This window comes from Micromonospora arborensis (genome assembly GCF_003205615.1).
GTDB lineage: Bacteria > Actinomycetota > Actinomycetes > Mycobacteriales > Micromonosporaceae > Micromonospora > Micromonospora arborensis.
The window spans coordinates 165779-221311 of the sequence record NZ_PYBV01000014.1 but is presented as its reverse complement, the minus strand read 5'-3'; the positions used below and the strand labels follow the sequence as shown (position 1 = coordinate 221311).

56 protein-coding genes and 1 tRNA gene (1 of these 57 running past the window's edge) are annotated in these 55533 nt (G+C 71.8%); 23 read left to right on the top strand and 34 right to left on the bottom strand.

Annotation, left to right across the window (positions count from 1 at the left end; all coding sequences use genetic code 11):
* The 3 genes from C7C45_RS12450 to C7C45_RS12440 form a co-directional block, all read left to right on the top strand.
* Positions 1-958, top strand: the 3' portion of a protein-coding gene (locus C7C45_RS12450) for an FAD-dependent oxidoreductase (protein ID WP_110563775.1). 596 nt of this gene lie to the left of the window's left edge; the window shows 958 of its 1554 coding nt (coding positions 597-1554); the start codon falls outside the window, past its left edge; its stop codon occupies positions 956-958.
* A gap of 67 nt (positions 959-1025) precedes the next feature.
* Entirely contained in the window at positions 1026-2237 is a 1212-nt protein-coding gene (locus C7C45_RS12445) for a hypothetical protein (RefSeq protein WP_110563774.1), read from the top strand.
* A gap of 212 nt (positions 2238-2449) precedes the next feature.
* The gene (locus C7C45_RS12440) at positions 2450-2893 is read left to right on the top strand and encodes an HNH endonuclease (protein WP_110563773.1); all 444 of its coding nucleotides are present in this window, start codon (positions 2450-2452) and stop codon (positions 2891-2893) included.
* Positions 2894-2962: 69 nt separating this feature from the next.
* Here the strand turns inward: C7C45_RS12440 and C7C45_RS34030 are convergent, their stop codons facing one another.
* Positions 2963-4507, bottom strand: coding sequence for a serine/threonine-protein kinase (locus C7C45_RS34030; RefSeq protein ID WP_244200347.1), 1545 nt, complete (start codon positions 4505-4507; stop codon positions 2963-2965).
* 100 nt (positions 4508-4607) lie between these two features.
* On the bottom strand, positions 4608-5375 hold the full coding sequence (locus C7C45_RS12430; RefSeq protein WP_244200346.1) for an enoyl-CoA hydratase/isomerase family protein: 768 nt from the start codon (positions 5373-5375) through the stop codon (positions 4608-4610).
* Between the two features lie 149 nt (positions 5376-5524).
* Between C7C45_RS12430 and C7C45_RS34025 the strand changes: the two genes are divergently transcribed.
* A complete protein-coding gene (locus C7C45_RS34025; RefSeq protein ID WP_167454704.1) occupies positions 5525-5683 on the top strand; it encodes a hypothetical protein in 159 nt (52 codons plus the stop codon).
* A 25-nt stretch (positions 5684-5708) separates the two neighbouring features.
* Here C7C45_RS34025 and C7C45_RS12425 read toward each other — a convergent pair whose 3' ends face one another.
* From C7C45_RS12425 to C7C45_RS12415, 3 genes are read right to left on the bottom strand one after another with little or no spacing between them, the layout of a single operon-like run.
* A complete protein-coding gene (locus C7C45_RS12425) occupies positions 5709-6131 on the bottom strand; it encodes a VOC family protein (protein ID WP_110563850.1) in 423 nt (140 codons plus the stop codon).
* A gap of 35 nt (positions 6132-6166) precedes the next feature.
* On the bottom strand, positions 6167-6568 hold the full coding sequence (locus C7C45_RS12420) for a helix-turn-helix domain-containing protein (RefSeq protein WP_110563771.1): 402 nt from the start codon (positions 6566-6568) through the stop codon (positions 6167-6169).
* Between the two features lie 38 nt (positions 6569-6606).
* Complete coding sequence (locus C7C45_RS12415) at positions 6607-7788, bottom strand: MFS transporter (RefSeq protein WP_167454703.1); 1182 nt, start codon at positions 7786-7788, stop codon at positions 6607-6609.
* Positions 7789-7914: 126 nt separating this feature from the next.
* Between C7C45_RS12415 and C7C45_RS12410 the strand changes: the two genes are divergently transcribed.
* Positions 7915-8535: a CGNR zinc finger domain-containing protein gene (locus C7C45_RS12410; protein WP_110563769.1), complete on the top strand. Its 621-nt coding sequence runs from the start codon at positions 7915-7917 to the stop codon at positions 8533-8535.
* Between the two features lie 125 nt (positions 8536-8660).
* On the opposite strand, the gene C7C45_RS12405 is transcribed toward C7C45_RS12410, so the two are convergent.
* Positions 8661-8737 (bottom strand) — tRNA-Thr (locus tag C7C45_RS12405).
* Positions 8738-9067: 330 nt separating this feature from the next.
* Between C7C45_RS12405 and C7C45_RS12400 the strand changes: the two genes are divergently transcribed.
* The gene (locus tag C7C45_RS12400) at positions 9068-10159 is read left to right on the top strand and encodes an ABC transporter ATP-binding protein (protein WP_110563768.1); all 1092 of its coding nucleotides are present in this window, start codon (positions 9068-9070) and stop codon (positions 10157-10159) included.
* 167 nt (positions 10160-10326) lie between these two features.
* Positions 10327-10932: a hypothetical protein gene (locus tag C7C45_RS12395; protein WP_146247312.1), complete on the top strand. Its 606-nt coding sequence runs from the start codon at positions 10327-10329 to the stop codon at positions 10930-10932.
* Between the two features lie 51 nt (positions 10933-10983).
* Here the strand turns inward: C7C45_RS12395 and rlmB are convergent, their stop codons facing one another.
* Both rlmB and cysS read right to left on the bottom strand, forming a co-directional pair.
* The gene (gene rlmB / locus C7C45_RS12390; RefSeq protein WP_110563766.1) at positions 10984-12132 is read right to left on the bottom strand and encodes a 23S rRNA (guanosine(2251)-2'-O)-methyltransferase RlmB; all 1149 of its coding nucleotides are present in this window, start codon (positions 12130-12132) and stop codon (positions 10984-10986) included.
* Positions 12132-13547 (bottom strand): cysteine--tRNA ligase, encoded by a 1416-nt coding sequence (cysS, locus tag C7C45_RS12385; protein ID WP_110563765.1) that lies wholly within the window; start codon positions 13545-13547, stop codon positions 12132-12134. The genes rlmB and cysS overlap by 1 nt, the downstream gene beginning before the upstream one ends.
* 294 nt (positions 13548-13841) lie before the next feature.
* Here cysS and C7C45_RS12380 point away from each other — a divergent pair, with 294 nt between their 5' ends.
* Both C7C45_RS12380 and C7C45_RS12375 read left to right on the top strand, forming a co-directional pair.
* Complete coding sequence (locus C7C45_RS12380; protein ID WP_110563849.1) at positions 13842-14438, top strand: IclR family transcriptional regulator; 597 nt, start codon at positions 13842-13844, stop codon at positions 14436-14438.
* Between the two features lie 274 nt (positions 14439-14712).
* A complete protein-coding gene (locus tag C7C45_RS12375; RefSeq protein WP_244200345.1) occupies positions 14713-15615 on the top strand; it encodes a DUF559 domain-containing protein in 903 nt (300 codons plus the stop codon).
* 86 nt (positions 15616-15701) lie between these two features.
* Here C7C45_RS12375 and C7C45_RS12370 read toward each other — a convergent pair whose 3' ends face one another.
* Positions 15702-16664, bottom strand: a complete 963-nt coding sequence (locus C7C45_RS12370; RefSeq protein WP_110563763.1) for an EamA family transporter — start codon at positions 16662-16664, stop codon at positions 15702-15704.
* Between the two features lie 85 nt (positions 16665-16749).
* Between C7C45_RS12370 and C7C45_RS12365 the strand changes: the two genes are divergently transcribed.
* On the top strand, positions 16750-17295 hold the full coding sequence (locus tag C7C45_RS12365; protein WP_167454702.1) for a CGNR zinc finger domain-containing protein: 546 nt from the start codon (positions 16750-16752) through the stop codon (positions 17293-17295).
* Here C7C45_RS12365 and C7C45_RS12360 read toward each other — a convergent pair.
* The 3 genes from C7C45_RS12360 to C7C45_RS12350 form a co-directional block, all read right to left on the bottom strand.
* The gene (locus C7C45_RS12360; RefSeq protein ID WP_244200344.1) at positions 17262-17858 is read right to left on the bottom strand and encodes a GNAT family N-acetyltransferase; all 597 of its coding nucleotides are present in this window, start codon (positions 17856-17858) and stop codon (positions 17262-17264) included. The two genes, C7C45_RS12365 and C7C45_RS12360, sit on opposite strands and share 34 nt — an antisense overlap.
* A gap of 152 nt (positions 17859-18010) precedes the next feature.
* On the bottom strand, positions 18011-18193 hold the full coding sequence (locus C7C45_RS12355; RefSeq protein ID WP_110563761.1) for a DUF397 domain-containing protein: 183 nt from the start codon (positions 18191-18193) through the stop codon (positions 18011-18013).
* Positions 18184-18996, bottom strand: a complete 813-nt coding sequence (locus tag C7C45_RS12350; protein WP_110563760.1) for a helix-turn-helix domain-containing protein — start codon at positions 18994-18996, stop codon at positions 18184-18186. The genes C7C45_RS12355 and C7C45_RS12350 overlap by 10 nt, the downstream gene beginning before the upstream one ends.
* A gap of 426 nt (positions 18997-19422) precedes the next feature.
* Here C7C45_RS12350 and C7C45_RS12345 point away from each other — a divergent pair, with 426 nt between their 5' ends.
* Entirely contained in the window at positions 19423-19755 is a 333-nt protein-coding gene (locus tag C7C45_RS12345) for a hypothetical protein (RefSeq protein WP_110563759.1), read from the top strand.
* Here C7C45_RS12345 and C7C45_RS12340 read toward each other — a convergent pair.
* The 5 genes from C7C45_RS12340 to C7C45_RS12320 all read right to left on the bottom strand — a co-directional run bounded on the left by C7C45_RS12340 (position 19700) and on the right by C7C45_RS12320 (position 28203).
* Positions 19700-21109 (bottom strand): class II fumarate hydratase, encoded by a 1410-nt coding sequence (locus C7C45_RS12340; RefSeq protein ID WP_208641140.1) that lies wholly within the window; start codon positions 21107-21109, stop codon positions 19700-19702. The genes C7C45_RS12345 and C7C45_RS12340 overlap by 56 nt on opposite strands.
* Before the next feature lie 35 nt (positions 21110-21144).
* Positions 21145-24123: an AfsR/SARP family transcriptional regulator gene (locus tag C7C45_RS12335; RefSeq protein WP_110563758.1), complete on the bottom strand. Its 2979-nt coding sequence runs from the start codon at positions 24121-24123 to the stop codon at positions 21145-21147.
* Positions 24124-24387: 264 nt separating this feature from the next.
* Positions 24388-26055 carry a fumarate hydratase gene (locus tag C7C45_RS12330; RefSeq protein WP_110563757.1) on the bottom strand — a complete coding sequence of 556 codons (1668 nt, stop codon included), beginning with the start codon at positions 26053-26055 and terminating at the stop codon, positions 24388-24390.
* 125 nt (positions 26056-26180) lie between these two features.
* Positions 26181-27629, bottom strand: a complete 1449-nt coding sequence (locus C7C45_RS12325; RefSeq protein WP_425271134.1) for an outer membrane protein assembly factor BamB family protein — start codon at positions 27627-27629, stop codon at positions 26181-26183.
* Between the two features lie 70 nt (positions 27630-27699).
* Entirely contained in the window at positions 27700-28203 is a 504-nt protein-coding gene (locus C7C45_RS12320; protein WP_110563756.1) for an Lrp/AsnC family transcriptional regulator, read from the bottom strand.
* Positions 28204-28343: 140 nt separating this feature from the next.
* On the opposite strand from C7C45_RS12320, the gene hppD reads away from it, so the two are divergent.
* From hppD to C7C45_RS12295, 5 genes are all read left to right on the top strand, one after another.
* Positions 28344-29549, top strand: coding sequence for a 4-hydroxyphenylpyruvate dioxygenase (gene hppD, locus C7C45_RS12315; RefSeq protein ID WP_110563755.1), 1206 nt, complete (start codon positions 28344-28346; stop codon positions 29547-29549).
* A 204-nt stretch (positions 29550-29753) separates the two neighbouring features.
* Positions 29754-30746, top strand: a complete 993-nt coding sequence (locus C7C45_RS12310; protein ID WP_110563754.1) for an RDD family protein — start codon at positions 29754-29756, stop codon at positions 30744-30746.
* Positions 30743-31846: a histidinol-phosphate transaminase gene (hisC, locus tag C7C45_RS12305; protein ID WP_110563753.1), complete on the top strand. Its 1104-nt coding sequence runs from the start codon at positions 30743-30745 to the stop codon at positions 31844-31846. Before C7C45_RS12310 ends, hisC begins: the two co-directional genes overlap by 4 nt.
* A 141-nt stretch (positions 31847-31987) precedes the next feature.
* Complete coding sequence (locus tag C7C45_RS12300; RefSeq protein WP_244200342.1) at positions 31988-32542, top strand: hypothetical protein; 555 nt, start codon at positions 31988-31990, stop codon at positions 32540-32542.
* 160 nt (positions 32543-32702) lie between these two features.
* On the top strand, positions 32703-33587 hold the full coding sequence (locus C7C45_RS12295) for a hypothetical protein (protein ID WP_110563752.1): 885 nt from the start codon (positions 32703-32705) through the stop codon (positions 33585-33587).
* A 69-nt stretch (positions 33588-33656) separates the two neighbouring features.
* On the opposite strand, the gene C7C45_RS12290 is transcribed toward C7C45_RS12295, so the two are convergent.
* From C7C45_RS12290 to C7C45_RS12265, 6 genes are all read right to left on the bottom strand, one after another.
* A complete protein-coding gene (locus C7C45_RS12290) occupies positions 33657-34058 on the bottom strand; it encodes an LPXTG cell wall anchor domain-containing protein (RefSeq protein ID WP_110563751.1) in 402 nt (133 codons plus the stop codon).
* Between the two features lie 102 nt (positions 34059-34160).
* Complete coding sequence (locus tag C7C45_RS12285) at positions 34161-35417, bottom strand: outer membrane protein assembly factor BamB family protein (protein ID WP_110563750.1); 1257 nt, start codon at positions 35415-35417, stop codon at positions 34161-34163.
* A 101-nt stretch (positions 35418-35518) separates the two neighbouring features.
* Positions 35519-36001 carry an SRPBCC family protein gene (locus C7C45_RS12280; RefSeq protein WP_110563749.1) on the bottom strand — a complete coding sequence of 161 codons (483 nt, stop codon included), beginning with the start codon at positions 35999-36001 and terminating at the stop codon, positions 35519-35521.
* A 143-nt stretch (positions 36002-36144) separates the two neighbouring features.
* Positions 36145-36354: a DUF397 domain-containing protein gene (locus C7C45_RS12275; RefSeq protein WP_110563748.1), complete on the bottom strand. Its 210-nt coding sequence runs from the start codon at positions 36352-36354 to the stop codon at positions 36145-36147.
* A gap of 174 nt (positions 36355-36528) precedes the next feature.
* Complete coding sequence (gene fahA / locus C7C45_RS12270) at positions 36529-37725, bottom strand: fumarylacetoacetase (RefSeq protein WP_110563747.1); 1197 nt, start codon at positions 37723-37725, stop codon at positions 36529-36531.
* Positions 37722-38591 carry a hypothetical protein gene (locus C7C45_RS12265; protein WP_110563746.1) on the bottom strand — a complete coding sequence of 290 codons (870 nt, stop codon included), beginning with the start codon at positions 38589-38591 and terminating at the stop codon, positions 37722-37724. Before C7C45_RS12265 ends, fahA begins: the two co-directional genes overlap by 4 nt.
* A gap of 94 nt (positions 38592-38685) precedes the next feature.
* On the opposite strand from C7C45_RS12265, the gene C7C45_RS12260 reads away from it, so the two are divergent.
* Positions 38686-39852, top strand: coding sequence for a homogentisate 1,2-dioxygenase (locus C7C45_RS12260; RefSeq protein WP_110563745.1), 1167 nt, complete (start codon positions 38686-38688; stop codon positions 39850-39852).
* 155 nt (positions 39853-40007) lie between these two features.
* On the opposite strand, the gene C7C45_RS12255 is transcribed toward C7C45_RS12260, so the two are convergent.
* From C7C45_RS12255 to C7C45_RS12240, 4 genes are read right to left on the bottom strand one after another with little or no spacing between them, the layout of a single operon-like run.
* The gene (locus C7C45_RS12255; RefSeq protein WP_110563744.1) at positions 40008-41036 is read right to left on the bottom strand and encodes a tetratricopeptide repeat protein; all 1029 of its coding nucleotides are present in this window, start codon (positions 41034-41036) and stop codon (positions 40008-40010) included.
* A gap of 10 nt (positions 41037-41046) precedes the next feature.
* Complete coding sequence (gene ispF, locus C7C45_RS12250) at positions 41047-41529, bottom strand: 2-C-methyl-D-erythritol 2,4-cyclodiphosphate synthase (protein ID WP_110563743.1); 483 nt, start codon at positions 41527-41529, stop codon at positions 41047-41049.
* 16 nt (positions 41530-41545) lie between these two features.
* Complete coding sequence (gene ispD / locus C7C45_RS12245) at positions 41546-42241, bottom strand: 2-C-methyl-D-erythritol 4-phosphate cytidylyltransferase (RefSeq protein ID WP_110563742.1); 696 nt, start codon at positions 42239-42241, stop codon at positions 41546-41548.
* Between the two features lie 56 nt (positions 42242-42297).
* Positions 42298-42783, bottom strand: a complete 486-nt coding sequence (locus C7C45_RS12240) for a CarD family transcriptional regulator (protein WP_007073334.1) — start codon at positions 42781-42783, stop codon at positions 42298-42300.
* A gap of 326 nt (positions 42784-43109) precedes the next feature.
* Between C7C45_RS12240 and C7C45_RS12235 the strand changes: the two genes are divergently transcribed.
* Positions 43110-43802 carry a hypothetical protein gene (locus C7C45_RS12235; protein WP_110563741.1) on the top strand — a complete coding sequence of 231 codons (693 nt, stop codon included), beginning with the start codon at positions 43110-43112 and terminating at the stop codon, positions 43800-43802.
* Between the two features lie 187 nt (positions 43803-43989).
* Here the strand turns inward: C7C45_RS12235 and C7C45_RS12230 are convergent, their stop codons facing one another.
* The 4 genes from C7C45_RS12230 to C7C45_RS12215 form a co-directional block, all read right to left on the bottom strand.
* Positions 43990-44595, bottom strand: a complete 606-nt coding sequence (locus tag C7C45_RS12230) for a peptidase associated/transthyretin-like domain-containing protein (RefSeq protein WP_110563740.1) — start codon at positions 44593-44595, stop codon at positions 43990-43992.
* A gap of 24 nt (positions 44596-44619) precedes the next feature.
* Entirely contained in the window at positions 44620-45678 is a 1059-nt protein-coding gene (locus C7C45_RS12225; protein WP_110563739.1) for a type III polyketide synthase, read from the bottom strand.
* Between the two features lie 85 nt (positions 45679-45763).
* The gene (locus C7C45_RS12220; protein ID WP_110563738.1) at positions 45764-46930 is read right to left on the bottom strand and encodes an acyl-CoA dehydrogenase family protein; all 1167 of its coding nucleotides are present in this window, start codon (positions 46928-46930) and stop codon (positions 45764-45766) included.
* Positions 46931-46971: 41 nt separating this feature from the next.
* Positions 46972-47742, bottom strand: a complete 771-nt coding sequence (locus tag C7C45_RS12215; RefSeq protein WP_110563737.1) for a methyltransferase domain-containing protein — start codon at positions 47740-47742, stop codon at positions 46972-46974.
* A 46-nt stretch (positions 47743-47788) separates the two neighbouring features.
* Between C7C45_RS12215 and C7C45_RS12210 the strand changes: the two genes are divergently transcribed.
* The 4 genes from C7C45_RS12210 to disA all read left to right on the top strand — a co-directional run bounded on the left by C7C45_RS12210 (position 47789) and on the right by disA (position 52408).
* On the top strand, positions 47789-48628 hold the full coding sequence (locus tag C7C45_RS12210) for a UbiA family prenyltransferase (RefSeq protein WP_244200341.1): 840 nt from the start codon (positions 47789-47791) through the stop codon (positions 48626-48628).
* A 140-nt stretch (positions 48629-48768) separates the two neighbouring features.
* Entirely contained in the window at positions 48769-49548 is a 780-nt protein-coding gene (locus C7C45_RS12205) for a hypothetical protein (RefSeq protein ID WP_110563736.1), read from the top strand.
* An 85-nt stretch (positions 49549-49633) separates the two neighbouring features.
* Positions 49634-51091, top strand: coding sequence for a DNA repair protein RadA (gene radA, locus C7C45_RS12200; RefSeq protein WP_110563735.1), 1458 nt, complete (start codon positions 49634-49636; stop codon positions 51089-51091).
* 132 nt (positions 51092-51223) lie between these two features.
* Positions 51224-52408, top strand: a complete 1185-nt coding sequence (gene disA, locus C7C45_RS12195) for a DNA integrity scanning diadenylate cyclase DisA (protein WP_110563843.1) — start codon at positions 51224-51226, stop codon at positions 52406-52408.
* A gap of 6 nt (positions 52409-52414) precedes the next feature.
* Here the strand turns inward: disA and C7C45_RS12190 are convergent, their stop codons facing one another.
* The 3 genes from C7C45_RS12190 to C7C45_RS12180 all read right to left on the bottom strand — a co-directional run bounded on the left by C7C45_RS12190 (position 52415) and on the right by C7C45_RS12180 (position 54337).
* The gene (locus C7C45_RS12190) at positions 52415-53134 is read right to left on the bottom strand and encodes a hypothetical protein (RefSeq protein ID WP_110563842.1); all 720 of its coding nucleotides are present in this window, start codon (positions 53132-53134) and stop codon (positions 52415-52417) included.
* A 106-nt stretch (positions 53135-53240) separates the two neighbouring features.
* Positions 53241-53828, bottom strand: a complete 588-nt coding sequence (locus C7C45_RS12185) for a peptide deformylase (RefSeq protein ID WP_110563734.1) — start codon at positions 53826-53828, stop codon at positions 53241-53243.
* Positions 53825-54337, bottom strand: coding sequence for a glycine cleavage system transcriptional repressor (locus tag C7C45_RS12180; protein ID WP_110563733.1), 513 nt, complete (start codon positions 54335-54337; stop codon positions 53825-53827). The genes C7C45_RS12185 and C7C45_RS12180 overlap by 4 nt, the downstream gene beginning before the upstream one ends.
* 96 nt (positions 54338-54433) lie before the next feature.
* Between C7C45_RS12180 and C7C45_RS12175 the strand changes: the two genes are divergently transcribed.
* The gene (locus C7C45_RS12175) at positions 54434-55345 is read left to right on the top strand and encodes an HhH-GPD family protein (RefSeq protein WP_110563732.1); all 912 of its coding nucleotides are present in this window, start codon (positions 54434-54436) and stop codon (positions 55343-55345) included.
* Positions 55346-55533: the final 188 nt, after the last annotated feature.

The following is a 55533-nucleotide window of genomic DNA, read 5'->3' as shown; positions in this document are numbered from 1 at the left end:
GATGCTGTTCGAGGTCTTCTCGCACTCGTTCTTCAACCACGAGGCGGAGATGTCCGCCGCGGAGATGGTCGCCCAGTTCCATTTCTATCTGCTCGGCAACCCGGAGGGGTTGGCGTTCGACTGCCCGGACGAGGACTACGCCACGGCGATCTGGGAGCCGTTGACCCGGCACGTGGAGAAGCACGGCGGCCGGGTGCGTACCGGTTCCGCCGCGACCCGCGTGCACCGCGACGCCGGCGGCTGGCGGGTGACGACCGCCGACGGCGGCAGCCACCCGGCGGGCCACGTCGTGCTTGCCGTGGACCCGCCGGCGCTCGCCGCGCTTGTCGCGGCCTCCCCCGACCTGGTCGAGCAGGCACCGGAGCTGGCGGCGCGGATGCCGGCCTTCGGCGTCCCCGGCCCGCCGTACGCGGTGGCCCGGTATTGGTGTGCCGGGGACGTGGCCGCCGAGCGGGCGGTGTTCAACGGTGTGTCCCGGCAGCCCACTTTGGACTCGGTGACGCTCTACCACCGGTTGGAGAACGAGCCGCGACGCTGGGCTCGGCAGACCGGCGGGTCGGTCCTCGAACTGCACGCGTACGCCTGCGATCCCGGCGTGCCGGCCGAGGACCTGGCCGAGCGGATGCGCCGCGAGCTGGTCGCGCTCTGGCCGGAGGCGGGCGACCTGCGGGTCCGCGAGCTGCGGGCCCGGGTCCAGGCGCAGGCGCCGGCGTTCACGCCCGGCAGCCACGCCTGGCGACCGGGGGTACGCACCGACGCGACCGGCCTGTACCTCGCCGGCGACGGCATCACCACGGACTTCCCGAGCGCGTTGATGGAACGCTCCGCGGCGACGGGGATCATCGCCGCGAACCACATCCTGCGCGCCGAGGGTGGCGCGGCGGAGCCGGTGCGTTCGATCCGGCCGCGTGGGCTGCTCGCCGGTCGCGGCAGCCCAAACCGACAAAACACAACATAAGCAACGGTACGCTGCCGTACGCTTGGTTGATCAACCGTCGATCGACCGGGCGGGAGGGCAGCGGGGAATGTCACCACTGCACCGCGCCGGCGCGGACAACGGTCCACCAATCGGCGAGATCGGCCGCGACGACGCGTACCCACTGATCCGCGACGAACGCGCCTGCATCGTCACCGCGCTGCGGCTCGGCTGGTGGATGGCGGACGCGTACCACCACGGGCAGCACGCGGAGCTTGGCGTTCCCGCCGGGCCCCGACCAGCCGTACCGCCGGCCAAGCTCTCCAACCTCACCGAGATGTCCGCCCACCGGCGGATGCGGATGTACCTCGACGGCGTGGACGTCGCCCTGGCCCAGATCGCCGAACTCACCCGGCACACCGGGTCGGTGCCCGACACGTCCGCCGCCCGGGCGCTGCTCCCCGACCTGGCCCGGCCCGACCCCGCCGACCCGGTGCCGCTGCTGCTCGCCCTCGACGACCTCAACGTGGAGGTGCTGCGCTGGGCGATGGCCACCAACCACCGGGTCGGACTGGCCTACCGGCTGGGCCGATCAGTGGCCGACACCGTCCGAGCCGGCGACTCCGCCCAGTTGCTGCGACAGTTCGGTGGCCGGCAGATCCAGATCAGCCGGTGGCTGGACGAGCTGGCCAGCGTGCTGCCGCCGTACTCGGCAGCGGTGGTGCGCCGGTCGTTGGCCACCTGGGCGACCGCCGTCGACCGGGCCGGCCACGGTGACCCGGCCGAGCCGGCGCCCGCCGAGCTGAGCCGGGCGCTACGTGGCCAGGGTGACCTCTGGCGGGACGTGCTCACCGGCGGCCTGCACCCGCGTGACCTGCTCGACGAGGAGGACTACGCGGTGATCGCTCGAAATCTGATCATTCGGGACCGGCGGCTGGTGGCGCAGGCGGCACGGGGGATCTTCTGGCCGGTGCTCGTACCCCTGCTGTTGGTGCTCTTCGCGGTGGTCGGGGTGAGCGCCGCCGCGGCAGCCGGCTCACCGACCACCCGGGCCACCGTCGCCCTGGTGGGCCTCGGTGCCGGGCTGGCCGCGATCTGGCGGTCGGTCTCCGGGCCGGCACTGGCGGTCGCCGGCGAGGTCAACCGCCCCCTGCTGGACAGCGAACTCACCGCGCGGATGGCGCTGCGGCTGAACCGGCCGCTGACCACCGCCCGGCGCTCGACGGCCGTTGCTCCCCGGACCCGCCGTCAGCGCCGTCCGGAGCAGCCGGGCGGTCGATCGAAATACGTTGCCCCCCTGTCCCGCCCCGACCTACCGTGATCGCGCAAGGTCAACCACCGCCGCGGGAGCAGCTCATGACGATGTCGCACGTCTCCACCGTGCCGTCGACGCTGCCCGGCGACGGTTGCCGAGCGGAAGGTCCCTGGGCGGGCCGGCCCGACTGACGCGTACCCGTACGCGCTGAGCCGCCCCGTCCAACAGCCGGACCGGGCGGCTCATTGCCGTCCGGCGCCAATCGGAAAGGAGTCCCGGTGGACGCCGTCCTCGTCATCAACGCCGACCTCGGCCCGCTGCACCGGGTCACCGTTCAACATGCCGTCCGGATGCTGTGCCGCCGGGTGGCCGAGATCCACGAGGCCGAGCCGGACCAGGTGATCGGGGTCTTTCCGATGCCCCGGGTGGTGCGACTGGTCCGCTACGTGGTCACCCGGTGGAGGTTCAACTCCGGGCCGGCCTGGTCCCGCGCCGGGGTGCTGCGCCGCGACGACCGGTGCTGCGCGTACTGCGGTGGCCCGGCCTCCACCATCGACCACATCCTGCCCCGCTCGCGCGGCGGCCGGAACACCTGGCGGAACACCACCGCGGCCTGCTACGCCTGCAACCAGCGCAAGGGCGACCGGACGCCGGAGGAGGCGGGCATGCCGCTGCGCCGGGAACCGGTGCACCCCGGCTGGGGGGCGTTGGCCGGGCGGTGACCGACCGGCCGGCGGGAACGGGGGGCCGCGCCCGGGTACGTCCCCGGCGCGGCACCCGCCGGCCCCCGGTCAGCCGACGCGTTCCTTGACCTGCGGTTTCGGACTCCCATTGGGGCAGTGCACCCGGATCTCACTGCGGTGCTCGGCCGAGGCCAACTCGACCTGGACCTGCTTCGCGGGGCCGGGGTCGTACGCCTCCGCCCGAAAGCCGGACGCGAGCGTCACCGCGAGCACCTCGGCCGACTTTCCGACGCAGCGAACGGTGATCGTCCCGCCACGCGCGTCGACCCGTACGCCCGACGGAGGGGTGGACGTCGGTGCGGCCCCGGTCGGGGCCGGTCCCGGGGTGTTGGCGGTTGGGCTCGCGGCAGCCGGCTCGCTCGGATCGGTCTGCGGGCCGGTCTGCGGGTTGGGTGCGGTGCTCCTGGCCGACGGGACGGCGGACGATGCGGAGTCGACAGCAGTGAGTGGCTCGGCCGTGCTCGGCAGCCCCACCGTGGTGGTGCCACCCGGCCCGATGCGGGGCGACGGTGCCCCCTGCCCGGGGCGGCGGTTGGCTGAGTCGCCGAGCGACCCGGCCAGCGCCACGACGGCGAGCATCGCGCCGCCGACCGCCAGCACGGCCCGCCGCCGACACCCCTGCCCTCGCCGCGAGGTCGCCTCGGTCGCCCCCGCCTCCGTACCGCGCATCGGCCCGACCGCCGCCGCCTCGGTCTGGTCCGCGACGACCTGGCCTGACGGGGCTGCCGCCGGTTCGGGAGCCTGGACAGCCGACCCGGCCGTGGCACCGGTGACGGCAGCCGCCGCGCTGGAGGCGGCGAGCAGGATGCGGGCCGCCTCGGCGGCCGGCGGCCGGTCGGCGGGGTCGTGGGACAGGCACCAGCGGTAGAGCCGGTTGATCTCGGGAGGCACACCGTCGATCTGGGGCAGCGGGTCCGGCGCGACATGCGCGTGCGCGTGGAACATGTCGGTCTGCGCCTCGGCATGCCACGGCAGCCGGCCGGTGAGCACCCGGTGCAGGAGCAGACCGAGGGCGTACACGTCGCAGGCCGGCAACACCTCGCCGGCCTGCAGTCGTTCCGGGGCGAGATAGGCCGGAGTGCCCAGCAGCCGTCCCTCGAAATCGAGCTCCGACTCACCGGCGACGGCCGCGATGCCGAAGTCGAGCACCTTGGCGCCGGTAGGGGCGAGCATCACGTTCCCCGGCTTGATGTCGCGGTGCACCAGGCCTTCGGCGTGCGCGGCCGCGAGGGCAGCGGCCACCTCGGCGCAGACCCGCAAACCCGCGCGGGGCGGCAACGGCCCGGCCGCCAGCCGTTGTTCGAGGGTGTGCCCTCCAAGCAACTCCATCACCACGAACGGGACCGGGGAACCGTTCAGGGACGACTCGCCGTAGTCGTACACGCTTGTGACATGCGGGTGCGACAGCCGGGCAGCCGCCTTGGCCTCGGCCCGGATCCGCTGCCGAGCGTTGGCGTCCGAGGCGACCAGCACCTTGACCGCGACATCCCGTTCGAGCACTTCGTCGTACGCCCGGTGCACCGCCGACATGCCGCCACTGCCGAGACGCTCCAGGAGCCGGTAGCGGCCCGCAAGCAACTGATCACGCTGCACGACTGACAGCCTGCCGTACCGACCCGGCAGCGGACCACCCGGGATCGAGGTATTGCAATGGTTGTTACGCCGCTGCCGAGCCGAGGTCAGGGCGACCGCGTCAGTCGCCGGCTGACGGCTGCCAGGCGAAGTGGGGCGTCCGGCGTTCGGCGTACGCCGCGACCCCTTCCCGGGCCTCGCCGGTGGCCGACACCCTTCGGTGCCACCAGGCGATCCGGGCAGGCCCAGCCCGGTCGTCGACGATTTCCTTGGCGGCGGCGATGGTCAGCGGCGACCGCTGGGCAATCGTCGCCGTCAGCTCGTCCACCCGCGCGGCGAGCCGGTCGGACGGCAGCACCTCGTCGACCAGGCCGATCCGCAAAGCGCGTTCGACATCGATCAGCTCCGCGGTGAACAGCAGATGCTTGGCGGCGGACGGGCCGACCAGCTGGGCCAGCCGGCGGGTCGTCGGCGCCGGGTAGACCAGCCCGAGCCGGGCCGGAGGTACGCCGAAACGAGCGCCGTCCGCGGCGATCCGCAGGTCGCAGGCCACGGCGAGTTGGGTTCCACCACCGACGCAGGCACCCCGGATAGCCGCGACGGTCGGCTTGGCGAAGCGGGCCAACCGTTCCTCGGCGGCCACCGCGATGCTGGTGTCACCGGCGTCCAACAGCTCCGCCAGATCACCGAGGTCCGCACCCGCGCAGAAGGCGTCACCCGCGCCGGTGAGCACCAACGCCCGTACGTCGGGGTCGGGTTCCAGCCGATCGAGCAGCTCGGGGAGCTGACGCCACATGGCGACGGTCATCGCATTGCGCCGAGCCGGGTTGTGGATCACCACGGTCGCGACCGGTCCCGTCACCTCGACGGTCAACTTCGCGTCCGACACGTCCGTCCCCTCCCCGTCCCCGGTGCGACGTCGCCAATCCGGCCCATCGGCGTCGGCCGCCGCTGCGGCGCCCATTGTTACCGGCGCATCCGCGCGGCGTCGGCAATCTTGGACAGATTCCGTTCGCGGCTGACGGAAACTGTCCAAGATTGCCAGAAAACTCGACCGCGGACGCGTTCCACTACCGGCTCACCGTGGGCTGCATCGCAACCGGGTACGTCGACTGCCCGGCCGCCGGACCACCGCCGCCGACCACGCAAGCGCTGGTCAAGCTGCTGCTGCGGGTCACCGCCACGCACACCAGGTAGTCCGGGCCTGGCTTCGTCGGCTCCCCTACGCCGTCCGCGGGAACATCTGGCCGATACGGATCCGGTTGCCGAACGGGTCCCGAATGCCGAAGTCGATCCCGTACGGGCGCTCGGTCGGCTCATCGGTGATCTCGACGCCCTTGGCCACGAGATCCTCGTGCGTCTTGCGGGCGTCGTCGGTGGTGATGAAGAGGTACCCACCGAGGGCGCCCTTGGTGAGCAGCTCCCGGACCTGCTCGGCGGTGGCCGGGTCCAGCGCCGGCGGGCCCGGCTTCTCCAACAGGATCTCCCGCTCCGGGTCACCGGGCAGGTTGACCGTCAGCCACCGCATGAAGCCGAGGTCCTGGTCGGTGTTGACCTCCATGCCGAGCTTGTTGACGTAGAAGTCAAGCGCGGCGTCCTGGTCGAGGACGTAGATCTGGGAGCGGCTGATCGCGTTCATCGTCATGCCCATGACATTAGAGGCCGGCCGTGACCTGCTGCTTATCCAAAACTGCTGGGTCGCGTCCAGGCTTTGGTGAAGCACGACGGCACGTTTGCCGGCGCGACGCGGTGACGGCGGAAATCCGAGGGCGACTCCCCGACGATCTGCCGGAACGTCCGGCTGAACGTACCCAGACTGCCGAAGCCGACGGCGTAGCAGATGTCGGTCACGTCCCGGGCGGTCTCCACCAGCAACGCCATCGCCCGCTCCACCCGGCGGCGTTGCAGGTAGCGGTGCGGGGTCTCGCCGAACGTGGCTCGGAAGGTACGGATGAAGTGCGCCTCGGAGACGTGCGCGATCCGGGCCAGCGCGGCAATGTCCAGAGGCTCGGCGTACGCCCGGTCCATGGCGTCCCGGGCACGCAGCATCGCCCGGTTCGACTCCTCCACCGCGCGACTCATCTGCCCCCGTCCCGCTCCGCCCACTACCAGGCCCCAGGCTACCGCCGGGCACCCCGTCGTCCGGTCGTCTGGTGCGCCTCCTGGACCTCCGTCAGCCGTTGGCCGTGCCTCGCCGGCCGGAGGTTGAAGCCACCGGCGACGATCAGCAGAGCGACGACGCCGAGCAGGGCGCCGAGCAGCACCGTGCTGTGCACGCCGTGGCCCGGTAGCGCGAGGCCAGCGACCAGGGCACCGCCGGTGATGCCGACGTTGACAGCGGCAGAGACGGTGGCGGCGGCAAGGTCGGAGCGCCCGGGCGCCACCTGCAACACGACACCACCGAGCACCGCGGTGAACGCCGCGAACGCCAGTCCGGCCAGCGCGAGGAGACCCACGGCAGCCGTCGGCCGGTGGCCAGTCGTGTACAGCCCGAGCAGCGCCACCGTCTGCAGCGCGACGGTCGCGACCAGGGTGAGCCACGGGCTGCGGTCCACCACCGCTCCGACAGCGAGGATCCCGAGCACGCTGGCAACGCCGCGCGCCAACAGGATGGCCCCGACCGACGAGTCGGGGAACCCGCTGACCTCGGTGACGAAGAGTGCAACATAGGTGTACGCGGCGATGGCACCGGCGGTCGTCAGGATGGCCACCGCGACCAGCAGCCAGAAGCGGTATACGTCGGGTGTCGCGCCGCGGGCGGCGTGGCCCTGATTGGGCGGCGTCGACGGCAGGAGCGAAGCCACCGCGACGAGCACGATCGCGCCGAGGCCGGCCACCGCCAGGAACGCCACCCGCCAGCCGGCTCGTTCGCCCAACCAGGTGCCCGCCGGCACCCCCAGAACCAGAGCGACGCTGCCGCCGGCGAACACGATCGCGACCACCCGCCCGCGTAGCCCGGGTCGGAACAGCTCGGCCGCGGCCGGCACCACTGTCGCCCAGAACAACGCGTGGGTCGCCGCGGTTGCCATCCTGGCCGCCAGCAGCAGTTCGAACGTGCTCGCGAACACCGTGGTCGCGGTGCTGACGACGAAGCCTGCCAGGAGCGCTGACAGTAGTCGCCGACGAGGGATCCTCCTGGCCAGCGCCGTCAACGGGATCGAGGCGACGACGACCACCGCGCCGTACGCGGTGACGAGCGTGCCCACTTGCGACGGTGAGACGGCGAGATCCGCGGCCATCGGGAGCAGCAGGCCGATCGGCAGCGCCTCGGCGGTGGTGTAGAGGAAGGTCCCGCCGGACAAGCCGATCAATGCTCCCACTGCTCGCCCGCGGTTCATCCGACCTCCAGCCGTTACCAGCTAAATCAGGTATGCCAGAAACAAGCTAGTGACGCGGCAGGAAGGGGTCAACTGGTAAAGTGCGTTTTGATGGAAACAGTCGAGGACGTCACGCGGATGCACCTGGTGGGCGGCAACCTCGCCCTGGACTTCATCAACACCCGCACCGGTCCACCCAGCGGGCCCTCGGACGACGACGTGCTCACGGGCTATCCGGAGCTGGTCGCCTGGGGCACGTACGCGGGCGCCCTCACCGAAACAGAGGCGACAGCGTTACGGCGGCTGTCTCGCAACGATCCAGACGGCGCTCGCGCTGCCTTCTCGCGAGCGCTGGGCACCCGCGACTACCTCGACGAGGTGTTCCGGCCAATCGCCGCTGGAGGAGCCCCGAGCACGCCCGCACTGGCCCGGCTGCGGGACGACGAAGCGGACGCGCTCGGCCACGCACAGCTTGCGGGCGGGAGCACGTTCGCGTGGGTCTGGCGAGATGACCACACGCTTGCCCGACCCCTACGGCCGGTGGTGCACGCGGCGGTCCAACTGCTCACCACGGGAGCGCTGGACCGAATCAAGGGCTGCGGAGGCTGTCGCTTCATCTTCAGCGATGAGAGCAAGAACCGCAGTCGCCGCTGGTGCAGCATGGACGACTGCGGAACCACCGAGAAGATGCGCCGCTACGTCGCCGCGCGGCGCACCCGCGCGACGCGGTGAGCGCGCTCTGCGGAGCCGCCGGCAACGCCATCCGCCGCCCTTCGCAATCCGAACGGCGAAGCGTCAGCGTTGCTGTCAACCAGGTCGACTCAGGGCAGAGCCGGTCGGGAAAAGCCTTGTGGATATGGAGCCCCCGGCCGGGATCGAACCGGCGACATCTCGCTTACAAGGCGAGTGCTCTGGCCAGCTGAGCTACAGGGGCGCGTGCGTCGACGTCAGCATAGCGACTGACGTCCGGATATCCCGCTCGCGAGGCCTCCCCAGCATGGGAAACGTCATCAACCCGACGCGCGGGACGCCGATTGATGTCTGAGCGTGCCCGAGTGACCGGAATGAGTAGACCGTGGGCCACGTTGAGAGGTCTCACGCCTTGGCAGCGCGGGGAAACCCGTTTACGGTTCAGTCACACGGACGACCAACTCGGCGCCCCCGCGACCGAGTCGCCGTCCGCTGACCGGCACGGACACGTGCCGGTCGCTCCTTCACTCGGATCGTCCGGCACGTTCCTGCCGGTGAAAGGAAGCGCTTCACCATGGCTACCGTCACTTATTCCAAGGCGTCCCGGGTCTACCCGGGCCAAGAGCGTCCCGCCGTCAACGAGCTGGACCTCGAGATCGGCGACGGCGAGTTCCTCGTCCTGGTCGGCCCCTCCGGTTGCGGCAAGTCCACCAGCCTGCGGATGCTCGCCGGCCTGGAGGATGTCGACGCCGGCTCGATCTACATCGACCAGCGTGACGTCACCCACCTGCCTCCGAAGGCCCGCGACATCGCGATGGTCTTCCAGAACTACGCGCTCTACCCGCACATGACGGTGTACGAGAACATGGCGTTCGCCCTCAAGCTGCGTAAGACCTCCAAGTCGGAGATCGACCGGCGGGTCAAGGAGGCGGCCGGGCTGCTCCAGTTGGAGGAGTACCTCAGCCGCAAGCCGAAGGCGCTCTCCGGTGGTCAGCGTCAGCGTGTCGCGATGGGCCGGGCGATCGTCCGCGAGCCGCAGGTCTTCCTCATGGACGAGCCGCTGTCGAACCTCGACGCCAAGCTGCGTGTGCAGACCCGTACCCAGATCGCATCCCTGCAGGCCAAGCTGGGCGTCACCACGGTCTACGTCACCCACGACCAGGTCGAGGCCATGACCATGGGTCACCGGGTCGCGGTGCTGCTCGACGGTGTCCTGCAGCAGGTGGACACCCCGCGGGCGCTCTACGACACCCCGGCCAACGTGTTCGTCGCCGGCTTCATGGGCTCCCCCGCCATGAACATCAAGACCGTTCCGCTGAACGAGCAGGGTGCCGAGTTCGCCGAGCTGCAGATCCCGCTGACCCGGGAGCAGGTCGCGGCGGCCCGCGCCGAGGGTGGCGACGGCAAGGTGACCGTCGGCTTCCGCCCGGAGGACTGCGACCTGGTCAGCCCGACCGAGGGCGGCATGCCGGTCGTGGTCGAGCTGGTCGAGGACCTCGGCTCGGACGCCAACGTCTACGGCCACGCCGCGCTGGGTGGCAACTCGGAGCGCTTCGTCGTCCGCACCGATCGGCGCAACATGCCGAACATGGGTGACACCGTGTTCGTCAAGCCGCGTACCGGCCGCAGCCACGTCTTCCACGCCAGCACCGGTGGCCGGATCTGACGTAACGCCTGGTTGACAGGGGCGGTCCGCTTCGGCGGGCCGCCCCTGTCGTCGTACCCCGGCGGGTGTTTCACCCCGTGGAGCCAGCGCGAAGGTGGCTCTCCGGGGTGACTCGGCACGGCAGGCCGCGCTCGTACGGTCACGGTGACCCGAACCGAGGAGACGCCGTGCCAGCCGTTACCGCCAACCCCGCCAACTCCGCCGCCCGGTCGACCGGGCGTTCACTGCCGTACCGGATGGGTCGCCTGGCCGGCCGTAGCCTCGTCTACTGCGCGACGCTGATCCCGGTCGCCCTGCTCGCACTGGTGACGGCCCCGGTGGGCGGGGCCGGCGCGGCCGCCGCCCGTTGGCGGTCCCTGCGCACCGGTCTGCTCGGGATGCCACCGACAAGCGTGCCGGCTCGCCGGCCCGGCATCTTCGCGGTGCTCGGCCACGCGCTGCTCAGCCTGCTCCTCGGTGCCGTGGCCCTGCTGCCACTCGGCGTCGAACTGCTGATGGTGCTGCGCGGCGTGCTGTACGGCGTCGTGGACTCCGGACCGTACGACCATTCCTGGGGTGGTCCGACCCGGGCCGGCGCGTGGCTGGCGCACTTCCTCGTCGGCCTGCCGCTGTCCGCCGCCGGGCTGGCCGCCCTGATCGGCATCGCGGCCGTGCACCAGCGGCTGACCCGACGTCTCGACGGGGAGCGGGGGCCGCTCTGGCTGATCCCGACCGCCCTGCTGATGGCGCTGGCCGGTGCGCTGCTCTTCGTCGCCTGGACCCACCAGATCTAGACAAACGACGAGGCCCCCTCCCGGAGCCGGGAAGGAGCCTCGTCGACGTGTTTACAGCTCGACGGAGCGCCGGCGGGCGACCTCGGCCAGGGTGACCGCAGCGGCCACGCTGGCGTTGAGCGACTCCACCTCGGAGATCATCGGAATGCTGACGGTCAGGTCGCAGGTCTCCCCGACCAGGCGGGACAGCCCGCGACCCTCGGAACCGACCACCACCACCAGCGGACCGACCGCGGCCTCCAGGTCGTACAGGTCGGTGTCGCCGTCGGCGTCCAGGCCGACCACCATGAAGCCGGCGTCCCGGCACGCCTTCAGCGACCGGGTCAGGTTGGTCACCTGCGCCACCGGCACCCGCGCGGCCGCGCCGGCACTGGTCCGCCAGGCGGTCGCGGTGATCCCGGCGGCCCTCCGCTCCGGTACGAAGACACCCTGCGCGCCGAACGCGGCGGCCGACCGGATCACGGCACCCAGGTTGCGCGGGTCGGTGACACCGTCCAGCGCGACCAGCAGCGGGGCCTGCTGCTCCAGGGCAGCGGCGACCAGGTCCTCGAACGGCTGGTACGCGAATGGCGGCACCTGCAGCCCGACACCCTGGTGCAGCACCCCGCCGGTCATCCGGTCCAGCTCGGCCCGGCTGATCTCCAGGTTGGCGATGCCCCGGTCGGCGGCGGTCCGGATGATCTCGTTGATCCGGTCGTCCATGTCGATGCCCTGGGCGACGTAGAGCGCCGTCGCCGGCACCTGGGCACGCAGCGCCTCCAGCACCGGGTTGCGCCCGACCAGCAGCTCCGGGGTGTCCTTGCTCGGGTTGGACTTACGCCCCGGCGAGACCCGAGGGCCGGACCGGGCGGTGGGCTTGCCGCCCCGGCCGCCGGCGGCACCCCTACCGGCGGCGGCACCCCGGCTGACCGGTACGCCTCGACCGCCGCCCCGACCCCAGGTGGTGTCCTTGCTGCCGGGCTGACCGATCTTGGGGGCACGCCCCTCCTCGGCCGCCGCGCGGCGCTCCTTGTCCTGCTTCCAGGCGGTGCGCTGGGGCAGCTTCTCGGTGCCCGAGTAGCCCTTGTGCCACGGCCGCTCGTCCGCGGGCAGGGTGCGACCCCGCCCGGCCAACGAGTCCTTGTTCTTGCCGCCGGTGCCCTTGGGGGCGCCTGCCTTCGACGTCAGTCGCCGGCCACGGCGCTGCGAGTTGCCGGCCATCAGTCCTGCTCTCCAATAGTCCAACGGGGGCCCTGGGGGGTGTCCTCGACCACCACACCGGCCAGCTTGAGCTGGTCACGTACCGCGTCGGCGGCAGCCCAGTCCTTGCGGCCCCGGGCCTGCGCGCGCTGCTCCAGGGCCAGCGCGATCAGGGAGTCCACCACGGCACGCAGGTCATCCGAGCGGCCGCCACCGGTCCAGGCCGGGCTGAGGGGGTCGATCCCGAGGATATCCAGCATCGCCCGCACCACGGCCAGAGTGGTGCGGACGGTCACATCATCGCCAGCGGTCAGCGCGGTGTTGCCGTCCCGGATGTGCTGTTGCAGCACAGCCAGCGCGGCCGACGTGTTGAGGTCGTCGTTCATCGCCGCGACGAAGCCTTCGGGCAGCTCACCGAGCTGCCCGGCACCGACCCGCTCGGCCGCCCGCTGCACGAAACCCTCGATCCGGCGGTACGCGGTCGCCGATTCGCGCAGCGATTCCTCCGAGTAGTCGATCACCGAGCGGTAGTGCGCGGCGGCGTAGTAGTAACGCAGCTCGACTGGCCGCACACCGAGCGAGTCCACGTATGCCAGGTCGAGCGCGTTGCCGGCGGACTTGCCCATCTTGGCCCCACCGATGCTGAGCAGCCCGTGGTGCACCCAGAAACGGGCGAACGGCAACCCGGCCGCCTGGGACTGGGCGATCTCGTTCTCGTGGTGCGGGAACGTCAGGTCCAGCCCTCCGCCGTGGATGTCGAACTCCGGGCCGAGATACCGCCAGCACATCGCCGAGCACTCGATGTGCCAACCCGGGCGGCCCAGCCCCCACGGCGACGGCCAGTAGGCGTCCGCAGGCTCGTCCGATTTGGCACCCTTCCAGAGGGCGAAGTCGCGCGGGTCCCGCTTGCCCCGGTCGGGCGCGTCCCCGGCGGACTGCATCGCGTCCGGGGACTGACCCGACAGCGACCCGTACGCCGGCCAGGACGCCACGTCGAAGTAGACGTCGCCGGAACCGTCGGTGGCCGGGTACGCGTGCCCGTCGGCGATCAACTTCGTGATCAGCTCGTGCATCTCCGGGATGTGCCCGGTGGCGCGCGGCTCATAGGTGGGCGGCAGCACGTTCAGTGCCCGGTAGGACTCGGCGAGGAGCAACTCGTTGGCGTACGCGATCGACCAGAACGGTCGACCCTGCTCGCCTGCCTTGACCAGAACCTTGTCGTCGATGTCGGTCACGTTGCGAATGAAGGTGACCTCGTAGCCTGCGGCCAGCAGCCAGCGACGCAGGACGTCATAGTTGACGCCGGAGCGAAGGTGACCGATGTGCGGCGGCGACTGGAGGGTGAGACCACACAGGTAGACCCCCACCTTGCCGGCTTCCCGCGGGACGAAGTCCCGCACCGATCGGGTGGCAGTGTCATACAGGCGAAGCGTCACCGTACAAGGGTAGCTGTCCGTGCCTGTCCGAGTCGGCCGGTGCCGGGTCGTACGCTGCCAGGCGTGGATGCGACCGCACGCACCGGTGAACCGCCGGCCAGCCCCAGCACCCCCGCGAAAGGGGTCGCCGGGCAGGCCGACGCCGTCGCCGGGCGGGCCGACGCGGTCGCTGGGCAGGCCGACGCGGTCGCTGGGCAGGCCGACGCGGTCGCTGGGCAGGCCGACGCGGTCGCGGGGCAGGCCGACGCGGTCGCCGGGCGAGGCGCGGAGACCTCGCAGACCCTCGACCGGGGGTTGCGGCTGCTACACCTGGTTGCCGACGCCCCGGCCGGTCTGACCGTCACCGAGGCGGCGAACCGACTCGGCATCGGCCGGGCCGCCGTCTACCGGCTGATCGGCCCGCTGACCGGGCACGGCATGCTGCGCCGCGACGGCGACGGCCGGCTGCGCCTCGGTGCCGGGCTGCTGCACCTGGCCCGACGCGCCCAGCCGCTGCTCGCCGAGGGTGCGCTGCCCGCGCTACGCCGCCTCGCCGAGCAGGCCGGCGCGACCGCGCATCTGACCGTCGTCGAGGGTGGCGAGGGCGTCGCCCTGGCCGTGGTCGAGCCGAGCTGGACGTCGTTCCACGTCGCGTACCGGGCCGGGGCACGACACCCGCTGGACCGGGGAGCCGCGGGCCGAGCCATCCTGGCTGGTCGAGCCGGGGTGGCGGAGCCGATAAGCAGCAGCGGAGAGTTGCAGGCCGGGGCGTACGGGGTGGCTGCACCGGTGCTCGGCGTACCCGGCCTGGAGGCCAGCGTCGGCGTGGTCGCGCTCGCCCCGCTGGACGTCGACACGATCGGCCCCCAGGTCCTCGCCGCCGCCACAGCCATCACCACCGCGCTCAGCTGACCCCAGTCCACCAACCAGGCTTGATCAAAACCAGATCGCCGAGGTTGCGGCATCCTCGCTGATCGATAGCGCCACAACGCCGACCTGGTGATGATCTCGCTTTATAGCACTCTGATCCGGCGGCTGGCGGTCATCCACAGGCGCCCGCCGAGCGCTCTCCCGGCGTTGTCCACAGGGGTATCGGTCGCCACGCCGGCAGTCCGAGTCTGGTCGCATGCCTCCTCACCCACACCGACCTCCTGCCCTGGCCTGGCAGGTCTTCCGCGGTTCCGACGTGATCCGACGAGGCCTGGTCACCAGACATCAGCTACGCGGATCGTCCTGGGTCCGCCTCCGGCACGACGTGTACGCCGACGCCCGCCTCGATCGTGACCACGAGCTGGCCTGCCGTGCCGCGATGTTGCGGCTGCCGCCCGGGTCGATGATCGCTGGTCCCTCGTCGGCCTACCTGCACGGCATCGAACATGCCGCAGGCTTCGACGATGACGTGCACGTCCTGGTGCCGAGGGTCGGCCGCGTCGACTCGCAGCGCGGCCTACGCGTACACCTGGCAGGAGCCGACACCCCTGCCACCCCGACCTCTGGTGTGGTTGCCGACGCGCGGCCATCCGCCTTGGTCGCTGCCCAGCCGGGCACGCGGTGCATCCCCCCGCTCGGCCGAACGGATCCGGCCTCGGCGGCGTGGGAGGCAGCAGCCTGGTTGGACCCGCTACGCGCCGTCGCTATCGTCGACTCGCTGCTCGCGAGCGGTTTGACCACCCGGGCGGCGCTGACCACCGTCCGCACCACCAACGCGGACCGGCCGGGTGGCCGGCGGGCGTGCTGGATCTTCGACCTGGCCGATCCGGGCGCGCAATCGCCGCCCGAGTCGCACCTACGCGTACGTCTGGTGCTGGGCGGGCTACCCCGGCCGGTTGCCCAACACCCGATCCAGTTGGCCGATGGGCTCGTGCTCCACCCCGATCTGGCCTGGCCCGAGTTTCGGGTGGCCGTGGAGTACGACGGCCGCTGGCACTCTGACCCCGAGCAACTGCACCGGGACCGTCGACGGCTCAACCTCCTCGTCGGTGCGGGCTGGCTGGTGTTGCACGTGACCAGCCGACGACTACAGAACGACTTTCCGGCCGTGCTGAGCGAGGTCCGGTCGGCCCTGATCTCTCGCGGCTGGCGCCGTTGATCACCGCTAGCCTTGATCGACTCCATCTCGCCGACCTGGGGCCATCCGCCGACCCGGAAACCGCCACATCGGCGACCTGGAGTCGATCAAGGCCGGGACGCCAGCGCGGGTTCGGACGGGACGGGATCGGACGTCGACGGAGTTCCGCGCAGTTCGTCGAGGCGCACCAGCGCGACCCCGGCGACGATCAACCCGCCGCCGAACAGCTGCCAGCCGGTGGGCAGTTCGTCCAGGAACAGCCAGGCGATCAGCACCGCGAAGAGCACCTCGGTCAGCCCGACGAACGACGACAGCCGGGGGCCGAGGATCCGGGTGCCGGCGATCCCGGCCAGGTACGCGATGACGGCGGCCACCAGCGACAGCCCGGCGATGGGCAACAGCCAGGTGGTGGGCTGCCCGGCGAAGGTGACCTCGCCGAAGGTGGCGTGCAGCGGCAGCAGACCGGTCAGCCCGATGAGGAGCAGCACGGCGGCGCCGACGGCCATTCCTCCGCTGGCCATGGCGACCGAGGGCAGTCGGTGATCGACCCGGCCAGCGAGTACGAAGTAGCCGGCCAGGCCGAAGGCCGCGCCCAGCCCCCAGAGCACGCCCACCGGGTGGAAGTCGGCGGTTCCGGCGAGGTCCAGCACGAAGGTGAGCCCGGCCAGGGCGGCCACCGATCCGGCGACGGTGAGCCGGCGGGGCCGCTGCCCGTGCCGTAGCCACATCCAGCCCACGACGAGGATGATGCCCAGGTACTCCAGCAGCAGCGCCACACCGACCGGCAGGTAGCGCACGGCGTTGAAGAAGCAGACCTGGGCCAGCGCCACCCCGAGGAGCCCGAACAGCCCAATGGCCGTGGCGTTGCTCCGCAGCACCTGCCACCTGCCTCGCAGCGACAGCAGGGCGGGGATCGCCAGCACCAGGGCGGCGATGCCGACCCGGGCGATCACCGCGGCCTCCGCCGACCAGCCGGCATCGATGAGCGATCGCGCGAAGGTGCCCGAGGTGGCGAAGGTGACTGCGGAGAGCAGCGCCAACGCGGCGCCGGCGGCAGGTCGTGAGTGCATGTCGCGCTCCTCGGGACGGCACCGTGTCATGAGCAAACTATCCTTGTACCAATGACGCTAGGCGGCCCCTGTGACAGGAGTCAAGTTGCTTTTCGCTCATGACACCGAATGTTCGCTGATCGCCGCCGCCGCACTGGTCAACACGGCGGGGCGGGACGGCGAGTTACTGCCCGACATCGCCGCGCTGGACGCGTTCTTCGTCCGGCACGCCTACAGCGGGCGGCACGAACGGACCGACGCCGAATTGCGCGCCGTCCGGGAGCTGCGGCCCCAGTTGCGCCGCATCTGGTACGCCGAGCCGCCCGAGATCGTCGCGTTGGTCAACGGTCTGCTGCTCGAACACCGGGCGCTGCCCCAGCTCATCGAGCACGACGACGAGCCGTACCACCTGCATGCCGTGCCCCGCGACGCGCCGCTGGCCACCCGGATCGCGGTGGAGGCGGCCATGGCCATGGCCGACCTGGTCCGCGCGCGTGAGCTGAGCCGGCTGCGGATTTGCGAGTACCCGGACTGCGACAACGTCGTCATCGACCTGTCCCGCAACCGGTCCCGGCGGTTCTGCGAGGCCGGCTGCGGCAACCGTGCCGCGGTGACCGCCTACCGCGCCCGTCGGGCGGCCGGTCGCTCCTGACCGGCTGCCCACTCCTCAGCCCGCAACTCGTACTCCACCTCGCCGTGCTCGGTGCCCGGGATCGGGTCGTCCCACTGCAGGTGGAAGGTACGCACGTAGTGCAGTCCGGCCTTGGTCATCACCCGCCGGGAGCGTTCGTTGACCGCCATCGTCTCGGCCCAGACCCGACGCACCCCAACGGTGTCGAAGGCGTGGCGGACCAGCGCCCGGGAACCCTCGGTGGCCAGCCCGCGCCCCCACGTCGAGCGGCGCAGCCGGTAGCCCAGTTCGGCCTCGGTGCCGTCCGCCGACGGGTCGAGCGCGAACCAGCCCAGGAAGTCGCCGGTCTCCCGGTCCAGCGCTGCCCAGCGACCCAGCCCGGGGTGCCGGTCGTACCCGGCCAACAGCCGCGGCAACTGCTCGTCGCGGACCGTGGCCAGCCCGGTGGCGACACCACCACTGAGGAAACGCATCACCTCGGGATCGCTGTCCAGCTCGACAAGCGCGCCCACGTCCGCCGTGGTCAGCCGCCGCAACCGCAGCCGCTCGGTCCCCACCGGATCTCCACCCATAGGACGGATCATCCGTCCCACCCAAAACCCCGTCGAACGATTTACCCGGACCGCCAAGATCCGCGCAGGTTCAGGGAAGTTGCTGCCTCAGTGCGCGCTGAGGCAGCAACTTCCCTGAAGTTGCGCGGGGAACCCCGGCCGCCGCCGCGCGTGAGGCGGTCGCGTCAGCGCGGGGGCGCGACCACGAAGAACCGCCAGGAGTACGCGTCGACCACGAGCACGGGCCCGTCCGGGTCCTTGCTGTCTCGCACCCCGACCACATCCCCGAGATTCGTCGCCACCTCGACACACTGGTCGTTGGAACCGCTGCGGCTGCTCTTTCGCCACCGGGCTCGGGTCAACTCCACGACTCCGCCACTTCCCTCAGCAACTCAATCGACTCCTGTGGTGGCAACGCCTGGCCGAGAGTAGCCTCCCAAGTCCGCTGTAGACGGAGCAAATCCGCTGGCCGGTCAAGCTCCTGACCACCGATCTGACCACCGAGGTAGGCAAGGTCGCTGTGGTCGGCGACGGTGGCGAGGATGAACGGTCCGTTGAGGCCCGGATACTCCTCGGCCGAGCGAGGCACGACATGCAGTTGAACGCGCGGATGCTCGGTCGCCAACCGCGCCAGGTGCACCGCCTGCTCGCACATCATCTTCCGACCGCCGACGCGTCGCCGCAGCACCGACTCGTCGAGCACGGCGACGAGGTGCGGCGGTCGGTCCGCGTAGAGAACCTGCTGGCTGTCCATCCGGTCGGTCAACCGCCGCTCAACCTCATCGGCGTCGAGCAGCCTGTCTGATTCGAAGATGGCGCGGGCATAACCTTCGGTTTGCAGCAGCCCGGGAACGTGCAACGGATCAAACCACCGCAGTGCTCGGGCCTCCGCGAGGATCGCGCGCCAGCCGCGCAGCCAGACCTGGGCCTTGTCGAGGCTGACCAGCTCGGTGGACATGCGGCCGAAGAGGCCGCCGGTCTCCAGTGCCCGGTCGACGAGTTCCAGGTACTTCCCGGTGGGCGGTTGCTGGCCCAGCTCGACGGCGCTGACCATCGACGCCGAGTAGTTGACCGCCTTGGCCAGTTCGTCCTGGCTCCAGCCCCGCCGGACCCGCGCTCGCCGCAGCTCCGCGATCAGGAACGCCGCTGCCGTCATCTGTCCATCGGCCACGTTGTGCCGCCCTCCACCCCGCCGACGATCAACTCCAGTCGGCCACCAGCGGCGCTGCCACCCGGAACAGGGCGGCTACGACGACGGGCCCAAACCCTTCCGACCGTAGTCGCCCGATCACCAGACTGTGAAGTGCGGAGCCGTCTCCCGTCCCCCGGGCCGGTCGGCACCGCACGGGACCGCCCCCGCCCAGGCGGCCACGTCGACAGTGTCCAGGCGGGTTGATCCACTCCAGCTCGCCGATATGGGGGTAACCCGACGGGCGCGACACCGCCACGTCGCCGACCTGGTGTCGATCAACCGGGGCGGTCCCAGCCCCGAGCCCGCCCACCGCCCGAGGCCGTCCCACCACCGGGGCCGTCCCACCGCCGAGGGCGCGCGGGGGTGATGACGCAAAACGATTCAGCCCAACAGAAAGGCCGCCTCATGACCCGGACCGCCCCGGAGGACCGCACCACGCCGCAACGGCGGCCGCACCTGCCACTGCGTCCGCTCTGGCTCTGCCGGGTCTGCGCCGGGCCCTGGCCGTGCCCGGTCGCCCGACTCAACCTCCGTCAGGAGTACGCCGACGATCAGATCGCGTTGAGCATCTACCTCTGCACGGTCCTGCACGACGCAGCCGCCGACCTTTACCGGCTCAACCCGCACGACGGCCCGGACCCCGCAGCGCTCTTCATCCGGTTCCTGGGCTGGGCGGCACCGGTCAGGGGTGGGTCATCCGGAGCAGGTCAAGCGTCTCGTCGAGCTGGGTCTCGGTGAGCTTGCCGGAGTCGACGTGCCCCCGGGAGATCACCACCTCGCGGATGGAGGTCTGCTTGGCCAGCGCCTCCTTGGCGATCGAGGCGGCCTCGTCGTACCCCAGGTAGCGGTTCAGCGGGGTGACGATCGACGGCGAACCTTCGGCGTACGCCAGGCAGACCTCGGCGTCCGCGACCAGGCCGGCCACCAGCCGGTCGGCGAACAGCCGGCTCACCGCGGAGAGCAGCCGGATCGACTCCAGCAGGTTGCGGCCCATCACGGGGAGCATGACGTTCAGCTCGAAGTCGCCCTGCGAACCGGCGAAACCGACTGTCGCGTCGTTGCCGATCACCTGCGCGCACACCTGCCGCATCGCCTCGGCGACCACCGGGTTGACCTTGCCCGGCATGATCGACGAGCCGGGCTGCAGATCGGGGATGCGCAGCTCGCGTAGGCCGGCGCGGGGGCCGGAACCCATCCAGCGGATGTCGTTGGCGATCTTGTAAAGGCCGACCGCCACGGTCCGCAGGTGGCCCGAGGTCTCCACCAGCGCGTCCCGGGCACCCTGCGCCTCGAAGTGGTTGCGCGCCTCGGACAACGGCAGCCCGGTCGACTCGCGCAGCTTGCCGATCACCGCGGCGGCGAAGCCGAGCGGCGTGTTGATCCCGGTGCCCACGGCGGTGCCGCCCAGTGGCAGCTCAGCCAGCCGGGGCAGCGCGCCCTCCAGCCGGTCCACGCCGTAGCGGACCTGGGCCGCGTACCCGCCGAACTCCTGCCCCAGGGTGACCGGGGTGGCGTCCATCAGGTGGGTACGCCCGGCCTTGACCACCGTCTCGAACTCGGCTGACTTGGCCTCCAGCGCCGACGCCAGGTGGGCCAGCGACGGCAGCAGATCTTCCACGATGAACTGGGTCGCGGCCAGGTGGATGGAGGACGGGAAGATGTCGTTACTGGACTGGGAGGCGTTGACGTGGTCGTTGGGGTGCACGTCCCGGCCCAGCTCCCGGGTCGCCAGGGCGGCGATCACCTCGTTGGCGTTCATGTTCGACGAGGTGCCCGAACCGGTCTGGAACACGTCCACCGGAAACTGGTCGTCGTAGCCGCCGTCGGCCACGTGTGCGGCGGCGGCCGCGATGGCGGCGGCCACGTTGGCGTCGATCACGCCCAGCTCACCGTTGACCTCGGCCGCAGCGCCCTTGATCTGTGCGAGGGCCTTGATCTGGGCCGGCTCGAGGCCCCGGCCGGAGATCGGGAAATTCTGCACCGCGCGCTGGGTCTGTGCCCGCCACAGCGCCTCGGCGGGCACCTCCACCTCGCCCATCGAGTCGCGTTCGATGCGGTAACCGGTCGCCTCAGGAGTCGTCACGCGTACCATCCTGCCGCGCCCGGCGCGGCCTCGCAGATGATCCGTCAGCCCAACTCGGTGAGCAGGCGTTCCACCTCGTGCTGGTCCGGCGACTCGATCTGCCGGTACAGGGACAGCGCCCGGGTCGCGTGCTCACGCGCCACGGCCGGATCGGTGGGAGCCAGGCAGCGCGCGATGCCCTCCAACGCCCGGGCCCTCTCGTAGCGAATACTCAGCCTGGTGGTGTCGGCCAGGACCCGGCGGTACAGGTCGAGCGCGCTGGTCGTGTCCCCCTGGTCCAGGATTGCACGGGCCAGCAGGTTGCGTGAGCCGCACTGGGCAGGGCGGTCCCCCACCTCGGTCATCGCGACGAGCGCCGCCCGGTGCAGATCGGCAGCGCGTTCCGGGCGGCCGGCCTCCCGTTCCATCATCCCGATCTCGTTCAACACCTCGCCCTCACCGAACCGGGCACTCACCTGTCGCTTGACGCGCAGCGCCACCCTCAGCAGCCGGCTGGCCGGTCCCACGTCGCCCATCCGGTGCCTGATCATCCCGAGGTGCCCGAGTGCGTTGCCGATCCGGCGCAGGTCGCCAACCTCGCGGGCGATCCCCAGGTGCCGCCGGGCGGTGCGCAGTGCCTCGTCGAGTCGGCCCCACAGCAGCAGGGTCATTGTCAGGTTGTTGAGTTCGTTCGCCAGCGCGGACTTGTCGCGCATCCGCGTCGCCAGCGCCCGAGCGGCTTCGTAGCATTCCCGGGCCCGACGGAACTGGAAGTTGACGGCGTACGAGGTGCCCAGATTGCCCAGAGTGTTACGGAACTCGCGGCGCAGACCGAGCCGGTGGAAGATGTCGAGCGCCCTCTCCATCAACTGGATCGACTCCGGAAAGTCCCCCAGCCGGTAGTAGGCAGAGGCGAGATAGTTGAGCATCGTCGCCACCGCCCTGTCGTCACCCAGCTTCTCGGCGGCACGCAGACCAGCGGAGTGCGTCTCGATCAACTCGTCCAGGCGACCGCCCTCGAACTGTGCGTGCCAGCAGGCCCTCGCCAACTGCCAGCAGTAGCGGAGGAACCCCTCGGTCTCCGCCAACCGCACCAGGGCAGTCCACATGGCTAGGTTCTCGTCCAGCCAGGCACGCCCCTGCTCAGCGACGATCGTGACCAGGTCGGCGCGGATCGGCGCCGTCACCACGATCAGCGAATGGGCCGAGGTCAGCTCCCTCTCGCGGGCGATCGCCGTGGCGACGTGCAGGTGGTGGTCGAGCAGGCGCCCGATGGCGTCCCGTCGCTCGACTGCTCGCTCCGGCTCGGCAACCAGCGTCCGCGCGTACTCCCGGACCAGGTCGTGCAGCCGGTAACGGCCCGGCTCCGCCTCCTCCACGAGGTGCGCGTCGACCAACTCGTCCAGCAGATCCTGCGCCTCGGGCAGGGGCAGCTCGGCGAGCACGGCGGCGACCGAGTTGTCGAAGCGTACCCCCGGGTGCAGGCCCAGCAGCCGGAACGTGCGCTGCGCGGTCGGCGACACCTGGGCGTACGACAGGGCGAAGGCCCGGCCGACGGACCGCTCGCCCGCTTCGAACTCGGCCAACGGATCCGGTCGGGTGCTGAGCCGCTCGGCCAGGTCGGCGATTCGCCAACGGGGTCGGTGCGCCAGCCGGGCACCGGCCAGCCGGATGGCGAGGGGCAGGTGGCCGCAGCGGCGGACCACCTCGGTGGCCGCCTCCGGCTCCGCCGCCACCCGGCTGACACCGGCCACCCGTCCGAGCAGCTCGATCGCCTCGTCGGTGTCGAGCACGGGCAGCGACGACGGGCGCCCCTCGTCGACGCCGACCAGCCGACGACGGCTGGTGATCAGGATCAGGCAGTGCGAGCCGTTGGGCAGCAGTGGTGTCACCTGGTCGGCGCTGGCGGCGTTGTCCAGCACCACCACAGCTCGCCGGCCGGCCAACTCGGTGCGCCAGAGCGCCAACCGGTCGTCCTGGTTCGTCGGGACCCGCTCGGCGGGCACACCGAGCTGCCGCAGCAGCGTGGCCACCGCCGCGGCCGGCGTCAACGGTGTGCGCTCGCTGTGCCCGTGCAGGTCGATGTAGAGCTGGGCGTCGGGGTAGTTGGCCGCGAGGGCGGTGGCGACGTGCACCGCGAGCGCGGTCTTGCCGCTGCCGGCCATTCCGTCGATGAGCTGGATCCGCGCTCCGGCCTCCACCTCCTTGACGAGGCGGGCCAGCGTGTGCTGCCGACCGGTGAAGTCGCCGATCGCCCGGGGCAGCGAGCGGACCGGGGCGGTCGGTCCGGACTGCCGACCCGCCAGAGCCAGGTCGCCGGCGAGGACCCGCTGGTGCAACTCCTGCAACTCGGCACCTGGTTCGATGCCCAACTCCTCGGCGTAGAGCCGCCGGCCCTCCCGATAGGCCCGGAGCGCGTCTGCCTGTCGACCCACCGAGGAGAGGGCGAGCATCAGTTGGCCGCGCAGCCGCTCCCGCAACGGGTGCTGGTCGACGCTCTCGGCGAGCTCGTCGATCAACTCGACGCCCGGCCCGAGGCGCAGCTCGACGTCGACGCACTCCTCCAGCGCGGTGAGGCGCTGCTCGTCGAGTGCGTGCGCACGGCGATGGACGCTGCGGCTCGAAATGCCGCTGAGCGCCGGCCCCCGCCAGAGAGCCAGGGCAGCGCGGAATTCCGCACGCGCGTCGATCAGGCGCCCGGCCGCGACGGCGGCACGAGCCGTCTCCACACCCCGGGCGAAGACCTCGGCGTCCAGGTCGGCCGGTGCGACGCGGACGCCGTACCCCGCCGGGTCGGTGACGATGGTCTCCGGTGCCAACCCGAGCTCGGTGAACCGGCGACGCAACCGCGACACACAGGTCTGCAACTGGGCTCGCGCGGTGACCGGAGGGCGTTCCTCCCACACCGCGTCGACCAGTTCGTCGACGGGCACGAGCCGGCCGGTCCGCAACAGCAGCATGGCGAGCACGATCCGGTCGCGACCAGCGGTGACAGTGGACTCGCCACCGCCGACCCGCAGGGGCCCCAGGATCCCGAACCGCATCTGCTCCCCCGCCTCAGTGCCGCAACTTCGAGCAGAGTAGTCCGACGATCACAGATCGCCTCAGTCAGGCGATAGCGATGTGAGAGCGGATCGACAGCGGTGCACCGGACACTCGCTCCGGGTTGTCGGTGACGACATCCGACGGGGGCGGCGCGCCCGTCCCACCCCAGCGGGGTGGGCGCACCGATGTCGGTAAAGCACAGACGACGGAAAAAGGGGTGCCGGGCGGATTCGCCCGGCACCCCTTTTCAGGTACGCGTCGAGTCAGCGGCGGCCGACGGTGAGCACCGGCTTGGTGACCTCGGCGAAGAAGTCGTTGCCCTTGTCGTCGACCACGATGAAGGCGGGGAAGTCCTCCACCTCGATCTTCCAGACCGCCTCCATGCCCAGCTCCGCGTATTCGAGCACCTCGACGTGCTTGATGCAGTCCTGGGCGAGGCGGGCCGCCGGGCCGCCGATCGAGCCGAGGTAGAAGCCGCCGTGCTGCTGGCAGGATCGGGTCACCTGGCCGGAGCGGTTGCCCTTGGCGAGCATCACCTGCGAGCCACCGGCGGCCTGGAACTTCTCCACGTAGGCGTCCATCCGGCCGGCGGTGGTCGGGCCGAACGAGCCGGACGCGTAGCCCTCGGGGGTCTTCGCCGGGCCCGCGTAGTAGACCGCGTGGTCGCGCAGGTACTGCGGCATGGGCTCGCCGGCATCCAGCCGCTCAGCGATCTTGGCGTGCGCGATGTCCCGGGCCACCACCAGCGGGCCGGACAGCGACAGTCGCGTCTTCACCGGGTACTTGGACAGCTCGGCGCGGATCTCGTCCATCGGCCGGTTCAGGTCGACCCGGACGACCAGCTCGGCGTCGAGCGCATCGTCGGTGACGTCCGGCAGGAACCGCGCCGGGTCGGTTTCCAGTCGCTCCAGCCACACGCCCGACGGGGTGATCTTCGCGACGGCCTGCCGGTCCGCCGAACAGGAGACGGCGATCGCCACCGGGCAGGACGCGCCGTGCCGGGGCAACCGGACCACTCGCACGTCGTGGCAGAAGTACCGGCCGCCGAACTGCGCCCCGATGCCGAAGTTGCGGGTCAACTCCAGCACCTCCGCCTCCAGCTCCAGGTCACGGAAGCCGTGCGCGCTCATCGAGCCGGAGGTGGGCAGCGCGTCGAGATACTTCGCGCTGGCGTACTTCGCGGTCTTCAGCGCGTACTCGGCGGAGGTGCCGCCGATGACGATGGCCAGGTGGTACGGCGGGCAGGCGGCGGTGCCGATCAGCCGCAGCTTCTCCTCCAGGAACTGCATCATCCGCGTCGGGTTGAGCAGCGCCTTCGTCTCCTGGTAGAGGTACGACTTGTTGGCCGAGCCCCCACCCTTCGCCATGAACAGGAACTTGTACGCGTCGGGGTGCCCGTCCGGGTCCTCGGCGTACAGCTCGACCTGGGCCGGCAGGTTGCTGCCGGTGTTCCGCTCGTCCCACATGGTCAGCGGGGCGAGTTGGGAGTAGCGCAGGTTGAGTTTGGTGTACGCCTGGTAGACGCCGCGGGAGATGGCCTCGGCGTCCGCGCCGTCGGTGAGCACGTGCCGGCCGCGCTTGCCCATCACGATCGCGGTGCCGGTGTCCTGGCACATCGGCAACACCCCACCGGCGGCGATGTTGGCGTTGCGCAGCAGGTCCAGCGCGACGAACCGATCGTTCGGCGAGGCTGCCGGGTCGTCGATGATCGCCCGGAGTTGAGCCAGGTGCGCGGGGCGCAGGAAGTGCGCGATGTCATGCATCGCCTCGGCGGTCAGCGCGGTGAGCGCGGCCGGCTCCACGGTGAGGAACCGGCGGCCGCCCGGCCCGTGTACGACGTCCACACCCTCGTCGGTGACCAGGCGATAGTCGGTCTGGTCGGGGCCGGTCGGCAACAGGGGGGCGTAGGAGAATGCGGCGGCACTGCTCATGAGCGGCAAGCCTAGGGCAGACCGGTCGATCACTCCCACCCGCCGGGCTGGTCCTGGGACGCCGCTCTCATCGCCTGGGCACGCCGCGCTCCGCCGCCAACTCGTTCAGGGGGCGTCCTGGCCGCTCAGCCGTCCTTGCCGCCGTCCGGGTCGGGGCAGAGCTCCCCCTTCGGCCCACAGTCGCCGTTGTTCTGCCCGCCACCCGGGCCGGTGCCGCCCGGTCGGGGATTTCCGCCGTCGCCGGGCGGTCGGGCGGGCGAGCTGCCGGCCGCGCCGAAGCGGACATACCCGATCTCGCGCCCCTCACCGACGATCATGCCCTGCGACCCGACCGCGAGGGCGTTCGCCGAGGTCCGCAGGACGGCCAACTCCCGGCCGGTACGCGGATCCACAGCGGCCAACCGGGACGGCTTCTCGTCCGCGACCACCGCCGCGTACGGGGTGAGCGCGGCACCGGCCTTGCCGCTGGCGGGCCGTGTCCACAGCACCCGGTCGGTGCCCAGCTCACGGGCGACCACCGAGCGCTTGTCGGCGGCCCGGAACACCGCGTAGCGGTCGTCGACCGCGATCAGCTTGGTGCCCGGGTCACCGACCCAGAGCAGCCGCCCGTTGTACCCGTCGACGACTGCTTCGCGACCGTCCGGGCCGACGCCGATCAGCACGTTGCGCGCACCCTGCGGGTCTTCACGTTGCACGCAGCCGGCGGAGCCGGCGGTTCGCAGGTTGACTCCGGCCCGCTGCCAGGCCTCCTGCCCGGTCGCCGGGTCCCGGGCGGAGATGGCGAAGTAACAGGTGCCGTCCTGGGAACGGGCGGCGATCCGCAGCATCCGCCCACCCACCACGGAGAGCCGCTCGTCCCGGCCGGGCTCGACGTTCTGCAGCACTCGGCCGGTGGCGGTGTCGACCACGTGCACGCGGCCGTCGACCGGGAAGCCGAGCAGCGGTGGTGCGGGCTCCGCCCCGGCCACCCCGTCGTCGATTCGGGTGGCGGTGAGCCGGCGGGTGCCGCGCAGGCCGGGGTTGTCGGCGAGCAGGCCGCTGTGCACCCCGGGCAGGAAGGCCGTCCAGAGTGGTGCGGTGCCGCGTGGGTCCCAGGCGCTCAGGGTGCAGTCGGTGGCATCCGTGCAGCGCGCGTCGAGGAGCAGGTTGCGGTACGTCCAGACGGCCACCGCGTCGTCGTCGCGTCGCCGGGTCGCCCCGGTGGCCGGGTCGAGCAGCTCGTACCCCTTGACCAGGAGCTTGCCCACGGCGACGACGGGGTCCCGGTCGCCGCCGGCGACCGCCGACCAGTCCGCCTTGCGCTCCCAGAGCTGCGTGCCGGTCGCCAGGCTGCGGGCCTCGACCCGGGTGCGCTGCTCGACCACGACGGCGTCGCCGGCGATGGTCACGCTGCGCGGAGTGCCGCCGACCCGTTGCTGCCAGACCACGTCGGGTTCGGAGATGGGTTCGCTGCGGTCCACCCACTCCCACAGGCCGGGGAACGGGTTCCACACGCCGGTCGCGGCGAGCGCGACGACCACGGCGAGGCCGAGCAGCAGCCCACCGCGCACGCTCCCCTTCGCCACACCGCACACCGTAGCCACGATCACGGATCTTCCGTACGCCCGCGCCGCCGTGTCGCCGCGCTTTCTGGGCTCGGAGGTGTTACAGCACCCTTCCGTCGGTCCGTACGGCGCTGCGCACCAGTGGCAGCGTGCGGTAGGGAATCTGCTCGGCCAGGGCGATGATCGTCGAAGCCCGGGTAATGCCGGCGGACGAGACGATCGAGTCGATGACCCGTTGCAGGTCGGTGTTGGAGCGGGCCACGATCCGGCAGAGCAGGTCACTGGAGCCGGTGATGGTGTGCGCCTCCAGCACCTCCGGGATGGCGGCGAGGTGGGCGGTGACCGGGTCGTGGCCCTGCCGCTGGCTGATCTCCAGGGTGACGAAGCTGGTCACCCCGAACCCGATCGCGGCCGGTGAGATCTCGGGGCCGAAGCCCTCGATGACCTGCCGCTCGATCAGCTTGTCCAGCCGGGCCTGCACGGTGCCCCGGGCCACCCCGAGCCGACGGGAGCACTCCAGCACCCCGATCCGCGGTTCCTCGGCGAGCAGTTCGATCAAGCGCACGTCGAGCACGTCGAGCTGTACATTCTGCTCACCATTCATGGGTCAAGACCATACCGAATGCGCAACCTGACCAGCGTTTCTGCTAACAGTTGCCCACCCGGTGCCGGGGCAGCGATCCTCGCCACAAGAACCGACAAACGGCGGCCCACCAGGCCGGCCGGTACGCGAGGGAGCCCACCATGACCCAGGCGATCGACCGACCCCAGTCGACCGAGGACGTCGACGTCGACCGGCTCATCGGCGCCGTCGACCACGACATCAGCCACGACCCGTTCCCGGTCCGCAGCCTCGACCACGTGCACTTCCTGGTCGGCAACGCCAAGCAGGCCGCCCACTACTACTCCACCGCGTTCGGCATGACCTGCGTGGCGTACCGCGGCCCCGAGCAGGGCTACCGCGACCACGCCCAGTACGTGCTGACCAGCGGCTCGGCCCGGTTCGTGCTGACCGGCGTGGTGCGCCCGGACGCCGACGGCGCCGAGCACGTGGCCCGGCACAGCGACGGGATCAGCGACATCGCGTTGGAGGTGCCGGACGTGGACGCCGCGTACGCGCACGCCATCGCGCAGGGCGCGACCAGCGTCGTCGAGCCGCACGAGGTGAGCGACGAGCACGGCACGGTCCGGATGGCCGCCATCGCCGCGTACGGCGACACCCGGCACACGCTTGTCGACCGGTCCCGCTACACCGGCCCGTTCCTGCCCGGCTTCGTGGCCCGCGGCCCGATCGTGGACCGGCAGCCGATGATCGATGCCGGCATCCAGCCGAAGCGCTTCTTCCAGGCCGTCGACCACGTGGTCGGCAACGTGGAGCTGGGCCGGATGGACGAGTGGGTCGAGTTCTACAAGCGGGTGATGGGCTTCTCCAACATGGCGGAGTTCGTCGGCGACGACATCGCCACCGACTACTCGGCGTTGATGAGCAAGGTCGTGGCGAACGGCACCCGCAAGGTGAAGTTCCCGCTCAACGAGCCGGCGGTCGCCCGGAAGAAGTCCCAGATCGACGAGTACCTGGAGTTCTACCAGGGCCCGGGCGCCCAGCACATCGCCGTCGCCACCAACGACATCCTGGCCAGCGTCGACGCGATGCGGGCCGCCGGGGTGGAGTTCCTGGACACTCCGGACTCGTACTACGAGGACCCCGAGCTGCGCGCCCGCATCGGCAAGGTGCGGGTGCCGATCGAGGAGCTGAAGGCCCGCAAGATCCTGGTCGACCGGGACGAGGACGGCTACCTGCTCCAGATCTTCACCAAGCCGGTGCAGGACCGCCCCACCGTCTTCTTCGAGCTGATCGAGCGGCACGGCTCGCTGGGCTTCGGCAAGGGCAACTTCAAGGCGCTCTTCCAGGCCATCGAGCGGGAGCAGGAAGCCCGCGGCAACCTGTAACACTTGCGAGCGTGACGCAGCCTCCGTCGTACCCGACGCCGCCGGTCGGTGGGCCTCAGCCCGCCGTCGGCGGCGTCGCGCCGCAGTGCCTCCACGACAAGTTCGCCGCAACGGTCGTCGTTAAGGTGTCCTCGTGAGCGAGAACAGGGAGCGGACCAGCAGGGTGGCGCCGCGCGCCGTCGTGCGGCGAAGCGGAGCGACGGCGTGAGTGTGCAACCCGGCTGGTACGTCGACCCCGCCGACACCGAGACCCGGCGCTACTGGGACGGCGAGGGTTGGCTCGGCGCGCCCATTCCTGTCGACGCCACCCCGCCCGACGGCCCACCACCGGTCGAGCCACCGCCCGCGCCGGTCACCCCGGCCGCGCCCGCCGCGTCGGGCACCCCTGGCCCGGCGACCGGCGCGTCCGGCTGGCCGCCACAGCAGGGCCCACCACCGGGGTACGGCCCGCAACCGGGACACGGCCCAGGCTGGGGCGCACCTGGCGGTCAACCCGGCTGGGGACCGCAGGGTGGTCAACCCGGCTGGGGACCGCAGGGTGGTCAACCCGGGTGGGCGCCTCCGGCCGGTCACCCGGGCTGGTCCATGCGACCGCCCGAGCCGCGCCCGCATGGCTTCGCGCTGGCCGGTTACGGCCGCCGGCTCACCGCACGGCTGATCGACTTCGCCCTCGTCCTCGCCCTGAACGTGGTGGCCAACGGCTGGTTCGTCTGGCGCTGGCTGCAGGAGTGGGCGCCGTACTGGCAGGAGGTCTTCCGGCGGGCCTCGCGGGGCGAGACCTCCGCCGATGGCCTGCCGATTCCCAGCGCGCAGGCCGAGTCTCTTTTGCTGGTGATCCTGCTGATCGCCACCGCGCTCTGGCTGGCGTACGAGGTGCCCGCCATGGCCGCTGGTGGGCAGACCGTCGGCAAGCGGATGATGCGGATCCGGGCGGTGCCGATCGCCGCCGACCAGCCGCTGGGCATCGGTCGGTCGTTGAGCCGCTGGAGCACGCTGGGCCTGCCGACCCTGCTCTGGTACTGCGCCGGGCTCGGCCTGGTGCTGCAACTGGTCGATGCACTCTCCCCGCTCTTCAACCACCCGCTGCGCCAGGCGCTGCACGACAGGCGCGCGCAGACGGTTGTCGTCGAAGTCCCCCAGCACACCGGTTCCACCCCCTCGAACGACCGCAACCAGCCCTCGGGAGACACCCCATGACCGACTCCGGACGCCACCAGCCGGCGCTGCGGCTGACCCGCGCCGACCTGGACGCGCTGCCGAACTACGTGCCCGGGCGCAGCCCCGCCGACCTGGCTCGCGAGCTGGGCCTGCCGGAAGCCATCAAGCTGGCCAGCAACGAGGTTCCGTACGGGCCGCTGCCTGGCGTGGTGGAGGCGGTCACCGAGGCGATCACCGCCTCGCACCGCTACCCGGACATGGGTGTGGTCGCGCTGCGTGACGCGCTCGCCCAGCAGTACGGGGTGGACGCCGACCGGATCGCCACCGGCTGCGGGTCGGTGGCGCTCGCCGAGCACCTGGTCCGGGCGACCTGTCTGCCCGGCGACGAGGTGCTCTACGCGTGGCGGTCCTTCGAGGCGTACCCGATCATCGCGGCGACCAGCGGCGCGACGAGCGTGCGGGTGCCCAACGACGCCGGGCACGGGCACGACCTGGCGGCGATGGCCGCCGCCGTGACCGACCGGACCCGGGTGATCCTGGTCTGCAACCCGAACAACCCCACCGGCACCGCGCTGCGCCGGGCCGAGTTGGACCGGTTCCTCGACTCGGTACCGGACGACGTGCTGGTGGTCATCGACGAGGCGTACCGGGAGTTCGTCACCGACCCGGAGGTGCCGAACGGCCTCGACTACCTGGACCGGCCCAACGTGGCGGTGTTGCGGACCCTGTCGAAGGCGTGGGGTCTGGCCGGGCTGCGGATCGGTTGGCTGGTCGCCCAGCCGGTGGTGGCCGCCGCGATCCGTAAGGTGGCGACCCCGTTCTCCACGAGCACGGCAGCCCAGGCCGGGGCGCTCGCGGCGCTGACCCAGGTCCCCGAGATGGAGCGCCGCTGCGCTCTGGTCGTCGCGGAGCGGGACCGCGTCACCGAGGCGCTGCGCAAGTTCGTGCCCGAGGTGCCGACGAGCCAGGCCAACTTCGTCTGGCTGCCGCTGGGCGAGCAGGCGGTGGCGTTCGGCAAGGCGTGCGAGGCGCGCGGAGTGATCGTGCGACCGTTCGCCGGGGACGGCGTCCGGGTCACCATCGGCACTCCGGCCGAGAACGACGCGTTCCTGACCGCTGCCGAGTCGGCCCTGGCCTGAGCACCACACCGATTGGATGACCCAGATCGGGCTATAAGTTCTGTTTGTCCAATTCTGACCGCTAACTGCCCTATCTTCCGAAGTAGCCGGATGTGCCGAGGACTCACGCCGGCTCACTTCGAGAAAACGGGGTAACAAACAGTGCGTACTGCCAAGATCTGCCTCGCCGGAGCGGCCGCCGCCGCGATGGTCGGCTTCCTCGCCGCGCCGGCCTCCGCCGCGCCCACCGACACCACCACCGTCACCTTCGAGGTGGAGGTGGGCACCCTCGACATCGACGCGCCGGCCACCGCCGACCTGGGCAGCGGCGCGCCCGGTAGCACCATCACCGGCCAACTCGGCGCGGTCACGGTCACCGACTCCCGGGGTGCGGCGGACGCCTCCTGGGTGGCCTCGGTGACCGCCAGCGTCTTCCAGACCGGTGGCGGCACCCCCGCGGAGACGGTCCTGCCGGAAGAGATCGACTACTGGTCGGGCCCCGCCACCGCGACCACCGGCACCGGCACCTTCACGCCGGGCCAGGTCAATGCCGCCGCCGCGGAGCCGCTGTCCAGCGTCACCCCGGTCACCGCGTTCACCCACACGGGCGGCACCGGTGGTAACACCGCGACCTGGAACCCGACCCTGATCGTCAACGTCCCGCTGGACAGCATCGCGGGCATCTACACCGGGACGGTGACGCATTCGGTGGCCTAGCCGCCACGGCCGGTCGACCGTCGCGGTCGCACTGGCGCTGCTCTCCCTCGCCGGTCCGGGTCTGTCGACCCGGGCCGGCGCGGCCGAGCCAGACGCCGACGACCGCCTCGGGATCCGGCTGCTGGAGGCACCCACCAACCGCCGCGACGACCCCCGGGCGTTGCGTTACATCGTCGATCACCTCCCGCCGGGCACCACCATCAAGCGCCAACTGCTGATCACCAACCGCACCGACGAGACCCGCCGCATCGACGTGTATCCGGCGGCGGCGACCGTCGAGGGTTCGGGGTTCAAGTTCGGCGAGGGTCGTGCGGCCAACGAGCTGACCTCATGGATCACCCTCGACAAGTCGGCTGTCGAGGTCGAGCCGTGGGGCGAGGCCCGAGTCCTGGCGACCGTCACGGTGCCGCCGCCCGCCTCGCGCGGCGAGCGGTACGGGGTGATCTGGGCGTCCGCCACGTCCGCGCCCCGAGAGGGCGGGGAGGTCACCCAGATCCACCGGGTCGGCGTCCGGATGTACCTCGACATCGGACCCGGTGGCGAACCAGTCTCCGACTTCTCGATCGGTGAGCTTCGCCCGGCCCGCGGCCCGGAGGGGGTGCCCACGGTGACCGCCCAGGTCACCAACACCGGCGGTCGTGCCATCGACCTGACCGGCTCGGTCGCCCTGACCGACGGACCGGCCGACAGCCGTGCCGGCCCGTTCCCGGTGGCGCAGGGCGTCACGCTACCGCCGGGTGGCTCCGGGCAGGTCATCGCACGGCTACCAGCCGAGTTGCCGAACGGGCCCTGGAAGATCGAGGTGAACCTGGAGAGCGGGATGGTGAAGCGCAGCATCACCGCGCAGATCCAGTTCCCCGACGCGGGCCAGGTCGGAGAGCGGGGCAGCGTCATCTCCCGGATGACGTCCGTCTGGACCGTGGGGGCGGCCATCGCGGGCCTGCTGCTTCTCACCGGCCTCGCGGTGCTGGTCCGCCGATCCCGGCGGCAGTCCCCCCGACCCCCCACCGACGCCCCACGGGAGCGGATTCCCGTCGGACGTTGACACACGCCGGCGGTCGCACAGCAGATCGGCCGCCGGCGGCGGGCTCTACCAGCCGCCGGCGGCGGCACGTCAGACCGGCCGCCTGCGGCGCGCGGCGAGCCCACCGACGACCAGCAGGGTCACACCCAGTCCGGTGAGCACCAGCGTCGATCCACCGGGACCGGTGACCGGCAGCTCGCCACCATGACTGGGCGAGGGTTGGGGTGGTGCCGGCGTGGTTTCCGTTGGCGTGGGCGTGGGTGGCGCGGGCTGTGTGGGTGTGGGGGTGGGTGGCGCGGGTTGCGTCGGCGTGAGCGTCGGCGCGGGCAGGATCTCGAAGGTGACGCCGGTGTCCGCCGACGGTGCGGCCCGGACGGCGCTGAACCCCCGCGCCGACGCGGGATCCGCGGCAAGCACCGGCGGTACCGCCAGCGCGAGGCTCGCGGCGGCTAGTGCGCCACCCACGAGGTAGTTAGCTGCTGTCCTGCCCATGCGCCGACCCCTTCCCAACGGAAACCTGAACCGTGAAAAACATACCCTTTACGGACAAAGGGAATGGACGGTTCAACTGTCCGGGTGCCAGAGACGCCACGATCAGGTGGCAGCCAGGATCACCGCCTCTGGCGTCAGGTAGTAGCGCTCGTCGTCGGCGTCCGGGTCCACCGGCCGGCGGAGCCGTTCCACCGCGACGTAGCCGCCCTCGGCTGCCACGGCCCCGGGCGCCCAGCCCGTCCCATCTCGTCCGACCTTGAGCGGGAAGCGGGACAGTTGCGTACCGGTCGCCGGGTCCAGCGTCACCAGGTCGTTCGCCTCGGTCAGCAGATGCACCCGGCCGGGCTGCGCGGCCAGAAGCCGTGCCGTACCCAGGTCCGCGGACCGCCACAGCTCGGTGCCGGTACGCGCCGACCGACCCACCGCCACCCCGTCGAGCACCACGACGACCTGTGCACCGACCACGAGGGCGCCGGCGGGATCCAGCGCGGGGGCAGCCACCGGCTCCCCGGCGTCCAGCAGCCAACCCCGGCCGCCCGCGTCGCCCGGCCCAGCGGTGCGCAGAGCCGAGCAGGACGACCGGCCGGTACGACAACCGAGCGGAGTCACCACCAACTCGTCCGGACCACCCGGCGGTCGCCAGCGTTCGCGCACCGCACCGGTCGCCGCGTCCCGGAACTCGAGAGTCGCCGGCCCGGCGCAGGCGTCCAGACCGACCAGTTGCCCGGAAGCCGTGGTGCCGACGTCGGTGCGGCAACCGCCGGGCAGATCGGCCCGCCACAGTTCCCGACCGGCGCTCAACTCGACCCCGCGCGCCTGGGCGTCTCCGCTGACCACCACCACCGTGCGGCCGTCCGGAAGGTCGGTGAGGTGCAGCCCGCGCGGGTCCCAGACGGTGGCCGCACCGGTACGCCGCACCAGCGCCGCACTCCCGCCGGGCTTCGGGCCGTCGGTCTTCCAGCGCACCCGGCCGGTCGGCGCGTCGAGCGCGACAAGTTGACCGTCGGACCAACGGCTGACCACGACGCTGCCGCTGGCCACCACCCCGGTCAACTCCGCCGGCCAGCGTCGGTACGACCAGAACGGGCTGTTCCGGTACCGCCCGTCGACCGGCTGGTCGGCATAGACCTGGCGGTGCGCGGCGTACACCCGCAGCCTCCCGTCCACGATCAACGGGGCGACCGGCAGTCGACCGACCACACCGGCGGCCGGTCGGGCCGCGGCCGGATAAGCGCCCCGGGCCACCGTGCTCACCTCGGCCGGCGCGAGCACCCGGTAGACGATGACCACGACGGCCACGGTCGCGAGCAGCGCCGCGACCGCCATCGCGAGCCTTCGCCGGCCCCTCGGGATCCCCATGCCGCACCTCCGCCCGGCACCCTACCCAGCGGCACCGGCCGAACCCCGCCCAGGTCGCGGCGGTCACGGTCGGGCTCGGCGCGGGGGTGACCGGCTCGCGGTCAGGCGGCTTCGACGGAGCCGGTGGCACCGGCCGCCACGGCCAGGTCGGCGAGGTCACGCCGGAGTGCCACCTCGACCGCCCGCGCGGCGAGGCCACCGAGCAGCAGCGCCACCACCCGGCCGTACGGAGCGGTCGGCACCGCCTCCTGGGTGACGGTGACCGCCGTGCAACCGCGACGGCGACGGCGGACCGGCCGCAGACTCCAGGTGATCCGGTAATCCACGCCGGCACCGGAGGAACAGAGCACCAGCCGGTGTGGGGCGAGTGTCTCCACCACGAGGAACTCTTCGGTCAGTGTGCCGCCGCCCGGCTGGGCACGCTCCTCACGCCAGGCGGTGCCCGGCCCGAACGGACCCGGGGTGAGCACCTCGATCGGGCCGGCCGCGGTGAGCCGGGCCGCACGGCCGGGCAGGTCGGTCAACAGACGCCAGACATCGACAGCGTGCGCCTCGATGAACCTGGTAACCGCCACCGTCGACATGCCACCCTCCCCGTGTCCCCGACGGTACGCGGAGTAAGGGCCGGACGGGGCCTCCGGGACGGAATTTCCACCCCCGGAGGCCGCTTTGTCCGATCAGGTGGCTGCTCGGCACCGGTCGTCGTCGACCGAAGCCGGAGCATCGGTCAGCGTTCGAAGCGACCGACCTGAATCGCGCCGATGAACGCTGTCCACCCAGGCGGGCTGACCGCGAGTGTGGGGCCGGCCTGATCCTTCGAGTCGCGGATCGCGACCAGACCGTGGACATCGGCCAGGTTGTCGGCTACCTCCACGCAGAGCCCCTGGTCGTTCGAGCGGCTACTGGTACGCCAGACCGCGCCCGTGAGATCGTGCATCATCGTTACCTCCGTGTGCGATGGGATGCCCCACCGCTGGCAGCCGGGTACGGCCCGACCCGGATCGCGCGGCGAGGCGACGAATCCGGACGATCAACGGGTTAACCAGGGCGGATGATCGCACAGCGGGTGCGATCACGAGTCCCACGGACGAGACGGCTGGAACGTTCCCGCTCAGCGAGCTGGACGAATCGTGCCGGTGACCTGGCCCAGGGCGATGGTGGTGCCGTCCGGGCCGGGCGCGGTGGCGGTGATCGTCACCGTGTCTCCGTCGGCGAGGAAGGTGCGGCTCTCCTCGCCGACCTTGACCGGCTCCGCCCCGCCCCAGGTCAGTTCCAGGAACGAGCCCACCTGCGATCGGTCCGGGCCGGAGACGGTGCCGGAGGCGTACAGGTCGCCGGTGCGCAGTGACGCGCCGTTGACGGTGAGGTGCGCCAACTGCTGCGCGGGGGTCCAGTACATGGTGGCGAACGGCGGCTCGCTCACCTGCTCGCCGTTCCACTCGACCGCCAGGCGGAGGTCCAGGCCGAGGTGCGGCACGGCATGCAGGTAGCCGGCGACCGGTGGGTCCTGGTCGGGGGCTGGCACGAAGGCGTCGCTGAGCGCGTCCAGCGGCGTGACCCAGGCCGACACCGAGGTAGCGAACGACTTGCCGAGGAACGGGCCGAGTGGCTGGTACTCCCAGGCCTGGATGTCCCGGGCGGACCAGTCGTTGACCAGCACCACCCCGAAGACGTGGTCGGCGAAGTCGTCGACGGACACCCGGTCGCCCAACGCACTGGGTACGCCCACCACGAAGCCGACCTCGGCCTCGATGTCGAGGCGTACCGACGGGCCGGTGACCGGGCCCTCGGCGGACGCGCGCTGCCCGGTCGGCCGGACCACCGGTGTGCCGGAGACGACCACCGTGCCGGCCCGCCCGTGGTAGCCGATCGGCAGGTGCTTCCAGTTGGGCAGCAGCGGCGGCTGGCCGGGGCGGAAGATCTGCCCGACGTTGGACGCGTGGTGCTCGGACGAGTAGAAGTCGACGTAGTCGGCGACCTCGATCGGGAGCAGCAGTTCCACGTCGTCGAGGGGCACCAGCATCGGCTCCACCGCGGCCCGGTGCGCCGGGTCGGTCAGCAGCTCAATGATCCGCTGCCGTACCGCCGTCCACTGCGGACGACCGAGCGCCATGAACTCGTTGAGGGTGGGTCGGCACAGCGCACCCGCGGCCAGCACCAGCTCCGCGGCCTCGGCCGCAGCCAGGTCGAAGACCCAGGATCCGATCCGTACGCCGATCCGTGGCTGCCCCCCGTCGGTCCGGAACACCCCGTACGGCAGGTTCGTCACCCCGTACGGCGAACCGTCGGCGCCGGTCACCCAGGTCATGCGTCGTAGCCCCCGTTCACCAGCCCAAGCCGGATCAGATCGGTAAGTGGTTCCAGGATGCTGCACGAGCCGAAGCCGACCCACAGTGGGCGGGGTTCGGTCAGTCGTGCCGTCGCGCGCTCCACCAGAGGGCGCGGGTCGACCACGGTCAGCAGCTCGGTGACCGCCCCCGCACTCTCACCATCAGCGGCTGCCAGGGTCGCAGCCAGCACGTTGGCGTAGCCGTGGTGGGTGAACCCGGTCTCCGGGTCCAGGTGTCGGACGGCCTGGTGCAGCCCGGCGGTGAGCTTGAACGGCAGGCCACGGTCGCGGCACGCGCAGATGACCGCGGCCAACTCGGCCGGCGTGGGGAACAGCTCGGCGGCCAGGCCGCCGGTGCGGAACTTGGCCGCGATCGGCACCCCGTCGTCGCGGGCGGCGGCCAAGGCGTCCAGCGCGCCCATCAGCCCGAAGGTCAGCGGCAGCTCGGCGTAGACGGCCTCGACGTCCGGCATGGCACCGGTCAGTCGCACCAGTTCGGCGACGCCGGGCAGCGGGTCCTCGCCCCGCTTGGCGACGGCCACCTCGACCTGGCGGGCGGTGACGCCGTCCGGGGCCAGGAACGACAGCGCGAAAGGCAGGTGCCCGATCCCGGTGTCACCGATCACGCCGACCACCAGGCCCGTACCGGGGTCGACGAGACCACTCAGGTCGCCGCGCGCCACGGTCGAGGCCGGGACCAGCAGCGGGCCGACGAGGTCGGCGTACCAGGCGGTGCGGTGCCGGCGGTGGGCGGTCAGGGCGTCGGGCAGCGCGGCGCTGCCGGGTGGGAAGACGGCGGCGTCGTCCACCAGGCCGTCGAGGAGGGCGGGCACCTGCGTTGACACGGAACAAGAATGTACGGGACGCTACGAGGAACGGACAACAGCGTCCGATTATCGGACACACCTGGCCGGTGGACGGGACAAATCGGGAGGCGAGATGCCGTATTACCGCAGCGTCGGCGAGGTGCCGCGCAAGCGCCACACCCAGTTCCGTCAGCCCGACGGGCGCCTCTACGCCGAGGAGCTGATGGGCCAGGAGGGGTTCTCCTCCGACTCGTCCCTGCTCTACCACCGGCACGCGCCCACGGCGATCCTGGCCGCCGACGAGTTCACCCCACCCGCGTTCACCCGGGCACCGAACCTGCCGCTCAAGCCCCGCCACCTGCGCACCCACAAACTGGACACCGGCGGCGTCGACCCCATCCTCGGTCGGCAGTACCTGCTCGCCAACGACGACGTCCGGATCGGGTACGTGCTCGCGGACCAGCCCTCCCCGCTGTTCCGCGACGCGACCGGCGACCACTGCCTGTACGTCGAGTCGGGCACCCTGCGCGTCGAGTCCCCGTTCGGGATGCTCGACGCGGTCGCCGGCGACTACGTCATCATCCCCACCTCGACCATCCACCGACTGGTGCCCACCGGCGACCAGCCCGTCCGGCTGCTCACCGTCGAGGCGTCCGGGCACATCGGCCCACCCAAGCGCTACCTCTCGGTCCGCGGCCAGTTCCTGGAGCACTCGCCGTACTGCGAGCGCGACGTCCGCGGCCCCGACGCCCCGCTGCTCGTCGACGACGAGGAGGTCGAGGTGCTGGTCCGCCACCGCCGTGGATGGACCCGCTACGTCTACGCCAACCACCCGTTCGACGTGGTCGGCTGGGACGGTCACCTCTACCCGTGGGCGTTCTCCATCCACGACTTCGAGCCGATCACCGGCCGCATCCACCAGCCTCCGCCGGTGCACCAGACCTTCCAGGGTCCCAACTTCGTCATCTGCTCGTTCGTGCCCCGCAAGGTCGACTACCACCCGGAGTCGATCCCGGTGCCGTACAACCACCACAACGTCGACTCCGACGAGATGCTCTTCTACACCGGGGGCAACTACGAGGCCCGGCGCGGCTCCGGCATCGAACAGGGCTCGATCTCGCTGCACCCGTCCGGTTTCACCCACGGCCCCCAGCCGGGTGCCGCCGAGCGTTCGATCGGTGCGGACTACTTCGACGAGCTGGCCGTCATGGTCGACACGTTCCGCCCCCTGGATCTCTGCGACGCCGCCAGCGCATGTGAGGACGAGGGGTACGCCTGGACCTGGGCGCGTTCTGCTTAGTCGCCCTGGGGTTTTCGCCGGAGCCCGACCCGCTCCGGGCGGTCAGGCTTGATCCCTGCGCGGGTCGGGCTCCGGCGAAAACCTGACCTGGTCGGGCTGAGCGACGCTGGTGATCTTTACTGGTCACGCCGGAGGTTGGTGACCTTTGTGGTTGGTCAGCGCATTGCGGTTCTGGTGAAGACGGCTAACTCGGCTACCGCTGTCACCGCGATGGCCAGCACCAGGGGCCACGGGGAGCCGGCCACCGCGTACACCAGCAGCAGCAGCGGCGCGGAGGCCACCGCGTAGATCGCCAGCGCCATCGCCCGGTCCGAGTGCAGCATGGCGGGCAGGACGGTCCGGGTCAGCCCCGGCAGCCGGGCCGCGAGCTGCCAGACGACGATCCCGCCGGTGAGCGCGGCGAGCACCGCCAGGATGCGGGAGAACCCGCCGTTCGCCGAGGCCGCGAACGCCACGAGCACCGCCGCCACCAGCGTCCAACCCGCGCCGTAGAGCACCAGGCGGTGCAGGCCGTGCGCGAGGGTCCGCGGCGAGTCGATTCGGCTCGGGGTGATCGTCACAGCCTCGGCGACGTGTTCCAACGCCACCGACCAGCGGCGCTGCTCCAGTCGCATGACACCCACATCGTGCCCGGCCTCGGCGATGCGCGGGTCGAGCCGCAACGCCTCCCGGTAGGCCCGCTCGGCCAGGTCGAACAGGTCCAGTCGGGCGGCGACCAGGCTGAGCACCAGGTGCGCCTGTGGCTCCTCCGGGGCCAGTTCGACCCCACGCCAGGCCGCGTTCAGCGCCGGCTGACCGTTGCGGGCGCCGGCCAGGATCGCGGCCGCGCTTCGCTGGGCGTACGCGTCGGCCGGGCCCAGGGCCAGGATCCGGTCGGCGGTGGCGGCCGACTCGGAGTAGCGCTCCAGGTCGGACAACGCCATGCCCCTGGCGACCAGCGGCGGGAGGGCCTCCGGTGCGGCCGCGACGGCCGTGTCCGCAGCGGTGAGCGCCTCGGCCGGACGGTCGGCGGCCAGGTGCACCCGGGCCAGCATGGTGAGGGCGTCCACGTCCTCCGGCTGCAGGGCCAGCCCGTAGGTCAGCTCCCCGGCCGCCTCGTCGTAGCGGCCGAGCTCGGCCAGGAGTTGGGCCCGCTGGACGTAGCCGTCGGCGGCGGACTGGTCGGGGGCGGGGTCGCTGGACATCGCGGCGAGCCTAGGCGGCCGACGCGTCGTACACCAGGGCCACCGCGACGCCCGCCAAGCCTTCCTCCCGGCCGGTGAAGCCGAGCCCGTCCGTGGTCGCGGCGGAGACGGTGACCGGGGCGCCGACGGCGGCAGACAGCACCTCCTGGGCCTCCGCCCGGCGGCGGCCGATCTTGGGTCGGTTGCCGACGACCTGCACGGACACGTTGCCGATCTCCAGGCCAGCGGCACGCACCCGGCGGGCCGTCTCGGTCAGCAGAGCCAGCCCGGACGCGCCAGCCCACTCCGGCTCGCCCACCCCGAAGGCGGCGCCGAGATCACCGAGCCCGGCGGCGGAGAGCAGCGCGTTGCAGGCGGCGTGCGCGGCCACATCGGCGTCCGAGTGACCGGCGAGGCCGTCCTGGTCGGGCCAGAGCAGGCCCGCGACCCAGCACGGCCGGCCGGGCTCGAACGCGTGCACGTCGGTGCCGATGGCCACCCGGGGAACGATCATGAGCAGAGGGTACGCGTCAATCGAAGGCGGCGAGCAGGTGCTCCGCCAGGGCCAGGTCGAACGGTCGGGTGATTTTCAGGGCGTACTCCGAGCCCGGCACGCAGCTCACCGTGACACCCTGCTTCTCGACCAGCCCGGCGTCGTCGGTGAGGGGGTCGCCGGCGACGGCGTGCGCGGCGCTGAGGACGGCCCGGCGGAAACCCTGCGGGGTCTGCACCGCGCGCAGAGCGGAACGGTCGACGGTGCCGAGCACCACCTCGCCGGCGCCGACCTCCTTGATCGTGTCGACGACCGGCAGAACCGGGATCACCGCGTCACGCCCGTCGCGGACCGCCGCCGCGACGGATTCGACGAGCTCGGGAGGGGTGAGCGCGCGGGCGGCGTCATGCACCAGCACGATCGTCGGACCGTCGGGCACCGCAGCCAACGCGGCGGCCACCGACGCCTGCCGTTCCGCACCGCCTGCCACCACGATCACCGGCGCGATCGGAGCCAGCAGCTCGCGGACGGCCGTCACCTCGGCGGCCGGCGCGGCCACCACGATCGTGTGCACCGACGGTGCGGCGGCAAGTCGACGCACGGCGTGCACCAGCAGCGGTTCACCGGCGAGCAGGCGCAGCGCCTTGGGGCGGCCGGGGCCGAGCCGTACACCAGCACCCGCCGCAGGCACGAGGACCGCGACGTCACCGCGCGGATTGAGCTGCGCGGTCACGTCGCGGTCCTCGGTGGTTTCTCTGCTACGAATCGGGTACGACGATGCTGTACGGACTAGGCCTCGGTGAGGACCTTGTCGAGCAGCGTCTCCGCCTCGTCCTTGGTGCTCTTCTCAGCCAGCGCAACCTCGCCGACGAGAATGTCCCGGGCCTTGGCAAGCATCCGCTTCTCGCCTGCGGAAAGGCCCCGCTCCCGCTCCCGGCGCCACAGGTCACGCACGACCTCGGCGACCTTCAACGGGTTTCCGGAGGCCAGCTTTTCCAGGTTGGCCTTGTAACGCCGCGACCAGTTGGTCGGCTCCTCGGTGTGCGGAGCCCGCAGAACGTCGAAGACCTTACCGAGGCCCTCTTCGCCGACCACCTCGCGAACACCCACGATCTCGGCGTTCTCGGCGGGCACCCGGACCGTCAGGTCACCCTGCGCGACCCTCAGGACGAGGTATTGCTTAGGCTCGCCCTTGATGACCCGAGTCTCGATTGCCTCGATGAGTGCGGCCCCGTGGTGGGGGTAAACAACGGTCTCGCCGACACTGAAAACCATAGGTTCGAAACCCCTTTCGCTGTGTCTAGGGTAACACGGTCAGGCAGCGATGTCTCACCGATGTCCTGACCGTTGGCGCAGCTCAGGGGCCCTGTGAGAGGTCTTGCTTCAGCTTGACAGGCGGTCAAACCAATGGTTCAAACACGCTCCGTAACGTGCGGATGACTGCCCGGCACGGGTGAACAGAACGTCGAGATCAAGGGCTATGCGCTCCTCCTATGGTATCCCGCCCGGCGGGACTGCGCCCAGGTGTAGCGCGAGGTGCCCCTGGTGCGGGACCCTGGAGACCGAGCCGCACTCCGCTCTCGAGACCTTCAGGAGGTCCGATGGGCAAGCCTGATGCAGAGGGCCACGGGCCGGCCGACGGCCTGCCTGGCCTGCCGCCCGAATGGGGCCGGGTGGTGGTCCCCGACGACGCCTCCGCGCTTGCCGCCGAGGCCGCCCAGATCCGCCGCGAGCTGCGCCGGGCCGCCGGGCTGTCCGGCGGCCCGCGGGCTCTGGGCCTGCCGCTGCTGGTCCTGCTGGTGGCGGTCCTCACCACGCTGGCCGGCCTACTCGTGGTCACCTGGCCACGGGCCAACCGGGGCAACGACCGACCTACCCCGGCCCCCTACTCGCCACCCGCGACCCTCACCGGGCGGGCACTGCCCGCACTGGACCTGGTCGACGCGAGCAATGCGCCGGTGCCACTGCGCGGCCTGCTGCCCGCCATGATCATCCTGGTGGACGGCTGCCCGTGCCCGGACCGGGTGGCCGAGGCCCTGGCGGTCGCGCCCGCCGGCGTCTCCGTGGTCACCGTCACCGGCAGCCGGACGGTCCCGGCCGCACCGGCCAACCAGCGGCAGGTCCGGGCGCTGGCCGACCCCGCCGGCGGGCTGCGCTCGTTCCTGGGCCAGCCGGCCCGCCCAGGCGGCCTGACCGCGCTGCTGGTCGACCGCAGCGGAACGGTCACCCGGGTGCTGCCCGACCTGGGGTCGGTCGACACGTACCGACAGGACCTGACCGCCCTCACCGCCTGACCTGACGAGGCCCGCGGTAGATCGACTCCGTGTCGGCGATGTGGTGGTTTCCCGACACGTGGATGCCGCCACGTCGGCGATGTTGAGTTGATCTTGATCTCGGCGGCCTGCTGGCGCCGCTGGTTGCCCAGCCGACGGGGCCGGTGCGGGATCCGGGGATACGGACGTCGGGGCATTGGGCTCAGGCTCAGGGCGCCGCGAAGAGTTGCGCCTCAGCGTCGACGGGCTTGTCGCCCACGGCCGACAGGGACACCCGGATCGGCCCGCCGGTGGGCGCCACCTCAGCGAGGGTCGTTGCGCCGTCGCAATCGATGCGTGCCGGGCCGAGTATCTCGGCCCCGGTGCTCGTCACCATCATCGCGCCGGGCCTCGTGCACCGGTATTGAAGCTGGTAGCGTCCGCCGTCGTTGGCCGACTGCCTGGTCACGTCCTGACCGGGGAGGAGCTCCCCCTGCTGCCGCCAGATCGTCCCTTCGAACACGGGCAGCTCACCCGGAACGTCGCCGGTGCCAAGGGGCAGACTCGTCGTGGGGCGTTTGACCTCGGTGACCTCGCCCGTCTCGGGGTCCACTCGAAAGGTCACCGACGCATCGGGCTCCGACAATGCCAGGGCACGTTCCAGCGGTGCGCTGACGCTCGGCTCGGCGCTCGGCGAGGCCACTGGCGGACGAGCCGAACTGGCCGCCGGGGTGGGGGCGGCGGCCTGCCACCACCAGCCGCCGACCGCCAGGACGGCCACCGCAGCGCCGAACAACACCACCGACCGCAGCCGATCGTCCGCCGTTGGATCCATCCGCTGAGCGTACCGGCCGGACGTTCAGTCCTGTCGATCGAGCAGCGCGGCGTAGAGGGTGAGACCGGGGCCGAACGCCAGCATGACGACGCGTCGAGCCGCCGGTGTCGAACGGGCCAGCCGGTCCAGGATCAGCAGCACGGTCGGCGACGAGCAGTTGCCATGCTCGTCGAGCGTCGCCCGGGACGCCACCAACCCCTGCGGAGGAAGGGCCAACTCCCGCTCCACCACGTTGAGGATCCGCGGCCCGCCCGGGTGCACCGCCCAACCATCCACCTCGGAGCGGCTGACCCCGTGCCGCGCCAGCAGGTCGTCCACCAACCCGAGGACATGCCTCGAGAGCACCTGCGGCACCTTCGGTGACAACCCCATCCGGAAGCCCGCGTCGGTGACGTCCCAGGTCATGTGGTCGGCGGTCGAGGTGTCGGTGACGGCGGTGACCTCGCGTAACACGTACCCCGGGCCACCCGGCACGACCACGGCGGCGACCGCGGCGTCCGAGAAGAGCGCGTGGGAGACGATCTGCTGGGTGTCCACCCGGGCGCTGGACGGCTGGATGTGCAGGCTGGTCAGCTCCGCACAGAGCAGCAGCGCCGGCCGTCCCCGCGCGGTCACGAAGTCACTCGCCGCCCCGAGTCCGGGCAGCGCCGCGTAACAGCCCATGTGGCCGATGAACATCCGCTGGGTGTCCGCAGCCATACCGAGATCCCGGGCGAGCAGGATGTCCAGGCCGGGGGTGGCGTACCCGGTGCACGAGCAGACGATGAACAGCCCGATGTCGCCAGCGCCCAGCCCGGCGGCCGTCAACGCCCGACCCACCGCCTCCTTGCCCAGTGGCAGGGCCTCCACCTGATACCGGCGCATCCGGCGCTCGGTCGGCCAGTCCGAGACGTCCTCCAACAGGGGGTTGACCGCGGCCTGCCGCCGGGTCACCCCCGAGTTCGCGAAGATCCGCTGGGCCAACGCCCGGGTGGTGCCGGAGAAATGCCGAGAGAAGAAGCCCTCCCACAACTCGCCCTGCAAAGCGGACGGCGGCTGTGCAGTCCCGAGCCCTGCGATCACTGGTATGGACACGATCCCCACCTCTCGTCAGACGCTGTCCTCCCCCTGGCCGACCCACCAGCCACCTCGGCCGGCGTACCTCCCGCGCGAGTCCCGCACGACCCGCTCACCAACGCGGTGCCGATGCGTCGCGATCCGGATCGCCTCCCAGCGCGGCAATGCCGAGCCAGTCGGCGCAGACATCCGACGTGGCCGGGTGCAGCGAGCCGCAGCGGGCGTCCCGGTAGAGCCGCTCCAACGGATGACCACGGCGGGTCGCCGAGGTCCCCGCCGCCTCCAGCACCGACGCCGCCACCTCGGCGGCAGTGGTGCCGGCGAGCAGCTTCGCCCGCCACACCCAGCGGTTGGTCTCCTCGTCGCCCGGCGCCTCGTCCACCCGACGGGCCGCCTCGGCGACCACCAGTTGCGCGGCCGCCGTCGCCGCGTCCGCCCGACCCAGCCGGGCACGCACCGCCGGCAGACCGGCCAGCTTGCGCGCATTGAGATGCTCGGCCGCCGCGTCGATCGCCGCCCGGGCGACCCCCACGTAGACAGCCGCGTAACTCGCCACCAGCCAGTGCGGCATCAGCTGGGCGACCACCAACGCCAGACCCTCGACCCCGCCGAGCAGTCGACCGGCGGGCACCGTGACGTCCAGATGCAGGTCGTGTGAGGAGGTGGCGCGCATACCGAGCGAGTCCCAGGTCGGCTCCACGGTCAGGCCGTCGCCGGCCGGCACCAGGAACTGCGAGACCACCGACTGGTCGGCGGCGCTGCGCGCCGCCACCAGGTAGCCGTCCGCGTGCCCGGCACCGGAACAGAAGGTCTTGCTGCCCTTGAGATGCCATCCCTCGTCGGTCGCCTCGTAGACTGTGCTCAACTGGGACAACCGGGCGCCGGCACCACGCTCGCTCATCGCGACCGCGTACCAGGAACCCTGCGCGGCGTCGGTGAGCAGGCGGTCCCGGGCGGCCAGCGCCTCGTCCGGTACGCCCAGCGCCTCCGCCAACTCCTCGGTGACCGCACCCAACGCGCCGGTCACCGAGGCGTGCATGTTGAACACCAGGGCGGTCGCGCCGTTGCCCCGGGCCAGCTCAGTTGCCACCGCGGTGTATTCGGCGAAGGAGGCTTCCAGGCCTCCCAACGCGCGGGGCACCATCAACCCGAACAGGCCAGCCTCCCGCAGGTCACGGAAGTCGTCCACCGGAAAGGAACCGTCCCGGTCGTGCTCCGCCGCCCGTGCGGCGAAACGCGGCGCCAACCGGCGGGCCGCTTCAAGCGCGTGCACCGTCATATCGCCTCCTCCTCGGATTGCCGTACCCCGGCACGGCCCGACTATCCGCTTCGGACCCCCCGGCCCTGGTAGAGCACGGCGGTGGAACGCGTCGGCACGATGCGTGGCACGCGGCCGGTCGACGTCACACCCGTGCGGGCCGCGCGGGCTCGCCGCAGCAGCCAGGCGACCAGGCCGCCAACCTGCGGGCGGATGCCGCGCAGCCGGAGATCGACGCCGTGCCGCGCGCATTCGGCCACCAGCGCCCGAGCATCCACGAACAACCGTGGGTCGTGGATGCCCCGCGGCACCGTCGGCAGCCGTTCGGCGATCCGTACCGCGACGAGCCGGGCCATCGCGGTGTCGTTCAGGGTGTCCAGCACCAGCAGGCCACCCGGGCGCAGCAGCCGGCACGCCTCGGCCACCACCCGCGGCCAGGCCGGCACGTGCTCCAGCAACTCGCCCGCCGAGACGACGTCGGCGCAGCCGTCCGGGAGTGGAACCGCGGTCGCGTCGCCCTGGACGACGCACACACCGTGCTCGGCTGCCTGGACCAGCGCCGAGCGGGTCACATCCACCCCGACGTGGCGGTAGCCCTTGCCGGCCAGGTGCGGCGCGAGCAGACCAGCGCCGCAACCCAGATCGACGAGCAACGCGTCGGGGCGGGTGGACGGTGGCACCAGCGCCGCGCGGGCGGCAGCCAGCCAGTGCAGCATCGCGAACGCGCCATCCGGCCGCCACCACTCACCGGCCAGGTCGTCGTACTGGCGCGGGTCGTTTCGCGGCAGGACCCGGGGGCCGGTGGACGCCGCGGCCGCAGCCACGTCTCGCATGGCTCCGAGCGTGGCACGACTGCTCGGTAACGACCAGACTTCCCTTATGTCGTCGAGGGTGTTAGGGCTGGTCAGAGCGAGCCATCCAGAACCGGCCGCAGCGGTGACCACGGTGGCCGGTCTGCTGGCGTGGGGAGTGGGCCATCGGCCGTCGGGAATCGTCTCGGTGGTGCTCGCCGTGCTGGCCAGCCAGCTCGCCGTCGGCTGGACCAACGACGCGCTGGACGCCGAGCGGGACGCCACTGTGGGGCGTACCGACAAACCGGTCGCCGCCGGCGCGGTCGGTCGGCGCACCACGGCCTGGGCCGCGACGGTGGCCGCGGTGGCCTGTCCGCTGCTGGCGCTCACCACGAACCCGACGGCGGCGTTCTGGCTGACCGTCGCCCTGGTCTCCGCGCTGCTCTACGACTGGCCGCTCAAGGCCACCGCGCTCTCGGTGCTGCCGTACGCCGTCTCCTTCGGTGCGTTACCCGCCTTCGTGGTGCTGGCGCTGCCCGGTCAGCCCACCCCGCCGGTCTGGTTGTTGGCGGCCGCGGCGTGCCTGGGTGCCGGCGCGCACTTCGCCAACGTGCTGCCCGACCTGGCCGACGACGCGCGGACCGGGGTGCGCGGCCTGCCGCATCGGCTGGGTGCCGCCGGGAGCCGGGCGGCGGCCGCCGGGCTGCTCCTCGCGGCGACCGCCGCCCTGGTCCTCGGGCCGCCCGGGCCGCCGTCGGCGATCGGGTTGGCGGCGGTCGGCACGGCCGCCGTGGTCCCACCGCTGAGCTGGTACGCCGGACGCTCGGCGGTCCGGGCCGGCCGGCGGCCGGTGGCGGCCTTCCGGGCGGTGATGCTGGTGGCCCTGATCGACGTGGTCCTGCTGGTGGCGAGCGGTCGGGTGGTGTGAACGGCACCCGGGTAGGTGGCATTGCCGGGTCCGCGTGCGGGCCTCGATCAGCCCCAACTACCCTGGAGCGCGGTCTGCGCGGGTATGGCCACCGTGCCCGGCGTGCGGCCCGGGTGGGGATTGTGACGAGGAGGACCGACGTGACGCGCTCGATCAGGGGATCCCGGCGGGCGGCCCTGTTGCTGTCCGGGATCGCGGCGACCGGCCTGCTGGCGTCCGGCTGCGGCACCGGTCAGATCGCCGAGACCGCGTTGAAGGAGCCGTCGGTCCAGGGCGTCAGCCTCACGACCAGCAACGGATCCTTCTCTGTGCGTGGTCTCCTGGTGGACTACCCGGGCACCGAGGGCTACCGAGCCGGGCAGGACGCCCCGCTGAGCGCCGTGATCTACAACGACTCCAAGCAGACGGTCACCGTCACCGTCACCACCGAGAGCGCTCGCGACGTGCGGATCAGCGGCGGCTCGGCGAGCCCGTCGGCGTCCGCCTCGGAGTCCGCCCCCGCCAGCCAGTCCCCGTCCGGCTCGCCGAGCCCGTCGACCTCCGAGTCCGGCTCGGCCCGCCCGACGGCGACCCCGTCCGAGACCGGGTCGTCCTCGGCCACCCCGTCCGCCCCGGAGTCGGCGCGGGCGTCGGGTTCGGCCAGCCCGGCCGCACCCGGTCAGCTGGCCCGGATCGAGCTTGCTCCGCTGAGCTACATCCAGTTCAACTCCGAGGCCACCTCGCAGCTCCGGCTGATCGGCCTGACCGAGGCGCTGCGCTCCGGTCAGAACGTCTCGGTGACCTTCGACTTCGGCAACGGCAACACGGTGACCGGCCAGGCGCCGATCGCGGTGCCGCTCACCCCGGCGGCGCCTCCCTCGCCGATCATCGAGCGCGAGGGCGGCTACGAGGGCGACGAGGGCGGCACGACCCACGAGTGACCCGACCTCCGTATCGACGGACGCCCCGGCGTGGTGACCACCACGCCGGGGTGTTTTCGTCGTACGAGAGGGCTAGCGTCCTGATGTGACCACCTCCCGATCGACCCCTTCGCGTGGCGCCACAGCCGGCGCCGCCCGTGGCCGGTCCGCCGCCCGCGAGCCGCGCCCGGCCTACGAGTGCGACGCCTGTGGGCACCAGCCGCCCAAGTGGGTGGGGCGCTGCCCGGAGTGCGGCGAGTGGGGCGCGGTGGTCGAGAGCACGGTGACCGGCCCGACCGTGGCGGGTCGGGTGGTCAGCTCCCGGCTACCGTCCGAGCCGGCCCGGCCGATCGCCACCATCAGCGCCGCCCCGGCCCGCGCCGTGCCCACCGGGGTGAGCGAGCTCGACCGGGTGCTCGGCGGCGGCCTGGTCCCCGGTGCCGTGGTGCTGCTCGCCGGCGAGCCCGGCGTGGGCAAGTCGACCCTGCTGCTGGACGTGGCGCAGCAGTGGGCGGTCGGCGCCGGCAGCCCTTCGCTGGTGGTCAGCGGGGAAGAGTCGGTAAGTCAGGTCCGCCTGCGCGCCGAGCGGATGGGCACCCTGCACGACCAGCTCTACCTTGCGGCCGAGAGTGACCTGGCGTCGGTGCTCGGGCACCTCGACGCGGTCAAGCCGGGCCTGTTGGTGCTCGACTCGGTGCAGACCATCTCGACCACCGGCACCGAGGGGGTGCCCGGTGGGGTGACCCAGGTGCGCGCGGTCACCGCCGCGCTGGTCTCGGTCGCCAAGGAGCGGGGCATCGCCACCGTGTTGGTCGGGCACGTCACCAAGGACGGCCAGGTGGCCGGGCCTCGGGTGCTGGAGCACCTGGTCGACGTGGTGCTGCACTTCGAGGGCGACAAGCACTCCTCGCTGCGCCTGGTGCGCGGTGTGAAGAACCGGTTCGGGGCGGCCGACGAGGTCGGCTGCTTCGAGATGCACGAGGGCGGCATCAGCAGCCTGGCCGACCCGTCCGGGCTGTTCCTGACCCGCTACGCGGAGCCGGTCCCGGGCACCTGCGTGACAGTGGCGATGGAGGGGCGGCGGGCCCTGGTCACCGAGGTGCAGGCCCTGATCGGCGCGACGGTGGCCGGTTCTCCCCGCCGCACCGTCTCCGGCCTCGACTCGGCGCGACTGGCGATGGTGCTCGCGGTGCTGCAACGGCGCACCGAGCGGCTGACCCTGCACGACCGGGAGGTCTTCGCCGCCACGGTGGGCGGCATCCGGGTGGTGGAGCCTGCCGCCGACCTGGCGGTCGCGTTGGCGGTCGCCTCCGGTGGGCTCAACCTGGCCATCGCGCCGCACCTGGTGGCGATTGGCGAGGTGGGGCTGACCGGCGAGGTGCGCCGGGTCGGGGCGGTGCCGCGTCGGCTGGCCGAGGCGGCCCGGCTGGGTTTCAAGGTGGCCCTTGTGCCGCCCGGTTGCGGCCCGGCCAGCACCGGTGCCGACCCCGAGCAGATGCGCGTGACCGAGGTCACGGACGTCCGTTCGGCGCTGCACCATGCGGCCCGCGCGTCCGCCGAGTGACCCACCGTGCCGACGAGGACGGCGAAACCGGACAGCACGTCGCAAGCGGGAAACGGGTTGGAAGGGCCGCATCGTGACACATCACAGTAACCACGACAGCACCCACCGCACGGCAGTCCGTAGACTGTGCCCGTGCCGATCGACCGCGATACCACCAAGCCAGCCGGCGCGCCGCCCCAGGCCCGCACCGGCGCCGTGGGCTCGCCCGCCCGCCCGATCAGCGTGAGCGTGACCGCGGCAGCCACCGGGAGCGCCGGGGATCCGCTGCGCGCCAACCTCGCCCTGATGGCCCCCGGCACCGCCCTGCGCGACGGTCTGGAACGCATCCTGCGCGGCCGCACCGGCGCGCTCATCGTGCTGGGCTACGACAAGGTCGTCGAGGGCCTGTGCACCGGCGGCTTCCCGCTGGATGTGGAGTTCTCCGCGACGCGGGTCCGGGAGCTGTGCAAGATGGACGGCGCCGTCGTGCTCTCCAGCGACGGCACCAGGATCGTCCGGGCGGCCGTGCACCTGATGCCCGACCCGTCCATCCCGACCGAGGAGTCCGGCACCCGGCACCGCACCGCCGAGCGGGTGGCCCGGCAGACCGGCTACCCGGTCATCTCGGTCAGCCAGTCCATGCGGATCATCAGCCTCTACGTCAACGGCCAGCGGCACGTGCTCGACGACTCCGCGGCGATCCTCTCCCGGGCCAACCAGGCGCTCGCCACCCTGGAGCGCTACAAGCTCCGGTTGGACGAGGTCTCCGGCACGCTCTCCGCACTGGAGATCGAGGATCTCGTCACCGTGCGGGACGCGGTGGCCGTGGTGCAGCGACTCGAGATGGTTCGCCGGATCGCCGACGAGATCGCCGGGTACGTGGTGGAGCTGGGCACCGACGGCCGACTGCTCGCCCTGCAGCTCGACGAGCTGATGGCCGGCGTGGACGCCGACCGGACGCTGGTCATCCGGGACTACCTCCCGGTTGGCCGCAAGTCGCGCACCCTGGACGAGGCGCTGGTCGAGCTGGACCTGCTCGGCGCCACCGAGCTGATCGACCTGGTGTCGGTGGCCAAGGCGATCGGCTACCCGGCCGCGTCCGACGCGCTGGACGCCGCCGTCAGCCCTCGCGGCTTCCGGCTGCTGGCCAAGGTGCCACGGTTGCCGGTGGCGGTGGTCGACCGTCTGGTGGTGCACTTCGGCAGCCTCCAGCGGCTGCTGGGCGCGACCGTGGAGGATCTGCAGGCCGTCGAAGGGGTCGGTGACGCCCGGGCTCGCGGCGTCCGTGAGGGGCTGTCCCGGCTCGCCGAGGCGTCAATCCTCGAACGCTACGTCTGACCCGGCTCAGCCGGTGACGGTGAGCTTCACCGGCGCGCTGAGCTTCGTGCCGACCCGGGCGAACACCTCGTACGCCCCGAGCGGCGGGAACGGACCGGCGGCCAGCCCACTGCCGTCGCACCGGCTGGTGTCCCGCCCGTTCCAGGCCACCTGGTAGGAGCGCTCGAAGTTTGGCGTGAAGGACTGCACGTCCGAGCCCTGCACCTTGCCGCAGGTGTCCGATGACCAGACCTTCTCGGCACCGGACTTGATGAAGATCTCCTGCAGATCGGCACCGACGTTCCGGCTGCACGTCCGGTCCGACGTGTTTTTGATCTTGAGTTGCAGGTCGACCATCGCCCCGCGCTGGACCGAGGTGGGACTCGCCACCGAGACCACACGAATCTCCGCGTCGGTGCAGGTGCCGTCGTCCACCGAACCGGCCGCCGCACCCAACTGAGGGTCGTTGCTGGTCATCGCGGGGCTCGGGGTCGGCGTCGCATCCGGCTCGGCGGACGGCGGCGGAGCACCGGTCTTCGGTGTCAGCACCGACCCGTCCGCCCCGGGGGACTCGGCGGACGTCGACGCCGAGGTCGGCGTCGCCCCCGCCTTCGGATCTCCGTCGGAACTACCCGAGCCGATGCAGGAGTTGAGCAGGACAATCAGGAAGAGAAGCCCCGCTCCAAGTACGACGACGCGACGCCGCCAGTACACGGCGGGTGGCAGGGGGCCGACCGTCAGACGCATGATGCCCTCCACCGTAGCCGCGCTCTGCCCGCCAGCGCCGTGCGACGCGCCGGAGCCACTCCGGGACGCGTACTCCAATGTCCACTCAGGACGGACATGTGACTGATCAGAGGTAGACCTTGCGCTGATAGACGGCGTGCGCACCGGCCACCCGATCCAGGAAGAGCAGCCCCGCGCAGTGGTCGATCTCGTGCTGCAACGCCCGCGCCTCGAAGCCGTCGGTCACCAACCGGACCGGCTTGCCGGTGCCCGGCAGATCACCCTCCACCACCAGCCGGCTGGCCCGCTTCACATCCCCGGTCAGGTCCGGCACCGACATGCACCCCTCCCGGCCCGCTTTCCACCGGGTCGCCTCGACCACACGGGCATTACACAACACGAAGGTGCCATGCACCGTGACCGCCTTCGGGTGCCCGGTCACATCGACCGCGAAGACCCGAGCGCCCACCCCCACCTGTGGTGCGGCCAGCCCAACGCAGCCCGGCGAAACCCGCATCGTTGCGACCAGGTCGGCCGCGAGCTGGACCGTCTCCTTCGCCGTGGGATCGACCTCGTCGGCAGCCCGACTCAGCACCGGATGGGGGGCGGACACCACAGCGCGCACCTCACCCGGCACGACCAGCGACTCCGGTGTCCAGTCACCCAGACCCGCGTACGCCTCGGCGGCCGGCCCTCCGCTCTCCGCGCCGGTCACAACAGATCCGGGTCCGCCGGCCGGAGCGTGACCTCCACGCCCAACTCGGCAGCCGTCCGGTGCAACCGGTCAACGAGTGTGTCAGCCACACCGGCCGGCAACTCCACCTCGGCCAACACCACGTAGAGCGAACCAGCCAACCGGGTACTCAGATCGGTGACATTGCCGCCCGCGTCCACCAGCACCCGGGTCATCGCGGCGACGATGCCCATTCGGTCCGAACCGTGCACCGCCATCACATACGGCTCACCCGCCGGAGGCACCTCCCCGTCCGGGGTGACCGCGCGTACCGTCGCCAGCAGTTGACCCTCGGCGGCCAGCGGCACCAACGCGGCCTCAACCTCGGCGGCGGCCGGCCCGGTGCAGATGAGGGTCATCGCGAAATGCCCCCGCAGCCGCGTCATCGTGCTGTCGGTGAGGTTCGCGCCCAGTCGGGCCAGCACCTCGGCGACATCGGCCACGATGCCCGGTCGGTCCCGACCGATGACGGTGATCGCGAGCTCGTTCATCCGCGCATTCTCTCCGATCCGTCGGCCGCCACCGTGACACCCCGCCCGAGCCGCCCATCCAGCGGGACCGCGCCGCGTGACATCATCGACGGCGCCATGACTCAACCCGACTTCGCCACCCTGGTCAGCCGGTGGTTCCAACAGCACGCCCGCGACCTCCCCTGGCGGGAACCCGGGACCACCCCCTGGGCCATCCTGGTCAGCGAGGTCATGCTCCAGCAGACGCCCGTGGTCCGGGTGACGCCGGCCTGGCAGGCATGGCTGGCCCGCTGGCCCGAGCCGGCAGCGTTGGCGGCGGACACCCCAGCTGAGGCGATCCGGATGTGGGGACGTCTCGGCTACCCCCGACGAGCCGTCCGGCTGCGGGAATGCGCGATCGCGATCGTGGACCGCCACGGCGGCCAGGTGCCGGACCGGCTGGAGCAACTGCTCGCACTGCCAGGAGTCGGCACCTACACGGCCCGGGCGGTGGCTGCCTTCGCGTACGGGCAGCGGCACCCGGTGGTCGACACCAACGTCCGTCGAGTGGTCTCCCGGGCCGTGGCCGGCGAACCCGACGCCGGGCCGGTCACCCGGCCAGCCGACCTGGTCGCCACCGAAGAACTGCTCCCGGCGGAACCGGCCGCAGCGGCGCTGGCCAGCGCCGCCTTCATGGAGCTGGGCGCGGTGATCTGCACAGCCAGGTCACCACGCTGTACGGCCTGCCCGGTCGAATCGGTCTGCGCATGGCGTGCCTCCGGCCAGGAGGCCCCGGTCGGGCCAACCCGCCGACCCCAGCGGTACGCGGGCACCGACCGGCAGGTACGCGGCCTGCTGCTCGGGGTGCTCCGGGAAACCACCGGGCCGGTCCCACACCAACGGCTGGACCAGGTCTGGACCGATGACGTGCAGCGTGCCCGAGCCCTGGCCGGCCTGGTGCAGGACGGGCTGGTCGAACCGGCCGGCACCGATTCCTTCCGCCTCGTCGGCGACGGACCGTCCCCACCCACCGCCGACCTCACCACCTAATCCAAACCCCGCCCTGATCATCGCGGCACCAGCCCCGCCACCCGGTCCCCACGCCGCCACATGGCCCCAACCGTCACGCAGGTCCCGCTTGCCCAGTGCCGCCGCCCGCCCAGCACCCCGCCGCCACGATCGACACCAGGTCGGCGACGTGGGGCCATCCGGACCGCGCGACACCCCCACATCGGCGA

What these genes read in the sequence shown, in the direction of transcription:
- C7C45_RS12280 (WP_110563749.1), bottom strand. Translation starts at nt 36,001, where the DNA reads ATGTCGACGGTGGCGGTTACCAGGTTCATCGAGGCGCACGCTGTCGAT.
- C7C45_RS12370 (WP_110563763.1), bottom strand. Translation starts at nt 16,664, where the DNA reads ATGCACTCACGACCTGCCGCCGGCGCCGCGTTGGCGCTGCTCTCCGCA.
- C7C45_RS12340 (WP_208641140.1), bottom strand. Translation starts at nt 21,109, where the DNA reads ATGGTACGCGTGACGACTCCTGAGGCGACCGGTTACCGCATCGAACGC.
- fahA (WP_110563747.1), bottom strand. Translation starts at nt 37,725, where the DNA reads ATGACCTGGGTGACCGGCGCCGACGGTTCGCCGTACGGGGTGACGAAC.
- C7C45_RS12220 (WP_110563738.1), bottom strand. Translation starts at nt 46,930, where the DNA reads ATGACGGTGCACGCGCTTGAAGCGGCCCGCCGGTTGGCGCCGCGTTTC.
- C7C45_RS12190 (WP_110563842.1), bottom strand. Translation starts at nt 53,134, where the DNA reads ATGCGTCTGACGGTCGGCCCCCTGCCACCCGCCGTGTACTGGCGGCGT.
- C7C45_RS12275 (WP_110563748.1), bottom strand. Translation starts at nt 36,354, where the DNA reads ATGCACGATCTCACGGGCGCGGTCTGGCGTACCAGTAGCCGCTCGAAC.
- C7C45_RS12180 (WP_110563733.1), bottom strand. Translation starts at nt 54,337, where the DNA reads ATGAACGAGCTCGCGATCACCGTCATCGGTCGGGACCGACCGGGCATC.
- C7C45_RS12360 (WP_244200344.1), bottom strand. Translation starts at nt 17,858, where the DNA reads ATGATCCGTCCTATGGGTGGAGATCCGGTGGGGACCGAGCGGCTGCGG.
- rlmB (WP_110563766.1), bottom strand. Translation starts at nt 12,132, where the DNA reads ATGGCCGGCAACTCGCAGCGCCGTGGCCGGCGACTGACGTCGAAGGCA.
- C7C45_RS12285 (WP_110563750.1), bottom strand. Translation starts at nt 35,417, where the DNA reads ATGGGGATCCCGAGGGGCCGGCGAAGGCTCGCGATGGCGGTCGCGGCG.
- C7C45_RS12230 (WP_110563740.1), bottom strand. Translation starts at nt 44,595, where the DNA reads ATGGATCCAACGGCGGACGATCGGCTGCGGTCGGTGGTGTTGTTCGGC.
- C7C45_RS12260 (WP_110563745.1), top strand. Translation starts at nt 38,686, where the DNA reads ATGCCGTATTACCGCAGCGTCGGCGAGGTGCCGCGCAAGCGCCACACC.
- C7C45_RS12255 (WP_110563744.1), bottom strand. Translation starts at nt 41,036, where the DNA reads ATGTCCAGCGACCCCGCCCCCGACCAGTCCGCCGCCGACGGCTACGTC.
- C7C45_RS12420 (WP_110563771.1), bottom strand. Translation starts at nt 6,568, where the DNA reads ATGAGTCGCGCGGTGGAGGAGTCGAACCGGGCGATGCTGCGTGCCCGG.
- hisC (WP_110563753.1), top strand. Translation starts at nt 30,743, where the DNA reads ATGACCGACTCCGGACGCCACCAGCCGGCGCTGCGGCTGACCCGCGCC.
- C7C45_RS12175 (WP_110563732.1), top strand. Translation starts at nt 54,434, where the DNA reads ATGACTCAACCCGACTTCGCCACCCTGGTCAGCCGGTGGTTCCAACAG.
- C7C45_RS12425 (WP_110563850.1), bottom strand. Translation starts at nt 6,131, where the DNA reads ATGACGATGAACGCGATCAGCCGCTCCCAGATCTACGTCCTCGACCAG.
- C7C45_RS12290 (WP_110563751.1), bottom strand. Translation starts at nt 34,058, where the DNA reads ATGGGCAGGACAGCAGCTAACTACCTCGTGGGTGGCGCACTAGCCGCC.
- C7C45_RS12240 (WP_007073334.1), bottom strand. Translation starts at nt 42,783, where the DNA reads ATGGTTTTCAGTGTCGGCGAGACCGTTGTTTACCCCCACCACGGGGCC.
- C7C45_RS12215 (WP_110563737.1), bottom strand. Translation starts at nt 47,742, where the DNA reads ATGCGAGACGTGGCTGCGGCCGCGGCGTCCACCGGCCCCCGGGTCCTG.
- C7C45_RS12320 (WP_110563756.1), bottom strand. Translation starts at nt 28,203, where the DNA reads ATGAATGGTGAGCAGAATGTACAGCTCGACGTGCTCGACGTGCGCTTG.
- C7C45_RS12410 (WP_110563769.1), top strand. Translation starts at nt 7,915, where the DNA reads ATGGAAACAGTCGAGGACGTCACGCGGATGCACCTGGTGGGCGGCAAC.
- C7C45_RS12235 (WP_110563741.1), top strand. Translation starts at nt 43,110, where the DNA reads ATGGGCAAGCCTGATGCAGAGGGCCACGGGCCGGCCGACGGCCTGCCT.
- hppD (WP_110563755.1), top strand. Translation starts at nt 28,344, where the DNA reads ATGACCCAGGCGATCGACCGACCCCAGTCGACCGAGGACGTCGACGTC.
- ispF (WP_110563743.1), bottom strand. Translation starts at nt 41,529, where the DNA reads ATGATCGTTCCCCGGGTGGCCATCGGCACCGACGTGCACGCGTTCGAG.
- C7C45_RS12345 (WP_110563759.1), top strand. Translation starts at nt 19,423, where the DNA reads ATGACCCGGACCGCCCCGGAGGACCGCACCACGCCGCAACGGCGGCCG.
- C7C45_RS12400 (WP_110563768.1), top strand. Translation starts at nt 9,068, where the DNA reads ATGGCTACCGTCACTTATTCCAAGGCGTCCCGGGTCTACCCGGGCCAA.
- C7C45_RS12335 (WP_110563758.1), bottom strand. Translation starts at nt 24,123, where the DNA reads ATGCGGTTCGGGATCCTGGGGCCCCTGCGGGTCGGCGGTGGCGAGTCC.
- C7C45_RS12330 (WP_110563757.1), bottom strand. Translation starts at nt 26,055, where the DNA reads ATGAGCAGTGCCGCCGCATTCTCCTACGCCCCCCTGTTGCCGACCGGC.
- C7C45_RS12210 (WP_244200341.1), top strand. Translation starts at nt 47,789, where the DNA reads ATGTCGTCGAGGGTGTTAGGGCTGGTCAGAGCGAGCCATCCAGAACCG.
- C7C45_RS12445 (WP_110563774.1), top strand. Translation starts at nt 1,026, where the DNA reads ATGTCACCACTGCACCGCGCCGGCGCGGACAACGGTCCACCAATCGGC.